Annotated in this window: 53 protein-coding genes, 2 tRNA genes, 1 rRNA gene and 1 riboswitch (1 of these 57 running past the window's edge); of the genes, 49 read left to right on the forward strand and 7 right to left on the reverse strand. The window is 51.5% G+C overall.

Annotation, left to right across the window (positions count from 1 at the left end):
- The 4 genes from rrf to ACO0LC_RS20605 form a co-directional block, all read left to right on the forward strand.
- Positions 1-107, forward strand: a 5S ribosomal RNA gene (gene rrf / locus ACO0LC_RS20590); the annotation flags it as partial.
- 773 nt (positions 108-880) lie between these two features.
- The gene (locus ACO0LC_RS20595) at positions 881-1,591 is read left to right on the forward strand and encodes a hypothetical protein (protein WP_423006567.1); all 711 of its coding nucleotides are present in this window, start codon (positions 881-883) and stop codon (positions 1,589-1,591) included.
- A 314-nt stretch (positions 1,592-1,905) separates the two neighbouring features.
- Positions 1,906-1,981, forward strand: a tRNA-Val gene (locus ACO0LC_RS20600).
- Between the two features lie 32 nt (positions 1,982-2,013).
- Positions 2,014-2,090 (forward strand) — tRNA-Asp (locus tag ACO0LC_RS20605).
- A gap of 433 nt (positions 2,091-2,523) precedes the next feature.
- On the opposite strand, the gene ACO0LC_RS20610 is transcribed toward ACO0LC_RS20605, so the two are convergent.
- Entirely contained in the window at positions 2,524-2,943 is a 420-nt protein-coding gene (locus ACO0LC_RS20610; RefSeq protein ID WP_423006569.1) for a hypothetical protein, read from the reverse strand.
- Positions 2,944-3,374: 431 nt separating this feature from the next.
- Positions 3,375-4,283 carry a recombination-associated protein RdgC gene (locus ACO0LC_RS20615; protein ID WP_423006571.1) on the reverse strand — a complete coding sequence of 303 codons (909 nt, stop codon included), beginning with the start codon at positions 4,281-4,283 and terminating at the stop codon, positions 3,375-3,377.
- Positions 4,284-4,480: 197 nt separating this feature from the next.
- On the opposite strand from ACO0LC_RS20615, the gene ACO0LC_RS20620 reads away from it, so the two are divergent.
- The 9 genes from ACO0LC_RS20620 to ACO0LC_RS20660 all read left to right on the forward strand — a co-directional run bounded on the left by ACO0LC_RS20620 (position 4,481) and on the right by ACO0LC_RS20660 (position 13,819).
- Positions 4,481-5,011 carry a DUF6622 family protein gene (locus ACO0LC_RS20620; RefSeq protein ID WP_423006573.1) on the forward strand — a complete coding sequence of 177 codons (531 nt, stop codon included), beginning with the start codon at positions 4,481-4,483 and terminating at the stop codon, positions 5,009-5,011.
- 158 nt (positions 5,012-5,169) lie between these two features.
- Entirely contained in the window at positions 5,170-6,882 is a 1,713-nt protein-coding gene (gene argS / locus ACO0LC_RS20625) for an arginine--tRNA ligase (RefSeq protein WP_423006575.1), read from the forward strand.
- A 64-nt stretch (positions 6,883-6,946) separates the two neighbouring features.
- The gene (locus tag ACO0LC_RS20630; protein ID WP_423006577.1) at positions 6,947-7,582 is read left to right on the forward strand and encodes an SPOR domain-containing protein; all 636 of its coding nucleotides are present in this window, start codon (positions 6,947-6,949) and stop codon (positions 7,580-7,582) included.
- Positions 7,583-7,635: 53 nt separating this feature from the next.
- Entirely contained in the window at positions 7,636-8,388 is a 753-nt protein-coding gene (locus ACO0LC_RS20635) for a thiol:disulfide interchange protein DsbA/DsbL (RefSeq protein WP_423006579.1), read from the forward strand.
- Between the two features lie 50 nt (positions 8,389-8,438).
- Entirely contained in the window at positions 8,439-9,218 is a 780-nt protein-coding gene (locus ACO0LC_RS20640) for an SDR family oxidoreductase (RefSeq protein ID WP_423006581.1), read from the forward strand.
- Positions 9,219-9,232: 14 nt separating this feature from the next.
- Positions 9,233-10,051, forward strand: coding sequence for a helical backbone metal receptor (locus ACO0LC_RS20645; RefSeq protein WP_423006583.1), 819 nt, complete (start codon positions 9,233-9,235; stop codon positions 10,049-10,051).
- A 167-nt stretch (positions 10,052-10,218) separates the two neighbouring features.
- The gene (locus ACO0LC_RS20650) at positions 10,219-12,621 is read left to right on the forward strand and encodes a TonB-dependent receptor plug domain-containing protein (RefSeq protein WP_423006585.1); all 2,403 of its coding nucleotides are present in this window, start codon (positions 10,219-10,221) and stop codon (positions 12,619-12,621) included.
- A 225-nt stretch (positions 12,622-12,846) separates the two neighbouring features.
- Complete coding sequence (locus ACO0LC_RS20655; RefSeq protein ID WP_423006587.1) at positions 12,847-13,386, forward strand: carboxymuconolactone decarboxylase family protein; 540 nt, start codon at positions 12,847-12,849, stop codon at positions 13,384-13,386.
- A 79-nt stretch (positions 13,387-13,465) separates the two neighbouring features.
- Entirely contained in the window at positions 13,466-13,819 is a 354-nt protein-coding gene (locus ACO0LC_RS20660) for a CZB domain-containing protein (RefSeq protein ID WP_423006589.1), read from the forward strand.
- Here ACO0LC_RS20660 and ACO0LC_RS20665 read toward each other — a convergent pair whose 3' ends face one another.
- Together ACO0LC_RS20665 and ACO0LC_RS20670 are read right to left on the reverse strand one after the other, a co-directional pair.
- Positions 13,820-14,713: a DMT family transporter gene (locus ACO0LC_RS20665; RefSeq protein ID WP_423006591.1), complete on the reverse strand. Its 894-nt coding sequence runs from the start codon at positions 14,711-14,713 to the stop codon at positions 13,820-13,822.
- Between the two features lie 64 nt (positions 14,714-14,777).
- Positions 14,778-16,634: a glycoside hydrolase family 13 protein gene (locus ACO0LC_RS20670; protein ID WP_423006593.1), complete on the reverse strand. Its 1,857-nt coding sequence runs from the start codon at positions 16,632-16,634 to the stop codon at positions 14,778-14,780.
- A gap of 306 nt (positions 16,635-16,940) precedes the next feature.
- On the opposite strand from ACO0LC_RS20670, the gene ACO0LC_RS20675 reads away from it, so the two are divergent.
- The 6 genes from ACO0LC_RS20675 (at position 16,941) to ACO0LC_RS20700 (ending at position 20,720) form a co-directional block, all read left to right on the forward strand.
- A complete protein-coding gene (locus ACO0LC_RS20675) occupies positions 16,941-17,825 on the forward strand; it encodes a hypothetical protein (RefSeq protein WP_423006595.1) in 885 nt (294 codons plus the stop codon).
- Between the two features lie 185 nt (positions 17,826-18,010).
- Entirely contained in the window at positions 18,011-18,817 is an 807-nt protein-coding gene (locus ACO0LC_RS20680) for a glutaminyl-peptide cyclotransferase (protein ID WP_423006597.1), read from the forward strand.
- A 7-nt stretch (positions 18,818-18,824) separates the two neighbouring features.
- Entirely contained in the window at positions 18,825-19,340 is a 516-nt protein-coding gene (locus tag ACO0LC_RS20685) for a hypothetical protein (RefSeq protein ID WP_423006599.1), read from the forward strand.
- Positions 19,341-19,418: 78 nt separating this feature from the next.
- Complete coding sequence (locus ACO0LC_RS20690) at positions 19,419-19,850, forward strand: VOC family protein (protein ID WP_423006601.1); 432 nt, start codon at positions 19,419-19,421, stop codon at positions 19,848-19,850.
- A gap of 31 nt (positions 19,851-19,881) precedes the next feature.
- A complete protein-coding gene (locus ACO0LC_RS20695) occupies positions 19,882-20,226 on the forward strand; it encodes a GFA family protein (RefSeq protein WP_423006603.1) in 345 nt (114 codons plus the stop codon).
- A gap of 20 nt (positions 20,227-20,246) precedes the next feature.
- The gene (locus ACO0LC_RS20700; RefSeq protein WP_423006605.1) at positions 20,247-20,720 is read left to right on the forward strand and encodes a nuclear transport factor 2 family protein; all 474 of its coding nucleotides are present in this window, start codon (positions 20,247-20,249) and stop codon (positions 20,718-20,720) included.
- A gap of 43 nt (positions 20,721-20,763) precedes the next feature.
- On the opposite strand, the gene ACO0LC_RS20705 is transcribed toward ACO0LC_RS20700, so the two are convergent.
- Entirely contained in the window at positions 20,764-21,837 is a 1,074-nt protein-coding gene (locus tag ACO0LC_RS20705; RefSeq protein WP_423006607.1) for an MBL fold metallo-hydrolase, read from the reverse strand.
- A gap of 171 nt (positions 21,838-22,008) precedes the next feature.
- Between ACO0LC_RS20705 and ACO0LC_RS20710 the strand changes: the two genes are divergently transcribed.
- From ACO0LC_RS20710 to ACO0LC_RS20840, 27 genes are all read left to right on the forward strand, one after another.
- Complete coding sequence (locus ACO0LC_RS20710) at positions 22,009-22,404, forward strand: MerR family transcriptional regulator (protein ID WP_423006609.1); 396 nt, start codon at positions 22,009-22,011, stop codon at positions 22,402-22,404.
- Positions 22,405-22,586: 182 nt separating this feature from the next.
- Positions 22,587-23,057, forward strand: a complete 471-nt coding sequence (locus ACO0LC_RS20715) for a PaaI family thioesterase (RefSeq protein ID WP_423006611.1) — start codon at positions 22,587-22,589, stop codon at positions 23,055-23,057.
- A 79-nt stretch (positions 23,058-23,136) separates the two neighbouring features.
- Complete coding sequence (locus ACO0LC_RS20720) at positions 23,137-24,321, forward strand: isovaleryl-CoA dehydrogenase (RefSeq protein ID WP_423006613.1); 1,185 nt, start codon at positions 23,137-23,139, stop codon at positions 24,319-24,321.
- Between the two features lie 26 nt (positions 24,322-24,347).
- Positions 24,348-25,289 carry a pyridoxal-phosphate dependent enzyme gene (locus ACO0LC_RS20725; RefSeq protein WP_423006615.1) on the forward strand — a complete coding sequence of 314 codons (942 nt, stop codon included), beginning with the start codon at positions 24,348-24,350 and terminating at the stop codon, positions 25,287-25,289.
- A 9-nt stretch (positions 25,290-25,298) separates the two neighbouring features.
- Positions 25,299-27,080, forward strand: a complete 1,782-nt coding sequence (gene aceK, locus ACO0LC_RS20730; protein WP_423006617.1) for a bifunctional isocitrate dehydrogenase kinase/phosphatase — start codon at positions 25,299-25,301, stop codon at positions 27,078-27,080.
- A 92-nt stretch (positions 27,081-27,172) separates the two neighbouring features.
- Positions 27,173-28,354, forward strand: a complete 1,182-nt coding sequence (locus tag ACO0LC_RS20735; RefSeq protein WP_423006619.1) for an acetyl-CoA C-acetyltransferase — start codon at positions 27,173-27,175, stop codon at positions 28,352-28,354.
- A 67-nt stretch (positions 28,355-28,421) separates the two neighbouring features.
- Complete coding sequence (locus ACO0LC_RS20740) at positions 28,422-29,090, forward strand: SDR family oxidoreductase (RefSeq protein WP_423006621.1); 669 nt, start codon at positions 28,422-28,424, stop codon at positions 29,088-29,090.
- 49 nt (positions 29,091-29,139) lie between these two features.
- Entirely contained in the window at positions 29,140-30,273 is a 1,134-nt protein-coding gene (locus ACO0LC_RS20745; RefSeq protein ID WP_423006623.1) for an acyl-CoA dehydrogenase family protein, read from the forward strand.
- A 35-nt stretch (positions 30,274-30,308) separates the two neighbouring features.
- Positions 30,309-30,704, forward strand: coding sequence for a rhodanese-like domain-containing protein (locus ACO0LC_RS20750; protein ID WP_423006625.1), 396 nt, complete (start codon positions 30,309-30,311; stop codon positions 30,702-30,704).
- Positions 30,705-30,706: 2 nt separating this feature from the next.
- On the forward strand, positions 30,707-31,090 hold the full coding sequence (locus ACO0LC_RS20755; RefSeq protein ID WP_423006627.1) for a YchJ family protein: 384 nt from the start codon (positions 30,707-30,709) through the stop codon (positions 31,088-31,090).
- Positions 31,091-31,098: 8 nt separating this feature from the next.
- Entirely contained in the window at positions 31,099-32,721 is a 1,623-nt protein-coding gene (locus tag ACO0LC_RS20760) for a carboxyl transferase domain-containing protein (protein WP_423006629.1), read from the forward strand.
- Positions 32,722-32,730: 9 nt separating this feature from the next.
- Positions 32,731-33,672, forward strand: coding sequence for an alpha/beta hydrolase family protein (locus ACO0LC_RS20765; protein ID WP_423006631.1), 942 nt, complete (start codon positions 32,731-32,733; stop codon positions 33,670-33,672).
- Between the two features lie 32 nt (positions 33,673-33,704).
- Entirely contained in the window at positions 33,705-34,484 is a 780-nt protein-coding gene (locus ACO0LC_RS20770) for an enoyl-CoA hydratase/isomerase family protein (RefSeq protein ID WP_423006633.1), read from the forward strand.
- A gap of 56 nt (positions 34,485-34,540) precedes the next feature.
- The gene (locus tag ACO0LC_RS20775) at positions 34,541-35,077 is read left to right on the forward strand and encodes a DUF1569 domain-containing protein (protein WP_423006635.1); all 537 of its coding nucleotides are present in this window, start codon (positions 34,541-34,543) and stop codon (positions 35,075-35,077) included.
- Positions 35,078-35,118: 41 nt separating this feature from the next.
- A complete protein-coding gene (gene bioA / locus ACO0LC_RS20780; RefSeq protein WP_423006637.1) occupies positions 35,119-36,456 on the forward strand; it encodes an adenosylmethionine--8-amino-7-oxononanoate transaminase in 1,338 nt (445 codons plus the stop codon).
- Positions 36,453-37,733, forward strand: a complete 1,281-nt coding sequence (gene bioF / locus ACO0LC_RS20785; RefSeq protein ID WP_423006639.1) for an 8-amino-7-oxononanoate synthase — start codon at positions 36,453-36,455, stop codon at positions 37,731-37,733. The genes bioA and bioF overlap by 4 nt, the downstream gene beginning before the upstream one ends.
- Positions 37,733-38,428: a dethiobiotin synthase gene (gene bioD, locus ACO0LC_RS20790; RefSeq protein WP_423006641.1), complete on the forward strand. Its 696-nt coding sequence runs from the start codon at positions 37,733-37,735 to the stop codon at positions 38,426-38,428. The genes bioF and bioD overlap by 1 nt, the downstream gene beginning before the upstream one ends.
- A 12-nt stretch (positions 38,429-38,440) precedes the next feature.
- Positions 38,441-39,469 (forward strand): biotin synthase BioB, encoded by a 1,029-nt coding sequence (gene bioB / locus ACO0LC_RS20795; protein WP_423006643.1) that lies wholly within the window; start codon positions 38,441-38,443, stop codon positions 39,467-39,469.
- 132 nt (positions 39,470-39,601) lie between these two features.
- Complete coding sequence (locus tag ACO0LC_RS20800) at positions 39,602-41,602, forward strand: acetyl/propionyl/methylcrotonyl-CoA carboxylase subunit alpha (protein ID WP_423006645.1); 2,001 nt, start codon at positions 39,602-39,604, stop codon at positions 41,600-41,602.
- A gap of 434 nt (positions 41,603-42,036) precedes the next feature.
- On the forward strand, positions 42,037-42,765 hold the full coding sequence (locus ACO0LC_RS20805; RefSeq protein WP_423006647.1) for a pyridoxine 5'-phosphate synthase: 729 nt from the start codon (positions 42,037-42,039) through the stop codon (positions 42,763-42,765).
- Between the two features lie 165 nt (positions 42,766-42,930).
- A riboswitch (cyclic di-GMP riboswitch) is annotated at positions 42,931-43,001 on the forward strand.
- Between the two features lie 129 nt (positions 43,002-43,130).
- Positions 43,131-44,048 carry a response regulator gene (locus ACO0LC_RS20810; RefSeq protein WP_423006649.1) on the forward strand — a complete coding sequence of 306 codons (918 nt, stop codon included), beginning with the start codon at positions 43,131-43,133 and terminating at the stop codon, positions 44,046-44,048.
- Positions 44,049-44,121: 73 nt separating this feature from the next.
- A complete protein-coding gene (locus ACO0LC_RS20815; protein WP_423006651.1) occupies positions 44,122-44,487 on the forward strand; it encodes a response regulator in 366 nt (121 codons plus the stop codon).
- Positions 44,488-44,522: 35 nt separating this feature from the next.
- Positions 44,523-45,068, forward strand: coding sequence for a chemotaxis protein CheW (locus tag ACO0LC_RS20820; RefSeq protein WP_423006653.1), 546 nt, complete (start codon positions 44,523-44,525; stop codon positions 45,066-45,068).
- Between the two features lie 102 nt (positions 45,069-45,170).
- Entirely contained in the window at positions 45,171-46,976 is a 1,806-nt protein-coding gene (locus ACO0LC_RS20825; RefSeq protein ID WP_423006655.1) for a methyl-accepting chemotaxis protein, read from the forward strand.
- 73 nt (positions 46,977-47,049) lie between these two features.
- Complete coding sequence (locus ACO0LC_RS20830; protein ID WP_423006657.1) at positions 47,050-50,940, forward strand: hybrid sensor histidine kinase/response regulator; 3,891 nt, start codon at positions 47,050-47,052, stop codon at positions 50,938-50,940.
- A gap of 2 nt (positions 50,941-50,942) precedes the next feature.
- Positions 50,943-51,422, forward strand: coding sequence for a hypothetical protein (locus ACO0LC_RS20835; protein WP_423006659.1), 480 nt, complete (start codon positions 50,943-50,945; stop codon positions 51,420-51,422).
- 11 nt (positions 51,423-51,433) lie between these two features.
- Complete coding sequence (locus ACO0LC_RS20840; protein ID WP_423006661.1) at positions 51,434-51,865, forward strand: chemotaxis protein CheW; 432 nt, start codon at positions 51,434-51,436, stop codon at positions 51,863-51,865.
- 128 nt (positions 51,866-51,993) lie between these two features.
- On the opposite strand, the gene ACO0LC_RS20845 is transcribed toward ACO0LC_RS20840, so the two are convergent.
- Both ACO0LC_RS20845 and ACO0LC_RS20850 read right to left on the reverse strand, forming a co-directional pair.
- Complete coding sequence (locus tag ACO0LC_RS20845) at positions 51,994-53,340, reverse strand: sigma-54-dependent transcriptional regulator (protein WP_423006663.1); 1,347 nt, start codon at positions 53,338-53,340, stop codon at positions 51,994-51,996.
- Positions 53,341-53,344: 4 nt separating this feature from the next.
- The gene (locus ACO0LC_RS20850) at positions 53,345-55,225 is read right to left on the reverse strand and encodes an ATP-binding protein (RefSeq protein ID WP_423006665.1); all 1,881 of its coding nucleotides are present in this window, start codon (positions 55,223-55,225) and stop codon (positions 53,345-53,347) included.
- A 206-nt stretch (positions 55,226-55,431) separates the two neighbouring features.
- Here ACO0LC_RS20850 and ACO0LC_RS20855 point away from each other — a divergent pair, with 206 nt between their 5' ends.
- From ACO0LC_RS20855 to ACO0LC_RS20865, 3 genes are all read left to right on the forward strand, one after another.
- The gene (locus tag ACO0LC_RS20855) at positions 55,432-55,962 is read left to right on the forward strand and encodes a hypothetical protein (RefSeq protein WP_423006667.1); all 531 of its coding nucleotides are present in this window, start codon (positions 55,432-55,434) and stop codon (positions 55,960-55,962) included.
- 14 nt (positions 55,963-55,976) lie between these two features.
- Positions 55,977-56,876, forward strand: coding sequence for a fatty acid desaturase family protein (locus ACO0LC_RS20860; RefSeq protein ID WP_423006669.1), 900 nt, complete (start codon positions 55,977-55,979; stop codon positions 56,874-56,876).
- A 105-nt stretch (positions 56,877-56,981) separates the two neighbouring features.
- Positions 56,982-57,671: the 5' portion of a hydroxymethylglutaryl-CoA lyase gene (locus ACO0LC_RS20865; protein WP_423006671.1), read on the forward strand. Its footprint extends 225 nt past the window's final position; the window shows 690 of its 915 coding nt (coding positions 1-690); the start codon lies at positions 56,982-56,984; its stop codon lies beyond the right edge, outside the window.

Here is a 57,671-nt window from a genome sequence, read left to right on the forward strand (position 1 = left end):
GACCATAGCTAATCGGTACCACCCCTTCCCATCCCGAACAGGACCGTGAAACGATTACGCGCCAATGATAGTGCTGCAACCAGTGTGAAAGTAGGTTATCGTCAGGCTTTTATTCCGCATACCCCCATTCAAGCAATTGAGTGGGGGTTTTGCTTTTGCGCAAACGGAAAATACTTCACGCCATTAGCCGTAACAGACATCAAAAGAATCAAAAACTAACCCCAAGACCTCTCAACACAGAGGCACAGAGACACAGAGTCGCACTGAGAAAAATAAGAAAAACAAAAGAACAGCAAAAAACATGAGAAATCTCTGCTTTGACTCTGGGGCTTGGGCTTTTGATTTCAATCCTGGACATGGCTCTTTAAGGCGCTAGCCTTCAATTCAGCAAAGTAAGGTGCGCTGCGCGCACCGCTGTTTCATCGATCAAGCGCGGTCTCGATCACACAACACGGACGATCAAGCAACGACGCTGGGCTCCAGCCTGCGCTGGAGCGACGCTTGTGAGGCTAACTCTCTTATCACCAGGGCGGCTGGCTGCCAGCATTGACAGTACGATCGGCGATGTTGCGTTCAAATCTTTGCGTCCAGATGCGCGTATTCCAACGCGAAACCTCTCAATCGCTGCCCCTGCGCAGGCAGGAGCCTAGCGGGCTGGTGCTCTAGCGGCGTTTGCTGATCAACAGAGATGCTGGATTTGACGAGGGGGCAAAAGCAAATTCTCAGGTTGTTATAGGCAATTAAAAAAATCTGATGCTTCTTCTTTACTTGTACGGAAGTAATTTTACTTGCAGATTTTTGTTGAGCATAAAACAGTAAACATTGTTTTGATGGCAGACAAATGTTAGATTGCCTCCCAAATTAATTAAGGTGATCGAATATGCAGGCAAGGAAAAAACTAGCAGGAGCTTTCATCGTTGTCTGTGCTATTGCGCTACTTTCTTATCGTTATTGGCCGCAACCCAGCACGGAAATTCCAGCCAAGACGGGCGCAACTAATAGCACAACGGGGCAGCCTCAAACGACAGACTCAAGCAGTGATCAAGAGCAAGTTTTAGTAGACCAGGCCTTACAAAAATTGGCACAACGTGGTTTGTATGACAGCGCTGCCAGAAAAAACTGCCTGTCATTTTTTCTTGAGGAAGACGACCCGAAAGCAATTGATATTGCTGTGCGTGAGCTGCACGATGCGGCCCAAAACTGTCCTGGGGACCCAGGCGTGGCACCAATTCGGGCTCGTTATCGGGTAGCCAAGCAGGGAACCGATATAGAAGTTTATGAGCCGGCAGAAGCGGGCTTTAAACTTTTGACGGATTGCGATGTGCTCGAATACCAGGCATATGCGATTGCTGAAGAGATTAAAGATCCTGCCCCAGGACTTAATCGCATCGTTAAGAGCGGGCGTAGTTATTTTCACTCAGCGCCGCATCCAAGTTGTAAATCTACCCAGGCATTTTTAGTTCAAGGGGATCAATTCAAGCCTCAGCATCAATATAAGGATTTCACCAAGATACTGTACACCCATCCTAAAACCCAGGAGCTAACGAGCGGCTGGATCTTGACTGCTGATATGGCTGCAACACCGGACTGAACCTCCTGGTCAGCTAAGAAACTGGAATAGCTCTGGTTCGCTGATCATGTCTTTATGGACAAATTCATTAAGGGATAAGGGTACAAACAGTTTAGTGAGCACTGTTTGGCAGACTTGATAAGGGAAGAGCAAGCAGCCTCCCCACCTTTGAAATGAGCGGTTCCGGGTTGTTAGAAAAAAACAATTAAAATTAGCTAAATCATTAAAATCAGAAAAAACAAGAAAGGGACTAGACAGAAGGCATGTCGCCCTCTATAATAATGCTTCTCTTGCGTTGGTGACACAACGTTGGTTTATCTGACTAGGCAATATATGGGTGCTTAGCTCAGTTGGTAGAGCGGCGCCCTTACAAGGCGTAGGTCGGGAGTTCGAGCCTCTCAGCACCCACCACAGATAAACAGCAAGAACGGTTAAGTAGTTTCGGAGTGGTAGTTCAGTTGGTTAGAATACCGGCCTGTCACGCCGGGGGTCGCGGGTTCGAGCCCCGTCCGCTCCGCCAGTATGAGAAAAGGCATATAATTCATTGAGTTATATGCCTTTTTCCTTTTCGAAGGCAGAAAAATCTACCTGTCAGATATAGCTACAGCTTGCGGTAATATTGGACTCCCCTTTACTTGTCTTCAAGCGTTTCTATATGTTCCCTACCACCTGCCGCAGTGCGTTCTTTTAACGAGGGATACTGTCCATTGACATGCGGGTTTCTGGCTCCTTCTCTCTTTCAGCCTTTGACCCCAAAAAGCTGTTATATGCCATTCGCGTCATTCGTTGTGATGCGCTTACAGCGGTATTTTCATCCGAGTATCTTCCCATAACTGACACACATAAACAAAGACCAACTTTCGTTGGTCTCGTCGTCAATTCCAGCTCCGATTTGATATTCACCAAGTCTTAACTGGACATTGATAGGTGCAATTATTTATAAATAGCGCAAATTAAGGCTGGTGATAAATAGTGCCGCATTTATTACAAAACCAAGAATCTTTCCAATACTGATAAAGACCAGGCCATTTTTGAGAATTAAATTGTATTGCTGTATATGTAAAATAAGCGCCTGCACCAATAAGTAAAACACCAAATAATTTCATTCCTATACCATCACCCATCAGCACAAAAAAACCAACAATAGCCATAATTATTGACCAGAGAAAACTTTGCTTTGCTGGTGGTGCTGCTTTACCTGCAAGAGTGGATTGCGATGTGCCACTTGTTGATGTTCTTACTCCCCCTACACCGAATGACCCACCTATGCCGGCGCCAGCAGAGTGACTGGTTGTAGATATATTTTGAGTGCCGCTGTCATACACTACTTCTAATCGTTGAGTATTTTCCGAGTTGCATTTAGTACACTGCATAGTTTGTTCCTTCAATGATTTGAACGTTTAATTGTCTTCTTAAATAATTTCCCAGTTTTAACCGGACTCGATTACTTTTTTAAAGTAATGATGTGCATTTGCTATACAGGTTACGTTTGTTAAAAGCGTAATTTATATTTAAATGGTAAAAACATCATACAATTAAAGCGCGAAAGAAAGTAGGTAAAAAACCATCAAAGTGGAATCTGCTCTGCAAGAAAGGGCGGATTCAAATTCTCAGTGAATTAGGTGTCGTTTTTTCTCAAATACATTTTCATAGGTGCTGTAGATAACGATACCAACTGTACATACATAAAAAAAGACAAGCGTCGCTTGTCTTTTTTCGTTCGTCTTTCTACAGGCTTCAAACTTTGACTGAAATATGTGTCTGAGCTCACCGGCAAATACATAGCCGTTACCGTATCAGTTCATCACGCAGCCTGTGCGCTGTCCATCTCACCATCCAGTGCAAACACCACATCGCTGAGTAAGCTGGCCAGCTCTGCAGTCATGAGTACGAAGTCAGCATCAAAGCGCTCTTCTTCATTGCTCCCCTTGTCCTTGCTTTCATCGAGCACATCCAGCGGCTTGATGCGCTTGATCGTCAAGGTATCGGTCAGGACAAAGCTGACCTTGTCATCCCAGGTCAGAGCCAGCTTGGTGCATTGTTTGCCAGCAGTGATATGTTTCTGGATGTCATCTGGTTCCAGGGTGTAGCGCACATAGCGCACTGTCGCCTTGTCTTCCGTTGAAGACTTGAGCTCGGTATCCTGGTCTATGGTGAAGCCTTTGGGCGCTTCATTACCAGCCAGCCAGCCTGTCATGGCCGCTTGTGGGGAAGTCTTGGTACGCAAGCCTTCCAGTGGCAGCTTGTCGCAGCATTTCAGTAAGAGTTTGATGACTTCGTCGGCCTTGGATGGGCTGGAAGCGTCAATGACCAGCCAGCGGTTCACCGGATCTATCCAGATATTGGTATTGCGCTTGACGGCAAAGGCGCGCGGCAACAATTCTTCGGTGATGCGCTCTTTCAAGTCTTTCATGGCTTTGCGGCCAGGGGCGAAACCTTGCTCTTCTTCTATTTCCAGCGCACGTGCCTTTGTTACCTGGTTGATGACACTGGAAGGCAGCAATTTCTTTTCTGTTGCCAGAGAAATCAGGAATTGCTGATTGACGCTATGTACCAGTTGGTCATTATTGCGTGGTGATGCCCAGCCCTGGCTTTGCATCTCATTCGAGGCACATTGTGAAAAGGCAATACGTGACAATTGGGCATGCAACTCCTCGGCAGTGATTTTCCAGGGAGTTGTCAGACGAAAAACTTGTAGATTCTTGAACCACATAGCGTATCCAGACGAAGAAAACCTAGCATTCTACACGTCTGAGCTGGACCACTCACGACCAAAAATACCTCTTTCGCGGCGAGAAGTGAGGCTTCGTCGCTTTCTGGCATACAGGCTGGATGGACTTTGTAATACTTCTTCCATCGCAGCAGAACAAACAAACCGAAACTACACCAACAACACTTAAGGAGATCATCATGTTGAACCAAATCATCAGCGGCACACCAATGTATGTATGGGTAATTCTGGGCTTTCTGGCATTTCGCGGCATCAAAGCCAGCGTAGACCGCGAATTGACAGTCAGGGCCGTGGTCATTATTCCCCTGGTCATGCTGGGCTTGTCGGCACACGGTATCTTGTCAGGTTTCGGTACTGAGCCTCTGGTGATCGCTACCTGGGTTGCTGCGATAGCTGCAGGTGCTACGGTGTCATGGAATATGGTCAGCGACAAGAACGTACGTATCCTGGCAGACAGGGGTACAGTGTTCTATCGTGGTAGCTGGGGTCCGCTGGTCATGATGATGTCTATCTTTGTCATGAAGTATGTTGTCAATGTGGCTTTGCATGTGAGTCCGGCTTTGCACACCAATATGCTGTTCGCTGTCATTAGCACTGCCTTGTTCGGTTTGTTCAACGGTTTGTTCCTGGGCAAAATGTTGCATGTCTTGCTGATGTACAAACAAGCAATGTCATCCAACGCAGTATTTGCCAGCTCGGCAGCAGTGTAAAACGCGGCAGACTGGCTAAAGAAAGAGGATGGGTAGTAATTGGTAACAAGAAGATGCAAGATTAGCTTGCAGCATCTCAGACAGGGGACAGGGTAGACAGTATAATGTCCCCTGTCCTTATTTTATTTATTGTCAAAATACAATAAAAATTGTGTGCCATGCTAGCTGAACAAAAACAAGAATTACTGAAATTATTCCAGAATGCGGTAGAACCTCTGTTGGTCGGTTCCGAGCTTAAGCCCGTGATAGCGCTGGAGCGTCCACGCGATCCTTCTCACGGTGATGCCGCTTGTAATATTGCCATGCAGATCGCCAAGCCGCTGCGCAAAAATCCGCGCGAACTGGCACAGGCAATCGTTGCAGCAGTAGAAGCACAAAATAGCCCGCTGGTTGCCAGCGTGGAAATCGCCGGTCCTGGTTTTATCAATATCCGTCTTGCTGCTGCTACCAAGCAGGCTGTGGTCGCGACAGTGTTGCAAAAGGGTGCTGAGTTCGGTAAAAGCCAGCGCGGTGCCGGTGAAAAAGTCATCGTGGAATTTGTCTCTGCCAACCCTACTGGTCCCTTGCATGTAGGCCATGGTCGCCAGGGTGCATTGGGCGATGCCCTGTCTGCCTTGCTGGATGCGCAGGGTTACGCCGTCAGCCGTGAGTTTTACTATAACGACGCTGGTGTACAGATCAATAACCTGGCTTTGTCAGTACAGGCCCGCGCCAAAGGCTTTGCGCCTGGTGATGCAGGCTGGCCGGAGTCTGCCTATAACGGCGACTATATCGCCGATATCGCCAAGGATTTCCTTGCGAAACAAACCGTCTCTGCCGGTGACTGTGCACCTGTCACAGCCAGTGGCGATGCCGATGATATTGAATCCATACGCCATTTCAGCGTGACTTACCTGCGTCGTGAGCAAGATGCTGATTTGCTGGCTTTTGGTGTGAAATTCGATAATTACTATCTTGAAACTTCGCTCTACAAAGAAAACAAGGTAGAGACGACAGTGGCTGCCCTGAAGGCGGTTGGCAAGACTTATGAACAAGATGGTGCCCTGTGGCTGCGTAGCACCGACTATGGTGACGACAAAGACCGCGTCATGAAAAAGTCGGATGGCACTTATACTTACTTCGTCCCCGACGTGGCTTACCATGTCACCAAATGGGAGCGTGGTTTCCGCAAAGCCATCAATATCATGGGTAGTGACCATCACGGCACCACTGCCCGGGTACGTGGCGGCTTGCAGGCCCTGAATGTAGGTATACCTCAGGGTTACCCAGACTATATCCTGCACAAAATGGTCACCGTCATGAAAGACGGTGCCGAGGTCAAGATTTCCAAACGTGCTGGCTCTTATGTCACAGTGCGCGACCTCATCGAATGGTCGGCGGGCGGTGATGAGCAGCGTGGCCGTGATGCGGTGCGCTTCTTCCTGATTTCCCGCAAGGCCGACACTGAATTTGTGTTTGATGTCGACGTAGCCCTGGCGCGTTCGGATGAAAATCCGGTGTATTACGTACAGTACGCGCATGCCCGTATCTGTTCTGTACTGGCGCAATATGCGACCGATGAAGCCGCCTTTGCACCGCTGGCCAATGTCGATCTGTCCCCATTGACTGCACCCCGTGAAGCCAGTTTGCTGGCCAAGCTGGCAGAATATCCAGAAGCTTTGGAAAAAGCCCTGGATGAACTGGGCCCGCATCAGATTGCCTTCTATCTGCGCGATCTGGCAGGTGAATTGCATAGCTATTACAATGCCGAACGGGTCTTGGTGGATGATGAAGCAACCAAGCTGGCAAGACTGGCCCTGATGCTGGCAACCCGCCAGGTCTTGCGCAATGGTCTGGCCCTGATAGGCGTTTCTGCGCCTAACAAGATGTAACCCAGCAGACTCTAGCTAAGAAAATACGCTCAGAATTTAAGCTAACGAAACACGTCGGAGACGCATGAAAGCTCAACAGAACGCCCCAAAATCAAAGAATAGCCAGCGCGGCAGTACCTTGACTGGCATCATTATTGGCCTGGTAGTTGGGCTGGCTATTGCGGTGGGTGTGGCGATGGTGATTACCAAATCATCGACACCCTTCACCAATAAAAATGGCAAGTCGGATAAAGCTGATATCCCCTTGACGCAGTTACAGGATCCAAACAAGCCTTTGTACGGCAACAAAGATGCCGTCAAGGAAGCCAACAAGGAGTTGACGGCCAGCAAGCCTGCTGAAACGGTTGTACCGCCTAAGCCTGAAGTCAAGCCAGAAAAACCACCAGAGAAAACAGCCGCAGAAAAGGCTGCTGAAAAAGCCGAGCGCGCTGCCGAAGCTGCCAAGAACGACAATACCGACGAAAAATATATTTACTTTTTGCAGGTTGGTGCGTTTAAGGAACAGGCAGCAGCAGAAAACAGCCGTGCCAAGCTGGCATTGATCGGTTTTGAAGCCCGTATCGTGGAAAAAACTTCCGATTCAGGCACCATGTACCATGTACGTTTGGGGCCTTATTCACAACTGGAAACCATGAACCGTACCCGTTCCAGATTGTCAGAAAATAGCGTTGATGTTGCGGTTGTCCGTACTGTCAAATAAATCTTGAGTCATTCTTAGTTATTCTTAGGTAATCAGGAAATAAAGGAATCGTGATGCAATTCTTTAGTCACATCAAACGTCGTATGTTCATGCTGGCTGGTTTGTCCCTGGTGGCGGTGGCGGTTGGTGCCACACCTGCTGCTCCCCAGGCCAGTGTCGAATACCAGGTGCTAAAGCGTCCACAACCGGTAGACGCAGGCAAGAAAATTGAAGTCATAGAATTCTTTGGCTATTTTTGCCCGCATTGCTATGCGCTCGAGCCTTTGCTGGCTGAGTGGGTGAAAAAGCAGGGCGATAATATTTCCTTCAAACGCATCCACGTCAATTTCCATGATCTGGTGCCGCAGCAAAAACTCTACTTCACTTTGGAAGCCATGGGCAAGGCCGATGAATATCATATCAAGGCATTTCAAGCTTTTCACGTCGACCATAATCGCTTGCAGACCGATGCCGAGGTCATGGAGTTCGTCAGCAAGTCTGGGCTGGATAAGCATAAATTTAGTGAGGTCTATAATTCCTTTACTATTACTACCAGCAAGCTTAGCCGTGCGGCACAACTGTCGAATGCCTATCAGATTGACGGCGTTCCCTCAATTGCCATCGATGGCCGTTATGTAACTTCACCAGTGATGGCGGTTGCAAGCATGTCTCGCGTCACAGAAGATATGCAAAATCGTGCAGCGATACAGGTCCTGGACTTCATGATCGCCAAGATACAAAAGGAAAGAAACGCACCAGCGGCACCTGCTGCAACGCCTGCCACCGCCAGTGCTGCATCGGCAAAAGCGCCAGCCAAAAAGAAATAAGTACAGCACGCCCTAGTCCGCCATCCTGGCGGATTTTTTCATTGGAAATCATGAAAACTGTTTTTATCACCGGTGCATCTTCAGGCATAGGCGCTGCACTTGCGCGGGCTTATGCCGAACAAGGAGCCACCCTGGGCTTGCTGGCCCGTCGCCAGGAAGTGCTGGAAGAATTGCGGCTGAGTTTGCCGAATGCCTCTCAACATCATATCTATGCAGTGGATGTGACTGACCATGCTGCTTTGACCAGGGCGGCGCAGGACTTCATGCAGGCAGTAGGCCAGGTGAATATCGTGATTGCCAATGCCGGTATCTCGGTCGGCACACTCAGTGAATATGCGGATGACATCAAGGTGTTTGACAGCATATTGCAAACCAACCTGATGGCCACGGTGGCGACTTTTTCTCCTTTCATCAACGGCATGAAAGCCTATGCACAAAGCAGCGACTGCCGTCTGGTTGGCATAGGCAGTGTGGCTGGCATACGTGGTTTGCCGGGGGCGGGAGCCTATTGTGCGTCCAAGGCTGCGGTCATCAATTATTGCGAATCCTTGCGGGTGGAATTACGCGACAGTGGCATACGGGTGGTGACCATTGCCCCTGGTTATATCGATACACCGATGACCAGGGACAATCCCTATCCCATGCCATTTTTAATGCCTGTGCAGGCATTTTGCCGGGCTGCCCTGAAATCCATAGACAGGGCTGACAGCTATCGTGTCATCCCCTGGCAAATGGGAGTGGTCGCCAAATTACTGCGCAGCTTGCCCAACTGTCTATATGACGCAGTGTTTGCCAGGGCACGCCGTAAACCAAGGGCATCGACAGACTGAACCGTGACCGCATCATGCAAGAGCCAGCCGCAAAAGTGATTTCTCCATCAATTGCATGGACGGATGCCATAGGTACTGTCCACGCGCCAATTACGGCACCAGCGCGCATTGTCAGCCTGGTGCCCTCCATTACAGAGTTGATCTGTGAACTTGGGCTGGGACACAGTTTGGTAGGGCGTACCGGCTTTTGCATACATCCCAGGCAAACGGTGCAGGCTATCCCCAAGATAGGCGGCACCAAGGATGTGAATATAGAAAAAATCCGCAAGCTGGCCCCTACTCATCTGATCGTCAATATCGATGAAAATGAAAAGCCCACAGTAGAGGCTTTGGCGCAATTCATCCCCCATGTGATCGTTACCCATCCCCTGGTACCGAGCGATAATCTGGCCCTGTATCAATTGTTGGGCGGGATTTTTGCAGCGCAAGAAAAAGCCCTGGAATTGTGTGCGCGGTTTGAAACAGCCTATGCTGCTTTGGCCCCGTCATCTGGCAGTCAGCAACAAGTCGTCTACTGCATCTGGCAAGACCCCTGGATGACCGTCAGCCGTGACACCTATATCGCTGCCATGCTGGCCCTGATAGGCTGGCAAACCTGGTCCCCTCCGAATAGTATCCTGCGTTATCCTGGTTTCCAGTGGAGTAGTGCCATGCAGCATCCCATAGACAGGGTTTTGTTATCGACTGAACCCTATCGTTTTACTGAGGCTCATGTCGATGCCCTTGAGAAACAATTGGGCCTGCCCGTGCAACTGGTCGATGGTGAAATGTTGTCCTGGTATGGCAGTCGGGCGATTGCTGGCCTGCAATATCTACAACAACTGGCCAAGTAATAAGGTTATGTAATTTTCAGTATTAAACCCAAATTCGAAATACGTCTATACAATTTACACAAAAATGCCACACTGCAGAGCACAATAATTGACACTCTAATATGCCGACAACCATACTTCTGGGCATACCAGTTGAGGTTTTCTATATATTCTTGGAGAAGTTAGTTATGAGTAAGATGCGCAAAGCGATTTTACTTGCCCTGTATGGTGCAAGTGCAGCAACAGTTTTCAGTCCCGTAATAGGCTATGCGCAAACTGCTCCGGCAGCAGAAAAAGCCCCCGAAGCCGGCATACAAACCATGACCATCGTTGGTTCACGCCGCGCCAATACCAGCGCAACCAATACACCTTTGCCAGTCGATTTTATTTCCGTCGCAAAACAGGCAGAGCAGGGCGGTCAGTTTGACCTGGCCCAGACCCTGGCGAATATTTCGCCCTCTTTCAACTCCACTCGCCAGACCGGTGCTGATGGCGCTGATCTGATTGATTCTGCCGCCCTGCGCGGTCTGGGCTCAGACCAGACCCTGGTGCTGGTGAATGGCAAACGCCGTCATACGGTAGCACTGGTGAATTTGTTCGGTGCCCGCAACCGCGGTAATACCGGTACTGATTTGAATGCCATCCCTGTCATGGCGATCAGCAATGTGCAAGTCTTGCGCGATGGTGCTGCTGCCCAGTACGGTTCAGACGCGATTGCCGGTGTCATGGACATCACACTCAAGAAAAACCTGGGCTGCGAAGCCAGCTTTGGCTATAGCCAGTATTCTGCCGGTGATGGTAAAAACTACCTGCCATCTGCCTATTGCGGCATCGCCCTGGGTGAAAAAGGCGTGCTGGGCATTACGGTAGAATATACTGACCGCGGCCGCTCGAATCGTGCTGATCCAGGCAATCCACGTACCATCGGCGACACCAAGATGACCGGGCCGACTGTCTACCTGAACGGTGAAGTGCCCAACGGCGGCAATGATAAACTGTATTTCACCCTGGGCACGCAACAGCGCAAGGCATCATCTGCTGCCTGGGCACGCGGTGGCATAGGTTCTGACGATATTCCATCACGTAACTCTGCTGCCATGTATCCCAATGGCTTTGTGCCTTACATCAATGGTGACATCAATGATATCTACGGCACGGTAGGCTATAAATGGGATATTGGTGAATGGCGTGCCGACCTGTCGCAAACTTATGGCTACAACGAACTCAAGTACAACATCAGCAATACCTTGAATGCCTCGATAGCCAATAAAGACTTGCTGGCTGGTGGCAAGGGTATCAGCCCCAGTCGCTTTGATGCAGGTGGTTTCTCTTTCTCACAAGCGACCACCAATCTGGATTTTAGCCGCTTCTTTGACGGTTTCATGAATGGGGTCAACGTTGCTTTCGGTGGAGAATACCGCCGTGAAAACTACAAGATTACTCCCGGTGAGCCTGGCTCTTACAATGACGTCGATGGCCTGGGCTTTGGCGGCAATGCAGGTAGCCAGGGCTTCCCCGGCTTCCAGCCTGGTGACCGCACTGATAAAAACAGGAACAGCGTCGCTGCCTACGTCGATATAGAAACAGATGTGAGCAATCGCTTCAAGGTACAAACGGCAGTCCGTGGCGAACGTTATAGTGACTTTGGCTCTACCCTGACGGGCAAGCTGGCGGGCAGTTACAAAGTGTCTGATGATGTCCTGGTGCGCGGCTCGCTCAGCACAGGCTTCCGTGCGCCATCGCTGCAGCAAGTGTATTTCTCTTCGACCTTTACTGACTTCATCAGTGGCAAGCCCATGGATGTGGTACTGGCTCCAAACGGTGGCGCCGTGGCGAATGCTGCAGGCATACCCAAGCTCAAGGATGAAACCTCGAAAAACTATACCCTGGGCCTGACCTATAAACCCAATAGTGCTTTCGCCATGACGGCTGATTTGTATCGCATTGATATCGCCGACCGTATCGTCTTGTCCGGTCGTTTTGATGCAAACAATTACCCAGCCCTCGGCGCAACCTTGTCTGCACTCGGTGTAGGCCAGGCACAGTTCTTTGTGAATTCCATCAATACCAAGACCCAGGGTCTGGATTTGACGGCATCCCATAAAACCAATCTGGGTGCGGGCAAATTGTCTACCTACCTGGGTTTGAACTACAGCAAAACAGAAGTCACCAAGGTACAGGCCCCTGCATCCCTGAAAGGTTATGAAGATGTATTGCTGTCCGAGCGTGAGCGCCTGTTCATAGAGCAAGGTGGCCCAAGAATGAAAGCCACCCTGGCCTTCAATTATGACCAGGGTCCATGGTCCAGTGAATTCAAGGTAATACACTATGGTTCACAAACCCTGGGCACTTTCTCAGGTACGGCAGCGGGGGTACCAAATGCCTATTACGAGCCTAAAACCTCGGCTGACCTGTCTTTGACCTATGCCTTCAATGACACTACCAAGCTGACTGTAGGCGGCAATAACATTTTCAACGTCAAGCCTACCCGTCAAGACCCAAATGAAACCGACAATGGTTTTTACTATGACAGCGTACAGTTTGGCCTGGGCGGTGCATCTTACTTCGTCAAACTCTGGAAAAAGTTTTAATTTGTCTTCCGCAGGGGCATGACCCCTGCGCAGGAAAAAAAAGCCCTGCATGCAAATGCCAGGCCGTTTTTTTTGCCGGCTTAGATCTCATATAATTCCAAATTGTGGAACAATGAATTTCAAATTACGAGTATTCTTTTCTTTATCGGAATAAGGCAAAGTTACACCATTCGCGGCGCAGATATAAAACGCGAATCCCTTAAACCGATTTGAATGGAGTCTCACATGTCCCGTATATCTATCCCTGGCGTAGAAACATCCCCTGCAGCTTCCCAGCCTTTGCTGGCCGCCGTGAATCAACAATTGGGTATGGTGCCTAATCTGATGAAACTGGTTGGTAATAGCCCGGCTGCCCTGGAAGGCTATCTCTCGCTCAGTGGCGCGCTCGCCAAAGGCACTCTGAGTGCACAATTGCGTGAACGCATTGCCCTGACTATTGCAGAATACAATGGCTGCGATTATTGCCTGGCAGCCCATGCCTACCTCGGTAAAAACCTGGCAAAACTCAGCGATGCTGATATTGATGCAGCACGTGCTGCCCAGGCTGCCGATACCAAAACCCATGCAGCCCTGCAATTTGCCCGCCAGGTCGCAGAGCAGCGCGGCCGTGTCAGCGATACTGAGCTGGCCAATTTGCGTGCAGCAGGCTTTGATGAAGCTGCCGTCATAGAAATCGTCTTGAATGTGGCATTGAATGTATTGACCAACTATGTCAATAACGTGGCTCACACGGATGTGGATTTTCCTAAGGTAAATCCACGTTAATTCATCGCAAGCCAAGTCAGTGCTGACGAGGAGCAAGCTCCTCGTTAGTCTTGCAGCATTCAATCAGATGGAGTAAATCATGGATCTGGAATCAGCGATCAGCAAGCATGCCGAATGGAAAGTTAAATTTCGTGCCGCCATAGGCAAGAAATCACAAATGGATATTGGCCTCATATCCAATATCCATCAATGTGAAATCGGTTGCTGGCTGGACCATGAAGGCAAACAGCAAAATGCTCACTTGCCAGAATTTGCTCATCTGATAGACGCACACAAGCAATTTCATGTTGCTGCCGCCAAAGTAGCCAGCCTGATCAATATTGGTCAATATGTTGCCGCAGAAAGTATGTTGAACGGGCCTGTCTACACAGGCGTATCAAGGCAAATTGCCACTGGCATCATGAAATTGAAAAAATCTGTCGTGAATGTATGATCAGGTCTTGTTGGTCAATGTCACCCCGGCAATGACCAGCAAGCCGCCAACTATCATCGATGGCAAAATAGGTTCACCCAGGATCAGTGCTCCCAGGCTGATACCAAAGACCGGCACCAGGTTATTGAAGACAGCAGTTCGCGCCGGGCCTATGCTCTTTACCCCCTCGTAATACCAGACAAAGCCTATTACTGTACCAAAAGCACCCAGATAGACCAATGATGCCAGCACTTGCCAGCTCATGCGGGCAGGTTCAAAACGTGGCAGTTCCAGTACTGCGCCCAGGCCCAGCAAGAGCAAGCCCCATAAGGAGGCATAAGTGGTGGCAGCGATAGGTGACAAGCCTTTCAGGGCATGCCTGCCTATGATGGTATAGGCAGCCCAGCCGCAAATGGCAGTCAGCATGAAGAGTTCACCCTTGCCCAGCGATTGCGATAAATCATGCATGGCACCTATTAAATCGCCGCGGGTAATCACCACGGCTGCACCACCAAAAGCCACCATAATGCCCAGCCAGCGTATCTTGCTGAGCCTTTCTCCAAACAACATCGCCAGTGCCAGTGCAGTCACGATAGGGTTGAGGGCCACGAACAGGGCAGTGCGCCCGGCTGGCATATTTTCCAGAGCGGCAAAGAAGCACAGGTTATACAAAAAGATGCCGGTTGCTCCCAGCGCAAAGGTCGCATGCATTTGCTGCTTGCTGAGTTTGGGCAAGCCACCTTCCAGCCGCCATGCCATTAAGAACAATAAGACGCTGGCAACAGCAAAACGGATAAAGGCCGCAATCATATGCGGTATTTCCTTGGCGACCAGGCGCCCGGCGATGAAAGTGCCACCCCAGAACAGGGCGACACAGACGAGTTTCAGATAAGTGGAGACGGGCGCTTTGTTCACGATGATCCAGGCTATGCAAAAGCTTGTTAGCCTACACCAAAATCATGCTCCTGTTTTTCGTGAGTTAATGTACTTCCAATAGCAAGACACTGCGGGCAGCTACACTTATTTTTTGCGTCAACTCAAATGCCTGTCCGCTAAGCACATCCATGGCCTTGGCCCTGGCCGGTAGTATTTCGACAAAGCGTGCCATTGCCAACTCTGTGACAGCCGTATTTTTATTCATCACGACCATGAACTTGCGTTTCTGGTCGTAGCGAAAATACACATAGATGCCATCCTGAGGCGCAAAGTGCATCAGTTTGCCACTATGTATGGCGCTCTGGGTCTTGCGCCAGTTCAGCAGCTTTCTGACAAAGGCCTGTGCTTCCAGTTGTTTTGCATTGAGGCCAGCGCCAGTGAAGGCATTCACTGCATCACTCGCCCAGCCACCCGGGAAGTCTTGTCTGAACGCGCCATCATCCCTATGCTTGGTGCTGGCCATCAAAATCTCGGTACCATAGTAAAACTGTGGCGTGCGCGGCATGGTGGCGACATAGGTGATCGCCATCTTGAACAAGTCCAGGTCTTCATCGAGAGCGCTGTACAGTCGGCTGACATCATGATTGCCCTCAAACAGCACCATAGCCGATGGTTGCGGATAAAGCTGGTCATTAATCAGGGCTTCATACAAGGTGGCAAAACCGGAATGCAGGTTCTCTGGCGCAACCAGGGCCTTGCGCAGCGTGTCGTGCAAGGGATAATCCATCATGCTGGGCATATGCGAGACATAGCCATTGGCATTCTTGTGCCCGCGCAGCCAATGCGCTACCAGGTTGGGATTATCTGACCATTCTTCGCCTACCAGTGTCAGGTGGGGATATTCCTGCATGACGCGGCGCGACCACTCTGTTAAAAAGGCCGGGTCGGAATAGCCATAAGTATCCGCCCGTATACCTGCCAGCCCGGCATACTCTATCCACCAGATGGTATTTTGTATCTGGTAATTCGCCACCAGCGGGTTGCGCTGGTTCATGTCTGGCATATGGACTTCAAACCAGCCTTGGGTGTAATTCTTTTTATCGATGGCCGAAGCGTAAGGATCACTGACCGTGGTACGCGCATGGTAAGTCGGAACAAATTCGCTGTTATAACTGAGCCAGTCTTTACTGGGTAAGTCTTTCATCCACCAGTGACCATCACCGATATGATTCAGCACGATGTCCTGGATCACGCCTATGCCCCTCTTTTTGGCTTCGGCTATCAGTTGAAGATATTCTTCGTTGCTGCCCAGGCGGGCATCGACCTTGTAATAGTCGGTCGTCGCATAGCCATGGTAGGAATAGGTCTGCTGATTATTCTCCACTACCGGCGTCGGCCACAGCATGGTGTAACCCATGCTGGCGATATAGTCCAGGTGATCGCGTATGCCTTTCAGGTCGCCACCATGGCGGCCAGCGCTGGCATCGGCCCGGTCCAGCTTGTCGGTAAAGCCGGGCAAACTGTCGTTGCTGGCATCACCGTTGGCAAAACGGTCAGGCATGAGATTGAGGATGACGTCTGCCGGGCCAAAACCACGTCGCTGGGCAGCAGTTTTTTCACGTGTCTTGAATTCATAGGGGATGGCAAATTGCTGCATCCCCTGTTGCATGCTGATATTGAATTTGCCCGGGCGCGTAGCTGTCGATATTTGCAGATCCAGAAACAGATAATTCGGATTGCTCAATCTATGCGTGCCACTGATGTGCACACCGGGATAATTGATATGCGGGGTATAGCTGGCAATTTGCTTCCCATGCAACATGATCTGCAGTTTGTCACTCTTCATTCCTACCCACCAAAAACCGGGTTCCACATGCTCTATGGCTGGCTGTGCCTGGACCAGTACAGGAAGCAAGGCAGCCAAGCTGATGGCCAGACGTAAGACGCTCGTGATTTTCATTGTCTCTCCTGTTGATTGTCTATTTTTATTTTGTATTTAAACTACATTAAATCAGTAATTTCAAATTATTCGGTAAAATTTTTATGGTATTTTGAGAAGGTGTATGTATTTTTATTACATGCAATGCGAGGATGTGAAATCGGGGGAGGTGTTCAAAGCAGGAACTGGGGCAGGATTTTGCCTCTTTTTTGAGCTTCAATCATGCGCATAATTTGATATTTTGTAGTCTGGTAATTCAGGCTGTCAGAGTTCAGCCAGTATTGTTGAAGTCGCGCTGAAGGAGCGGCTCGCATCCCGGGAGGATATATGCAAGATATTTCAAATTTAAAATCCGTATTTAGCGGCGATATGCAGGCTCTTCAAGGCAAGCTCAAGTCCAGTCTGGCTGAGGTGGAAGAGAATGCAGCCAAATTCAAACTGGCCCTGCAAAATGCGGTACAGCCAGACACCAAGGCAGAGTTGGTCAGTGCCATCAAAGAGAAAGCCACGACGGCTCTGCATGACAATGGCTTTGCAGCAGATCTGGTATCGCAAATTCAAGCCAGCCTGGCGGCCCTCGGCCAGCAGTTACAAGCGCCACAGCTAGCACCTGCGCCGGTTCCTGCCGCCACAGTCGCTGCAGTAGCACCTGTAGATAGTACGGCAGTGGCAGCGGCGAGCAGCATCATCAACACACCTGTCAGTGTCGCTGACGCGGCCAGTAGCAAGGCGACCCTTGCTCCAGTCGCGAGTGTGCTGGCGGCGCCTGCTGCGGCCAGCCAGCCAGCTGCTGCCCCTACCAGCACGATAGCTGCGATCAATACGACTCACCCAGCTTACAGAGTGTATGACCCAAGTAATCCCGCCGCATTTGCGGAAGCAAATAATCCCGGTGGTGGCCCCAATCTGCTGGCCGCGGACCTGGTATTCAATCCTGACCCGCGGCCAGATTCTGTCCGCTCTTTAAAACGACCCACCGCAGAAATTGGCTCGGCGGAGTGGGGTACGCAATTGAAAAACTATGAAGTCGCTTATGAAAAACTCAGCAAAGATAATAACGACTGGAACCAAAAAAACATAACAATCCGTAACCAGACGCTGCTGGCTTCACCGTATGCGGCATTTGTGGGTACACAAGGGGTCAATCAGGCTGCGCTCACTGACCCTTATTATCTGGCTTATAAGGCTGATCCAAACAAGGCACCGGGCTGATAAAAGTATCCTGAGCTGCTTTTACTTCTGTAACGGAGATTTGTCACGCTAAGTAAATTCAGGTGACAGTTAGTCAGAAAATATCTATTCTTTCCCCCTTTGATGCTGCTGCTGTCTTTGTTGACAGCATGCGGCAAAATCGAAAGGCAGCCGGGTTGGTTGCCTGTTCAGGATGGGATATATGCATGCGTAATTGGAAGTCTACAGTTTGCCAGGCTAGTTTTTTAACGGCTTTTGTCTGCGGTTGTCTGGCATTTGTTCCTGCCAGCAGCGCGGTGGCCGCTACGGCGGCGATCCCCACTTATGGCTATGAAGTGGTGCACAGCTATCCGCATGATCCGAATGCCTTTACCCAGGGCCTGTTCTTCAAGGATGGTATCTTGTATGAAAGCACGGGTTTGCAGGGCCGCTCATCGGTGCGCAAAGTCCGGCTGGAAACTGGCGAGGTATTGCAAAAAATCGATTTGCCCGGGCAAATTTTTGGTGAAGGCATCACTTGGTGGGGCAAGCGCCTGATAGGCATTACCTGGACCTCGCAAGCGGGTTATGTGCTGGACCTCGATAGCTTTGCCTTTCAAAAAGAATTTGCCTACAAAGGCGAGGGCTGGGGCCTGACACGCAATGATAAAGAAATCATCATGAGCGATGGCACCGCCGAGTTGCGCTTTCTCGATCCTGAAACCCTGCATGAAACCCGTCGCATCAAGGTGACGGCAGATGGGAAACCTGTCGATCAGTTAAATGAACTCGAATGGGTCAAAGGCGAGATATTGTCGAATATCTGGCAAACCGACACCATAGCCCGCATTGACCCCAAGACAGGCAAGGTCACAGGCTGGATCAATTTGAATGGTCTCTTGCCCATGGGCGATCGTATCCTGGCTCACCCCGATGTACTCAATGGCATTGCCTATGATGCTGCCAAAGACAGGTTGTTTGTGACCGGAAAATTATGGCCCAAGCTATTTGAAATTCGTTTGATCAAACGCTGAACGGGTGATGAGGAAGTTTCTATATCTGCTGCTGGCAGCCTGCTTCATGAGCGTGCTGTCATCTACCAGCATGGCGGCTGATGGCGAACTGGAAAACCGCCTCATCAAAGCCCTGAAAATTAAAAAAAATGGTCTTGACCGGCAAGCCAGGTCCAGACCTGTGATCCTGGCTTATCAGCAGGCGGGCATATTGAAGCGCAGTCGTAACAGGCGCATCGATTACATGGACTTTTACATAGTCGACAAGCCAGCCAGTTTCATGGGGCAAAAACTGGTCTTGCTGGAAGAAGAATATATGGATACCTGGGTAGGCTGCTGTGTCAGTCCTGGCATGGGGCTGGCTGTGCAAGTCAGCTCAAATACGGATGCCATGGAAAAGTTCGCGCTTGAGAACGCTTGCACCCTTACTCCCCATTTTGATCTCAAGGCCAGGTTCAAGGATTATCTCATCAAGCATCAATTGCCTGTGGCCGATTATGCCTATCTGAGTTGTCGCGAAAGGGATTTGCCGGAAGACGAGTGAACGCTTGTATATGCTTGCTTTTTTGTATATAAAGTAGGTCTTGCCTGCACTGTCTTCCCCTCCTGAAAGGAAAGCGTCATGTCTGAGCCTTACCGTACCCCGTCTGATATCCATCCCAGCCTGATTTATGATGATGCACCTGCCGCCATAGACTGGCTGGTCAAGGCCTTTGGTTTTACTTCCCGCTTTGTGGTGCCTGGTGAAGGTAATCGCGTAGAACATTCAGAGCTGAGCCTGGGCACAGGCGTCATCATGATCGCTTCGCCCAAGGCCGAAACCCATCATGTCAGCCCCAAATCATTGACCGGTATTTCGCAGGCACTCAGCGTCTATGTGGATGATCCAGATATCCATTATGAACGTGCCATGGCCGCCGGTGCCAAGCTGGTGCGTCCATTGCAAACTGAGGATTATGGTGCCAGGGGTTATATGGTGCTTGATCCCGAAGGCCATCTCTGGTATTTCGGTAACTACCGGCCAGGTGAATACTGGCAGGACGCGAAAGACTGAACTGTCCATCACCCATTAAAGGAGTTTACTCATGCATAAAGGCAGCTGCCATTGCGGCAAAATCGCATTTGAAGTAGAGGGGGAGATAGATAGCGGGCTGGCCTGTAATTGTTCCATCTGCCAGCGCAAGGGTTCGCTGCTCTGGTTTGTGCCATTCGCGAATCTGCGCTTGCTGACGCCGGAAGACGCTGCCAGTAGCTACCTCTTCAATAAGCATGTGATACAGCATAAATTTTGCCCGGCTTGCGGCATGCATCCCTATGCTGAAGGTGTAGACCCCAAAGGCAACAAAGTGGCTGCCATCAATTTGCGCTGTCTGGAAGATATAGATCTCGATAGCATACCCGTGCATCACTATGATGGCCGCGCTTTATAAAAGTTGATAGAAGGATGAGGATGCTGAAAAAACACCTGGGCAAGGCAGCTTTATTCATGGCGATCTTCTGCCTGGGTTTGCTGTCTGCCCAGGCAGCAGACTCAAGAGACGAAAAAAGCGCAGCGCTGGTCAGCCAACTGACCAAGCTGTCTGACGATTGGGACATCGCCATCGTCCGCAAGGACAAGGCAGCCATAGAAGCTAATATGGCGGAAGATTTTCGTCAGATAGATGGCGATGGTGATCTCGAAACCAAGACCAGTTTCGTCAATGGGTTGATGTCGGATAAACTGGAAATTGATCCCTACAAGGTCGAGGATTTTGAAGTGCGTCTGTACGGCAATGTCGCCTTGCTCAGTGGCCGCACCAATATGACTGGGCGTTATGAGGGTAAGCCCTTTGTATCGCATTACCGTTATATTGATATCTATGTGCAACGTGATGGCAAATGGCAGATAGCCAGCGTACAGATCAGTAAAATACCTCAGCAATAAAATATATAGCCCCGTCATCGCACGGGGCTATATCCTTTTGCACTTATTTCACGACAAAGCGTATTACTCCATCCGCGTCGAATCGACGGTGCAAGACACCGTCATACCAAAGCTTGTGCAAATGCGCCAGCGCCTCGCCTATGGCGAAAGTCAGCTGGTGAGAATCGAGTGGGCGACGGAACATGAGAGGGACGATGTCCATCGCTGATTGTGGAATGGCACAGGCGGTCTTCACTTCTTCCAGCCGTTCGGCATGATGGTCTTGCAATTGCTGTACGCGGGTATGCAAGCCCTTGAAGGGTTTGCCATGTGAAGGCAGGATCAGCACATCTTCTGGTAAGGGCAGGTATTTTTGCAATGAATCCATATACTGTTGCACAGGATTGGCTTCCGGTTCTATCGCAAACACCGAGACATTGGTAGAAATGCGCGGCAACAGCATATCGCCAGAGATCAGGATATTCAGCTCGGCGCAATACAGGGATGCATGTTCAGGTGAATGGCCAAAACCGGTGATGACTTGCCAGTGACGTTGGTTGATGACGACATCCAGGCCTTCTTGCATGCGGTGGTAGGCTGTTGGCACAGTAGGCACCAGCCTGGTGTAATGGGTTTTTCTCTCCTGTATCTGTTCCTGCATGCTGCTATCGACCAGGCCATGCTTGCGAAAGTGCGGAAACATGGCTGTGCCATCCGCACCTGGCAGGCTGGCCGACATCATGCGGGCAAAGGCATATTCGCCTGCCGTCATCCACAGTTGCACGTTCCAGCGGCTGCACAGCCAGTCAGCCAGGCCTATATGGTCGGGGTGGCAGTGGGTGGCGAGGACGCGAATGATGGGTAGGCCGCGTAAATGGTTGTTCAGGTCGCCGAACAAGATTTCCCAGGCATCACGGGTGGCGTCGCTGGCGATGCCGCAATCCACCACTGTCCAGCCACAGACCTTGCCCTGGCTGGTTTCCAGCTCATCTTCCAGCAGCCACAGATTGATATGGTTCAGCGCAAAGGGCAGGCCCATGCGTATCCACAGCACGCCCGGCGCGATTTCCATGGTCTTGGCTGTGTCGGGCAAGGTCTCGCCAAAAGGGTAATGGAGTTGTTGTTCTAGCAAATTCATGGCTGTCTCTGGTTATTGTGGCGGCTTTATATCTGCTGCCTGTTTTCTCATTATGGATGACTCCAGAAGCGCTGGAATAGCCTACAATGCGATTTAAAACTATTTGACGTTAACGTTAACTGTACATTGTAATCAGAAAAGCTTTTCTGTGTTTTTCACCAGATGTTGACTATGGCCACCTATACCATTACCGAACTTGCCCGCGAATTTGATATTACCCCGAGGGCGATACGATTCTATGAAGACCAGGGTTTGCTGAGCCCCATGCGTGAAGGGCCGGGCGGCCGCAATCGTGTCTACACGACGCGGGAGCGCACCCATCTGAAGCTGACCCTGCGCGGCAAACGTCTAGGCTTGAGTCTGTCCGATATCAAGAGCCTGGTCGATATGTATCGCTCTCCCAAGGATACAGAAGTACAGTTGCAGAGTTTCCTGGTGGTGCTGGCCAGGCACAGGGCAGCGCTGGAGCAACAGCGTGAAGATATAGAAATCATGCTGGCAGAAATCAGCGCACATGAAGAAAAAAGCCGCAGCTTGCTGGGTCAACTGGATCATGCAGAAAAATAAGTCCTGCTTAGTAAAATTAATAAGATGAATAAGAATGTCATGGATTGGATGAACAGTTTGATAATGCTCATGCCGGGCTTGCAGTCGAAAAGCATCAAATCATTGAATTGACGTTTACGTAAACGTCAATTAGACGTATTATTTTTGCCTGAGATGGTTTTTCCTTGGCTATTGGGGGTTTTATGAGTAATCAGGCAATGCAACAAACCACAGCGGCACTGGATCATAAACTGGCCCTGAGTTTGCTGGAAAGCTTCAACGCTCAGGGCGCCCTGATGGCCTGGGATGCCCGACTGACCAGCATCACACCCGGTGCATGTGAAATCAGCCTGCCTTTCAGTGAGGTAGTCAGCCAGCAGCATGGCTATTTCCACGGTGGCGTGATAGGCACGATAGCCGATGCAGCAGGTGGCTATGCAGCGAATACACAATTGATGCCGGTGAGTGAGTGCTTAACTGCAGAATACAAGATCAATATCGTCGCACCCGGCAAAGGCGATACTTTAATCGCCCGTGGCAAAGTATTAAAGGCAGGAAAAACTTTGGTGGTATCCAGTGCAGAAGTGTTTGTAGTGCATGAAGGTCAGGAAAAACTTTGTGCCATCATGCAACAGACTTTGTTTGTGATACCCAAGGCAGAATCTCAGGTGTAGGTAGTACTATGGCTGGCGAGCTTGATCATAAATCAACATAAGCCAGCGAATTTTAATTTTATAAAAGTGTGAGGACGACATGCTCCATTTACCAGGTTTGACTTTTGATCACGGCGAAGACATCGCCGCTTTGCGCGAAGCCGTGCAGCAATTTGCCCAGGCAGAAATCGCCCCGCGCGCCGCTGAGATAGACCGTAGCGACCAGTTCCCCATGGACTTGTGGCGCAAGATGGGTGATCTCGGTATCCTGGGTGTGACAGTTAGTGAAGAATACGGTGGTGCAAACATGGGTTACCTGGCCCATATCATTGCCATGGAAGAAATTTCCCGCGCTTCTGCCTCCGTCGGCTTGTCCTACGGCGCTCACTCTAATCTGTGCGTCAACCAGATCAAGCGCAATGGTACGGAAGAACAAAAAGCCAAATACCTGCCCAAGCTGATCAGCGGTGAACACATAGGCGCACTCGCCATGTCCGAGCCAAATGCCGGTTCCGACGTGGTCAGCATGAAGCTGCGCGCCGACTGGAAGGGTGACCGCTGGGTCTTGAACGGCACCAAGATGTGGATAACCAATGGCCCTGATGCTGACACTCTGGTGGTGTATGCCAAAAATGACCTGGAAGCTGGCCCACGCGGCATGACAGCTTTCCTTATAGAAAAAGGTTTCAAAGGCTTCAGCATTGCGCAAAAGCTCGACAAACTCGGCATGCGCGGCTCCCACACTGGCGAGCTGGTATTCCAGGATTGCGAAGTCCCGGCAGAAAACGTGCTCGGTGGCTTGGGCAAGGGCGTGAATGTGCTGATGTCTGGCCTGGATTTTGAGCGTACTGTCTTGTCCGGCGGCCCTCTGGGCATCATGCAAGCTTGTATGGATGCCGTGGTTCCTTATGTGCATGACCGCAAGCAATTTGGCCAGCCTATCGGTGAATTCCAGCTCATGCAGGGCAAGCTGGCAGACATGTATTCCACCATGATGGCTTGCAAGGCCTATGTCTATGCAGTTGGCCAGGCTTGTGACCGCGCCAAGACACCAGAGGCAGTGCGTGCCCTGCGCAAGGATGCGGCCGGTGCGATTTTGTATTCAGCAGAAAAAGCCACATGGATGGCGGGCGAAGCCATCCAGACTTTGGGCGGCAACGGCTATATCAATGAATACCCGGTAGGCCGCCTGTGGCGCGATGCCAAGCTGTATGAGATAGGCGCGGGCACCAGCGAGATACGCCGCATGCTGATAGGCCGTGAATTGTTTGCAGAAACCAAATAAGCCATTTGCGCTACACTGGTCGACTTATGACTCAACTGCATACTTCTACGCCCCTGCTTGAACACAGGCGTCTGTCAGCCAGCCTGTCCAGATCAGTCTGGCTGAAGATGGAAAACACCCAGCCTTCAGGCTCGTTCAAGCTGCGCGGCATAGGCTTGATGTGCCAGCGTGCGGCTGCCAACGGGGCCAGGCACTTTGTCTGCCCCTCTGGCGGCAATGCCGGGTTTGCAGCAGCAGTGGCAGGTGTGGCGCTGGATGTGCAAACCACTATATTGGTGCCGCAAACCACGCATGAAAGCGTGCGGGCAGCTATACGTGCTATTGGTGCCACTGTCATCGTAGAAGGTAGTGTCTGGGATGAAACTAATCAGGCTGCCTTGCGTTTGTGCGAGCAGCCGGGTGCAGTGTATATCCCGCCATTTGACCATGCCGATATCTGGGATGGCAATGCGACGATGATTGATGAAGTGGCGGGCAAGCTCGATTTTGATGTCGTGATTTGCTCCGTCGGCGGTGGTGGCTTGCTCAGTGGCATCGCCCTCGGGCTGGAACGCAATGGCCTGGGCCATATCCCCATCATCGCCTCAGAGACTGAAGGTGCAGCATCCCTGCATGCAGCCGTGCAGGCCGGTGAACTGGTGACCCTGCCAGCGATCACCTCCATCGCCAGCACCCTGGGTGCGCGCAAGGTGGCGCAACAGGCATTTGACTGGACACGCAAGCGTACTGTCCACACCGTCACCGTCAGCGATGCCCAGGCTGTGCAGGCTTGCCTGGCTTTTGCTGACGATATACGCACTCTGGTGGAACCAGCTTGTGGCGCAGCTTTGGCAGTTGCTTACCAGAACTTGCCAGTGCTGGCTGAGTATAAAAAACCACTGATCGTGGTTTGTGGCGGCATCGCCGTGGATTTGGCTAAACTACAGGCTTGGAAAAACCAGTTCCAGACCGCAGTTAAAACTGAGTGAGCGCCAACCATGCCCCACACCCATTTCCCCAAATTGCTGTCTTCACAAATCGCCTTTGATATCGCCAGGACGATACTCGATGGCTTCGACAAGCATTACCACTTGTTCAGGGCCAGCAGCCAAAGGGCAAAGCAGCAGTTTGAAACTGGTGACTGGAAGGCCGCACAAATTGCCGCACGCGAACGCATAGGGTATTACGATACCCGCGTGCGCGAATGCGTGCAGGCACTGGAAGATGAATACGCAGAAGAAGATCTCAGTGATGAAGTCTGGCGCGAAGTCAAACTGCATTATATGGGCATGCTGATAGACCATCTGCGTCCTGAGCTGGCCGAGACATTTTTCAACACTGTCTGTACCAAGCTCTTGCACAGGAATTATTATCACAATGATTTCATCTTCGTGCGCCCGGCAACCTCGACTGAGTATCTGGAAAGCGAAGACACGCCACCGAGTTACCGCGTGTATTACCCAGCAACCGATGGCTTGAATTTCACCATCAAGCGCATCGTCACGAATTTTCAGCTGAACGCCAAGTTTGAAGACCTGGACCGTGATGTGGCCCTGGTGGAAGCACGCCTGCGCGAAAATTTCGGCCCGGCCAAGCTGGAGCCGAATCACCAGATACAGGTATTGGCCAGCCTGTTCTATCGCAACAAATCAGCCTACATCATAGGCAAGGGCATCAATGGCAATAAGGAATATCCCTTTGTCATTCCCGTCATGCATAAGCGCAAGGGTGAGCTGGTACTCGACACGGTGATTTTTGACACCATGCTCATTACGGTTTTGTTCTCTTTTACGCGCGCCTATTTCATGGTTGATATGGAAGTGCCATCGGCCTATGTGCAATTCATACGCAGCATCCTGCCCAAAAAGCCGCGTAGTGAAATCTACACCATGATAGGCCTGCAAAAACATGGCAAGAATTTGTTTTACCGCGACTTTTTGCATCACCTTAAATATTCATCTGACCGCATAGAAGCCGCACCCGGCATACGCGGCCTGGTGATGCTGGTGTTTGCGCTACCGTCTTTCCCGTATGTATTCAAACTCATCAAGGACAGTTTCCCGCCTCCCAAGGAAACCACCAAGGCCCTGATCAAGGAAAAATACCTGCTAGTGAAAAACCATGACCGCGTAGGCCGCATGGCTGATACGCTGGAATACTCTGATGTGGCATTCCCGCGCTCACGTTTTTCTGAAGAATTGCTGGCCGAGATCAAACAATATGCGCCTTCATTATTGGAAGTGAATGATGATGAGGTCGTCATCAAGCATCTGTATATAGAACGCCGCATGACACCGCTGAATATCTGGCTGACCGAAGCCGAGCGCGGTGGTGATATGGCTGCGATGGAACATGGCCTGAAAGAATATGGCAGCGCCATCAAGGACCTGGTGGCAGCCAACATCTTCCCCGGTGATATGCTGTATAAAAACTTCGGTGTCACCCGCCATGGTCGTGTCGTCTTTTATGACTATGATGAAATCGAATATATCACTGACTGCAATTTCCGCAAGATACCTTTGCCGCGCAATGAAGAAGATGAAATGTCTGCCGAGCCCTGGTATCCGATTGCAAAAAATGATGTTTTCCCAGAACAGTTTGGCACTTTCCTGCTGGGGAATAAAAACGTCAAAGAATATTTTATGAAGCACCACGCTGACTTGCTGACCGCCGAATACTGGCAGGCACGCAAGAAGCGCATAGTCGATGGCAAGGTGGATGACGTGTTTCCCTATCCGCAGGAAATCCGCTTTTGCAATCAGGCTAGTAGCACAAGGTAGAACCAATTTAGAAAACAAGTGCTTGCCCGTTTCATGGCGAGACTACCCTCATTAGTCAGGCAGTCAATCTGCTTTTATTTTTGGAGAACAAGATGAATGATCCTATCGTAATCGTTGGTGCCGCCCGTACCCCTATGGGTGCTTTTCAGGGCGATTTTTCTTCCCTGACAGCCAGTCAGCTCGGTGCAGTTGCCATCAAGGCCGCAGTCGAGCGCGCCGGTGTCAAGCCAGAGCTGGTAGAAGAAGTCTTGTTCGGTAACTGCCTGATGGCAGGCCAGGGCCAGGCCCCGGCACGCCAGGCTTTGCTGGCTGCTGGTTTGCCAGTTTCCACTGGTGCTGTGACTTTGTCCAAGATGTGTGGTTCTGCCATGAAGGCCACCATGATGGCATTTGATTCCATCAATGCCGGCAGCAATGAAGTCATCGTTTCTGGCGGCATGGAATCCATGACCAATGCCCCTTACCTGATCCCCAAGGCACGTGGCGGCTACCGTATCGGTCACGGCATGATGTATGACCACATGATGCTTGACGGTCTCGAAGATGCCTACGACAAGGGCCGTTCCATGGGTACCTTTGCTGAAGACTGTTCAGCCAAATACAATTTCAGCCGCGAAGAGCAGGATGCATTTGCGATTGCCTCCGTCAAGCGTGCACAGGCTGCAACTGCCGACGGTTCTTTCGCATGGGAAATCGCCCCCGTGACAGTATCAGGCCGCGGTGGTGATGTCGTCATCGACAAGGATGAAGGCCCGCTGAAAGCCAAGCTCGACAAAATCCCTGCACTGAAACCAGCCTTTAAAAAAGATGGCACGATCACTGCTGCCTCTTCTTCTTCCATCAATGACGGCGCTGCGGCACTGGTCTTGATGCGTGAATCCAAAGCCAAAGAACTGGGCTTGACACCAATCGCAAAAATCCTTGGCCACGCCAGCAATGCGCAGGAACCAGGCTGGTTCACCACAGCACCAGTTGGCGCTATCCAGAAACTGTACAAAAAACTGGGCTGGACGACGGATGATGTTGACCTGTTTGAAATCAACGAAGCTTTCGCTACTGTGCCTATGGCAGCGATGAAAGAACTGGACATCCCGCATGACAAGGTCAATGTGCATGGTGGTGCTTGTGCGCTGGGTCATCCTATCGGCGCATCTGGTGCGCGTATCATCATTACGCTGATGGGTGCCTTGAAGAAGCAGGGTAAAAAGCGTGGTGTGGCTTCGCTTTGTATTGGTGGTGGTGAGGGTACGGCTTTGGCAATTGAAATGGTATAAGCCTTGTTTTAAGCTCCTTCCCCTTCAAGGGAAGGGGATTTGAAAATCTTCACCCATTGGAAAAACCATGCCAGTCGCTTTAATTATCGGCGCATCACGCGGTATAGGTCACGAGCTGGCCACGCAATACAAGCTTGCAGGCTGGCGTGTTATTGCCACTGCGCGCAAGGAAGAACATCTGGCAGCTTTGCAATCAACGGGCTGTGAAGCGCTGCAACTGGATGTAACCAGGCTCAATGATTGCACCGGTCTTGGTGAGCGGCTTCATGATGAAAAGATTGACGTAGCCATCCTGAACGCCGGTGTTTTTGGCACCCGCACAGAAGCCTTGACTGCACCGCCACAATCCGAGTTTGATGCGGTCATGCAGACCAATGTCCTTGCTGCAATGCGCATACTGCCCTTGGTTTTGCCATTGGTAGAAAATGCTGCAGGTAAACTGGCAGTGATTTCTTCGGCCATGGGATCAATCAATATGCGGCAAAATTCTTCTGGCTGGTTATACCGTGCCAGCAAGGCTGCATTGAATTCGATATTGAAAGATGTATCCCTGGAAGCGGAAAAATCGGCGTGCGTGAGCTTTCATCCTGGCTGGGTACAGACCGACATGGGTGGTGCTGGTGCTGATATCACCGTCAGTGAAAGCGTCAAAGGCATACGCAATACGCTGGCGTCTTTGACGCATGCCGACAACGGCAGGTTTTTGAATTACGACGGTAGCAGCCTGAGTTGGTAATCCTCAGACGGCTCCGCGAACAAATATAAGAACTTAGGTAGAAATCACTATGTTACTCACTCCAGAACACGAAATGATACGCGACGCCGTGCGCGTCTTTGCCCAGGACCGCCTGGTGCCTAATGCGGCACGCTGGGACAAGGAACATCACTTCCCCGCAGAAGAATTAAAGGAACTGGCGCAAATGGGTGCCTATGGCGTGGCCGTGCCAGAAGAGTTTGGTGGCGCTGGTATGGATTATTTATCGCTGGCCCTGGTGCTGGAAGAAATCGCTGCCGGTGATGGTGGTACCTCCACCGTGGTATCTGTCAATAATTGCCCGGTCTGCAGCATCGCCATGATGTATGCCAATGATGCACAGAAAAAACAATGGCTGACGCCTTTGGCACAAGGCGAGATGCTCGGCGCTTTTTGCCTGACTGAACCGCATGCAGGCAGCGATGCATCGGAACTACGCACAACCGCAAAACGTGATGGCGATCATTACGTCATCAACGGCGTCAAGCAATTCATCACCAGCGGCAAATACGCCGATGTGGCAATCGTCATGGCAGTTACCGATAAAGAAGCAGGCAAGAAGGGCATCAGCGCCTTCTGGGTGCCCACCAGTGCGCCTGGCTATATCGTCGCCAGCCTTGAACAAAAGATGGGCCAGCATTCGTCCGACACTGCACAAATCCTGTTCGAGAATTGCCGCATCCCGGCAGAGAACCTGATAGGTGAAGAAGGCATGGGCTACAAGATCGCCCTGTCTGGCCTGGAAGGCGGTCGCATAGGCATAGCCTCACAATCAGTCGGTATGGCAAGAGCCGCCTTTGAAGCAGCACTCGCCTATGCCAAGGACAGGACCAGTTTTGGCAAAGCTATCTTCGAGCACCAGTCTGTACAATTCAAACTGGCAGATATGGCGACGCAGATAGAAGCCGCTCGCCAACTGATCTGGCACGCCGCCAGTATGAAAGATGCAGGCAAGCCCTGTTTGAAAGAAGCAGCAATGGCAAAATTGTTTGCTTCAGAAATGGCAGAAAAAGTCTGCTCAGATGCAATACAGATACACGGCGGCTATGGCTATGTCAGCGACTTCCCGGTAGAACGCATTTACCGTGATGTGCGGGTTTGCCAGATTTACGAAGGTACTTCCGATATACAAAAAATTTTGATTGGGCGTGCGCTGGCTGGCTGAGTGATTTCGGTTCTTGAAATAATAACGGAGACAGCATGAAAAAAGGTTACAAGCAACTGGTCGATGAAGCCAATGCCGAAATCAAAACCTATAGCGTGACAGAGGCCCAGGCCAAACTCGCAGACGCCAATGTGCAGTTTATTGATGTCCGTGATATCCGCGAGCTGGAACGTGAAGGTATCGTCCCTGGTGCCTATCATGCTCCACGCGGCATGATAGAGTTTTGGGTTGATCCTGATTCGCCTTATTTCAAACCTGTGTTCGGCGAGAAAAAAGAATTCATATTGTTTTGTGCAGTTGGCTGGCGCAGTGCATTGACTACCAAGACCGTGCAAGACATGGGCCTGGAAAATGTTGCGCATATCGATGGCGGTTTTACTGCCTGGAAAGCCTCCGGTGCGCCAGTCGCCATCAAGGAAAGCAAGAAGTAATAATGAGTAGCAAAGCATGCCCCTGTGGCTTGAATAAAAATGTTGAACAGTGTTGCGGCCAGTACATCAGTGGCGCAGCGGTAGCACCTACGGCAGAAGCCTTGATGCGTTCGCGTTATACCGCTTATACGCTGAATGACGAAGCGTATTTACGTGCGACATGGGATGAGCGGACTTGTCCCAAAGAACGTATCACGCATGATGACCCAACCAAGTGGCTGGGGCTGGAAGTCAAGCAATTCAAGGCCGATGGTGACAATGCCACCGTCGAATTTGTGGCCCGTTACAAAATAGGTGGCAAGGCACACAGGCTGCATGAGCTCAGTCGTTTTGTGCGCTATGAAGGCAAGTGGTTTTACGTGGATGGCAGTTTTCCAGAAAAGTGAAAAAGATAATGACAACTTTAGATTCCAAACTCAATCCCCGCTCTGAAGAATTCAAAGCCAATGCAGCGGCCATGCAAGCCGTGGTGGATGACCTTAAAGAAAAGATCGCAAGGATTGCACTTGGTGGTGGCGATGAAGCGCGCAAGAAACATCTGGCGCGTGGCAAACTCTTGCCGCGTGACCGTGTACAAATGCTGCTCGATGCAGGCACGCCTTTCCTTGAGTTCTCGCAACTCGCTGCCTACGACATGTATAAAGAAAAAAGCGGCGCCGATGCTGCCCCATCTGCCGGTGTCATCACTGGCATAGGCCGCGTGGCCGGGCAGGAATGTATCATTGTCTGTAATGACGCTACGGTCAAAGGCGGCACTTACTACCCACTAACCGTCAAGAAGCATTTGCGCGCACAAGAAATTGCCGAGCAAAACAATCTGCCCTGCATTTACCTCGTCGATAGCGGTGGTGCGAACTTGCCTAACCAGGATGATGTCTTCCCTGACCGCGATCATTTTGGCCGCATCTTCTACAATCAGGCCAATATGTCGGCCAAGGGCATACCGCAAATTGCGGTTGTCATGGGTTCCTGTACTGCCGGTGGTGCCTATGTGCCAGCGATGAGTGATGAATCCATCATCGTCAAGAACCAGGGCACGATTTTCCTCGGTGGCCCACCGCTGGTGAAGGCCGCTACTGGTGAAGTCGTCAGTGCCGAAGACCTCGGTGGTGGTGATGTGCATACTCGTTTGTCTGGCGTGGTTGATCACCTCGCACAAAATGATACGCATGCGCTGTCTTTGGCACGCACGATTGTTTCGCATCTGAACCGCCAGAAGCCACAAACCGTGGTCATGAAAGAAGTTGAAGAACCCAAGTTCCCGGCTTCTGAATTGTATGGCGTGATACCGGTCGATACCCGCAAGCCTTTTGATGTGCGAGAAGTGATTGCCCGCATCGTCGATGGCAGCCATTTCGATGAATTCAAGGCACGCTATGGAACGACCCTGGTCTGCGGTTTTGCCCATATCCACGGCATGCCAGTCGGCATTATTGCCAACAACGGCATCCTGTTTTCTGAATCGGCACTGAAGGGCGCGCATTTCATAGAACTGTGCTGCCAGCGCAAGATACCTCTGGTGTTCCTGCAAAACATCACCGGCTTCATGGTAGGCCGCAAATATGAAAACGAAGGCATAGCCCGTAATGGTGCCAAGATGGTGACCGCAGTAGCGACGGCGAATGTACCGAAGTTCACCGTCATCATAGGCGGTAGTTTTGGTGCGGGCAACTATGGTATGTGCGGCCGCGCTTACTCGCCGCGCTTCATGTGGATGTGGCCAAATGCCCGCATCAGTGTCATGGGTGGCGAGCAGGCCGCCAGCGTATTGGCGACAGTAAAACGTGATGGCATAGAAGGCAAGGGCGGTAGCTGGTCAGCCGAAGAAGAAGCGGCTTTCAAACAACCTATCAAGGATCAGTACGAACACCAGGGCCATCCTTATTATGCATCAGCACGTCTGTGGGATGACGGTGTCATCGACCCGGCAGATACCCGTATGGTACTCGGCCTGGGTTTGTCGGCAGCCTTGAATGCACCGATACCGGATGTGAAGTTTGGCGTGTTCAGGATGTAGGACCCTATCATGGTAAATCCCGCTTCAGCTATCCGCATGCCTGTGCTTGTTCTATTGGCCTTGTTCAGTCTGACTGTTCATGCCCGTGTACCGCAGGAAGAAAAAACTGCAGAAGAACAGGCAATAGCTGGCCCGGTCAAACTGGCTACCGACTTGCATGAATCGGTGACGGCGATCAATGTGGTCGTCAAGGATATGTTCGGGCGGGAGAGCAAGGGTGAAGTGGTCATTACGCAGTTCAAACCTGATGGTGATGGCCCTTTCCCCATCCTGATCCTGAATCATGGCCGTAGCGCTACGAATCGTGCGGCGACTCCCAGATTCAGATACACCCCGCAGGCCAGGTATTTTGTGAAGCGCGGTTTTGCCGTATTTGTACCTACCCGCATAGGCTATGGTGAAAAGGGAACGACACCTGACCCTGAAGAAAGTGGCAGCTGCAATAACAAAAATTACGCGCCTATGGCAGAGGCCGCCAGCAAAGAAATTCTGGCGGTACTCGAACATGCCAAAACACAAAAATATATTGATGCCAGCCGTGTACTGGTCGTGGGGCAATCTGTAGGCGGTTATAGCACGGTAGCGGTGGCGGCAAAAAATCCTTCAGGTCTTGTTGCTGCCATCAATTTCGCTGGTGGCTCTGGCGGTAACCCGGCTGACCGTCCCGGCGAGCCTTGCCAGCCCTATAAGCTGGAAAAGATGTATGCTGAATTTGGCGCGGGCAGCAAAGTACCCATGTTGTGGATATATACAGAAAACGATCAATACTTTGCGCCCAAATATTCTCAGGAGTGGCATGCGGCTTTTGTAAAAGCAGGCGGTAAGGCAGAATTCAAATTGCTGCCGCCATTTGCCAAGGATGGCCATACCCTGTTTACCGGGGGCAGCAAGATCTGGGAGCCGGTGGTTAGCGAGTTTCTTGATGCGAATGGCTTCCCCAAAGCAAAGTAAGATCAAAATACGAATTATGTGGAATTATTAAAATGGAAAATATCGAGCTGAGTTTTCAGGATTTCGTGGCAACTGTGACATTAAATCGCCCCGATGTACGCAATGCCTTTAATGAAACAAGCATAGCTGAAATCACCAGTGCTTTCTGTGATTTGGATACGAATGACAGCATTCGTGCTATTGTGCTGGCCGCGAATGGTCCTGCTTTTTGTGCTGGCGCAGACCTGAACTGGATGAAAAAGATGGCAGACTACACTCATGAGGAAAACCTCGCGGATGCAGGTCAACTGGCAGAAATGCTGCATGCCATCTATAGCTGTAGCAAGCCGGTAGTTGCCAAAGTGCAAGGTGATTGCTATGCCGGTGGCATGGGCCTGGTGGCTGCCTGTGATATTGCCGTCAGTGTGGATACAGCCAATTTCTGCCTCAGTGAAGTCAAGCTGGGCCTGATACCGGCGACGATTTCGCCCTATGTCATCAAGGCCATGGGTGAAAGCGCAGCGCGTCGTTATTTCATCACTGCCGAGCGTTTCACGGCGGCAGAGGCGCAGCGCACGGGCTTTGTCCATGAAGTAGTGACGGCAGAGGCACTGGATGCCAAAGTGGCAGAGATCGTCAAGGCGCTGAGCAGCAATAGCCCAAATGCAGTGAAGCAGGCCAAGCGCCTGGTACAGGCTGTTGCCAGCCGTGAATTGACGCCAGCGCTGATAGCAGCAACGGTAGAAGGTATAGCGCAGATACGGGCATCGGATGAAGGCCGTGAAGGGGTACGTTCTTTCCTGGAAAAACGTAAACCAAACTGGTTAAGTTGAATCCAGCTTAAATATTAAGCGGATAGCAAGAATAGAATGAGAAGGGGTTGGAAAAGATGACAAAGCGTAGACTGGTATTGACTGGCCTGGGCGTCTCTTTGCTGGCCGCAGCGGGCGCTGTGACTTATCGCAAGTCCACAGTAGTCATCACTACAATTGCAGATATGCAGGCAAAACTTGTCAGTCTGAAATTGAATAAACTGGCCAGCCTAACCGGCTGGCAGCCCTATAAAGTCTTTGTGCACCTGGCGCAGAGCATAGAGTATTCGATGACGGGTTATCCGGAAATGAAATCCGCAGCCTTCCAGCACACGGCTGGTAGTGCAGCCTTTTATGCTTTTTCAGTCGCCGGTGCGATGACGCATAATCTGACTGAACCCATACCAGGTGCACCTGTGATTGCCGAAAGTGGCGATGTCAATGCCGGCATCGATATGCTGATTGCCGCATTACAGAAGTTTGAAAACCATGCGGGTGACATCAAGCCGCATTTTGCTTATGGCAGTTTGAGCAAGGCGGAATTTGCCAAAGCCCATGTCATGCATATACAGAATCATTTGAAGCTCATTCAATCTACACAATCCATGGCATGAATCTGGAACTGGAATGAACTTTGATCGTTAATTTGTCTGGAATGAATTTGAATCAAGAAAATGACTGGGTAACACGCAGCCTGCAACATGTATGGCATCCGTGTACCCAGATGCAGCATCATGAAACCGTGCCGCTGATACCCGTCAGCCATGGCCGCGGTGCATGGCTGTTTGATATGGAAGGCAAGCGTTATCTTGACGCCATCAGCTCCTGGTGGGTCAATCTGTTTGGTCATGCCAATCCACGCATCAATGCAGAGTTGAAAGACCAGCTCGACAAGCTTGAGCATGCGATGCTGGCCGGTTTCACCCATGCGCCTGTGGTCGAATTATCAGAAAAACTGGCGGCCCTGACTAATCACGCACTCGGCCATTGCTTCTATGCGTCTGACGGTGCATCCGCAGTCGAGATTGCCCTGAAGATGAGCTTTCATGCCTGGCGCAATGGTGGCCAGACTGAAAAACAAGAGTTTATTTGCATACAGGGCAGCTATCATGGTGAAACCGTGGGGGCACTGGCAGTGACCGATGTCAGCCTGTTCCGTGAAGCCTATGGCCCCATGTTGCAGCGTGCGCATGTTGTTGCTTCACCGGATGCGCGTCTGGCAGAGGCTGGCGAAACTGCTGCCGATGTGGCCTTGCGCGCAGCCGCGGCACTGGAAGCAAAATTGCAGGAACGTACAGGCAAGATTGCTGCAGTCATCATAGAACCACTGGTGCAATGTGCTACTGGCATGGCCATGCATGACCCTGTGTATCTGAAGCGTTTGCGCGAATTGTGTGACCAGTATCAGGTGCATCTGATTGCTGATGAAATCGCCGTAGGCTGTGGCCGCACTGGCACTTTCTTTGCCTGTGAATCTGCGAGCATCTGGCCAGACTTTTTATGTCTGTCTAAAGGCATCAGTGGCGGCTATTTACCATTGTCACTGGTGATGACCACAGATGCTGTCTACCAGGCATTTTATGATGCCGATGTAAGACGCGGCTTTTTGCATTCGCATTCCTACACCGGTAACCCGCTGGCATGCCGCGCGGCCTTGGCGACACTGGCGATATTTGAAGATGACAAGGTCTTGCAAAACAACCGTGTCAAGGCAGAATTCTTGAACACTGCTTTTGCCGATTTGAAAAATGATGCGCGCGTGCGCCACTTCCGCCAGCAAGGCATGATCCTCGCCTTTGATGCGGTAGTCGATGACGCAGAACGCGCAGCGACATTTTCACGCCGCTTTTTTGCTGCGGCACTGAAGCAGGAATTATTAATGCGGCCCATAGGCCGCACAGTCTATATGATGCCGCCCTACATCTTGGAGCAGGATGAAATGAGCTTGCTGGCACATAAAACCAGACTGGTATTTGAAGAGGTAATGGCATGACAGATGCTGGTAAAAACAATCCCGGAATAAATAATCCTGGCATAAGAATCGCCACGCAGCGCAAATCCCTGATACAGGGTTTGCAGCAAGAGCTGGCCGTGTTGGATCAAAAACATTTATTGCGCCAAAGGCGCACGGTGGAAACACCGTCAGCACCAAACATGAAAGTCGATGGTCGTGACTTGCTGGCATTTTGCAGCAATGATTATCTCGGTCTGGCAGCCCATCCCAAACTGGCAGAGGCCATGCAGGAAGGTGCCGCGCTATACGGTGTAGGCAGCGGTGCATCACACCTCATCAGCGGCCATAGTCGCGCGCATGCGGTGCTGGAAGAGCGCTTGGCCGAGTTTGTCTCACCGCATATCGATAACGCCCGCGCTCTGTATTTCTGCACAGGCTATATGGCCAACCTGGCTGTCATCACGGCACTGGCTATCAATAAAGACACGACGGTATTTTCTGAAGCCCTGAACCATGCATCCCTCATCGATGGTGCGCGCCTCTCGCGAGCTACCGTACAGGTATTCCCGCACCGCGATTACACAGCGCTGGAACGCATGCTGCAACAATGCAAGACCAAGCACAGGGTGGTCGTCACCGACAGCGTCTTCAGCATGGATGGCAATATTGCAGAACTGGGTGCCCTGCTGGCAATTTGCGAGCGTTATGATGCCTGGCTCATCGTCGATGATGCCCATGGCTTTGGCGTGCTGGGCCAGCATGGCCGTGGTGTGCTGGAGCATCTGAATATCAAGTCGCCGAATCTGGTTTACATGGGTACCCTGGGCAAGGCCGCCGGTGTCGGTGGTGCTTTTGTCGCGGCAGATGCAACCGTGATTGAGTGGCTGGTACAACGTGCCCGTGCTTATATTTACACGACTGCCGCCGCACCAGCACTGGCGCATGCACTGCTGACCAGCATCGATATCATTGCTGGTGAAGAAGGCCAGCAAAGGCGTGCGCATCTGCAAAAACTGATAGGCCTGTTCAGCGATGGTCTGCATCTGCAGGTCTGGCAGGGCATGCCATCGGACACGGCCATACAACCCGTACTCATCGGTGACAATGCTGCCATGCTGAGGGTAGCTGGCAATCTCATGGACCAGGGTTTGTGGGTAGGCGCGATACGCCCACCTACCGTGCCTGTCGGTACGGCACGCTTGCGTGTGACTCTGTCCGCTGCACATACAGAAATCCAGGTACTGCAACTGGTGCAGGCGATTAACCGTCTGGATCAGATGAGTTATGTGGCCCAGTGTTTTGCCGAGGTGGCCTGATGCAAAAACGGCAGCATGATTTTTTTGTGACTGGCACTGATACCGAGATCGGCAAGACCCTGGTCAGCGCTGCGATACTGCATGCAATGCAGGCACAAGGTTTGCAGGCAGTGGGCATGAAGCCGATAGCGGCTGGGGCGGAAATGCGTGATGGCGTCTTGCATAATGAAGATGTGGATATGCTGGTGGCAGCATCCAGCGTCAAGGCAGAGCTGGCCCTGGTATGTCCTTACCTGATGCAGACACCGGCAGCACCGCATATCGTGGCTGAGCTGGAACAGGTGAAGATAGAACTTCCGCATATCGTCAACAGCTATCAGCAATTGCTTGAACAGGCAGATGCAGTGATAGTGGAGGGCGTAGGCGGGTTTTGCGTACCCCTGAATGTGCAAGTGACTACCGCGGACATGGCGCAAGCTTTGGATTTGCCCGTGATATTGGTAGTTGGCATGCGCCTGGGCTGCATCAATCATGCATTGCTGACGGTCGAAGCCATCGCCGCGCGAGGCCTGAAGCTGGCAGGCTGGGTTGCCAATACCGTTGATGCCAGCATGCTATACCCGCAAGAAAATATTGCCGCCCTGCGTGAGCGCATAGCAGCACCCATGCTGGGGCATATTCCCCGTTTGAATGTTCCTGATCACGAGAAGGCAAAAACTGCTGCTTCGTATCTGGATTTGAGTCAATTGAAGTAAAAGGAAACAAAGATGCAAGCTACTGATACGACTTTGCAAGCCATGCAATTCCAGCCACCGGTCAAGAAGATAGAAGCCGAAACCTGGCCCGTGGATGAAGTACTGGCCCTGTTTGATTTGCCCTTCAATGACTTGATGTTCAGGGCGCAAACTGCACACCGCGCCAACTTCCCTGATGGTGATGTAGAGCTGGCGACACTCTTGTCCATCAAGACCGGTGGCTGCGAAGAAGACTGTGGCTATTGCCCGCAAGCGGCACGTTATGACACTGGCGTAGAAGCCAAGAAATTGCTGGATGTGCGCGAAGTGCTGGACGCTGCCAAAGCTGCCCGCGAAAACGGTGCAACCCGTTTTTGCATGGGTGCTGCCTGGCGTTCACCCAAAGACCGCGACATGGAAAAAGTAGAGACCATGGTGCGCGAAGTCAAGGCCATGGGCCTGGAAACTTGCGCGACCCTGGGCATGCTCAAGGAAGAACAGGCGCAGCGTTTGAAAGATGCAGGTCTGGATTACTACAACCATAATCTCGATACTGCACCTGAGTTTTACAGCAATGTGATTTCCACCCGCGATTACCAGGACAGGCTCGATACTCTTGGTCATGTACGTAGCGCTGGTCTCAAAGTCTGTTGCGGCGGCATCGTCGGCATGGGTGAATCACGCCGCCAGCGTGCTGGCCTGATTGCGCAACTGGCGAACCTGAATCCCTATCCAGAATCCGTACCTGTCAATCACCTGGTGCAGGTAGAAGGCACGCCTTTGCATGGCCTGGACCCACTTGATCCGCTGGAATTTGTACGCACTATCGCCGTCGCCCGCATCACCATGCCCAAGGCGCGTGTGCGCCTGTCTGCTGGCCGTCGCCAGATGGGTGAGGCAGTGCAAGCCATGTGTTTCCTGGCTGGCGCGAATTCGATTTTCTACGGCGATAAATTGCTGACTACGGCTAATCCTGAAGCGCAGGATGATCGCGTCTTGCTCGATAAACTGGGCTTGAAAACTAGGGGCAAGGTCGAGGCTAAAGCGGGTAGTTGCTCCTGATTAAAACCGTAAACCTTCAGCACAGAGTGCACAGAGGAAAAATGGAGGCACAGAGAAAGGCAATGCCTTTTTCTGATGACTGAGTAAAGAAAAATTATCGCAACTGATACATCCACCCAAAAGGTTAGAGACATGTTTACCAAAATCCTTATCGCCAACCGTGGCGAAATTGCTTGCCGTGTTGCTGCTACCGCACGCCGCATGGGCATCAAGACTGTCGCTGTGTATTCCGAAGCCGATGCCTATGCCAAGCATGTCGCGGTTTGTGATGAGGCAGTATTGATAGGCCCGGCGGCCGCCAAGGAAAGTTATCTGCGTGCCGACAAGATCATAGAAGTCGCATTGGCGACTGGCGCGCAGGCGATACATCCGGGTTATGGCTTTCTGTCAGAGAACAGCGAGTTTGCTGAAGCCTGCGCCAAAAATGGCATCGCCTTCATAGGCCCGCCAGCATCGGCGATAGAAGCCATGGGCAGCAAATCTGCCGCCAAATCTCTGATGGAAAAAGCCCATGTACCGCTGGTGCCGGGCTACCATGGCGATAACCAGGATGCTGATTTTTTGCATACCGAGGCTGACCGCATCGGTTACCCGGTCTTGCTCAAAGCCAGTGCCGGTGGTGGTGGTAAAGGCATGCGTGTCATTGAGAAATCGGCTGACTTCAAGGATGCGCTGGCATCCTGCAAACGTGAAGCCATCAACTCTTTTGGTGACGACAAAGTGCTGGCAGAAAAATACCTGCAAAGACCACGTCACATAGAAATCCAGGTGTTTGCTGATACCCACGGCAATTGCGTCTATCTGTTCGAGCGCGATTGCTCGGTGCAGCGCCGCCATCAAAAAGTACTGGAAGAAGCACCTGCACCCGGCATGACGGCAGAGCGCCGCACTGCCATGGGCGATGCTGCTGTGGCAGCGGCAAAAGCAGTTGGCTATGTCGGCGCCGGTACGGTGGAATTCATCGCCAACCAGGATGGCTCTTTCTACTTCATGGAAATGAATACCCGTCTGCAGGTTGAACATCCGGTGACAGAAATGATCACTGGTACTGACCTGGTTGAATGGCAATTGCGTGTTGCTGCTGGTGAAAAACTGCCGCTGCAACAAAGCGAATTACAGATCCATGGTCATGCGATTGAAGCACGCGTGTATGCAGAAAATCCTGAAAAGGGTTTCCTGCCATCGATAGGTACTTTGCGTCATGCACGTACCCCTGTTGCTGTGAATTTTGAACTTGGTGGCGCGGCTGATCCGGCGGCTTTCCGTATTGATAGCGGTGTGCGTGAAGGCGATACGATTTCACCTTTCTATGACCCCATGATCGCCAAGATGATAGTCTGGGGCAAGGACAGGAAAGAAGCACTGGCCCGCATGGCGCAAGCGCTGGCGCAATACCAGATTGTCGGCTTGAACAGCAATATCGCCTTCTTGTCACGTCTGGTGACCAGTACAGCTTTTTCTGGCGCTGACCTGGATACTGGCCTCATAGAACGCAATCAGGCAGAACTGTTCCCGACACCGGTAGCCGCGAACCTGACTACGCTGGCACTTGCGGTTGTGTCCCTGTTGAATTCAGAAAAATCAGCAAAGGGTAGCAGCGAACCATGGCAATCCAGCCACGGCTGGCGCATGAACAGCCTCATGCAACGCAGCCTGCAATTCACGGAAGAAGAACAGACGCATAATGTGCAAGTGACTTACCTGGCAGATGGCTGGCAAGTGCAGGCAGGTGCATCGACAGCACAAGTCAAACTGGCATTGGCGCATGAAAATGATATCGTCATCAAGATAGCAGACCAGACCGTGGCTGCCACGGTAGTGCGCGACGGTGAACATTTCCATGTCTTCAGTCAGGGTAAACATACTGACCTGCATTACATAGATGCGCTGGCGCATGCCGGTGAAGCCGAGGCGGAAACTGGCCGTCTGACTGCACCCATGCCAGGCAAGATCGTCGCCGTGTTGGTTAACAAAGCGCAGGAAGTGAAGAAGGGCGATGCCCTGTTGATCATGGAGGCTATGAAGATGGAACATACGATTTCGGCACCGCATGACGGCGTCATTGACGAAGTCTTGTATGCGATTGGTGACCAGGTGACTGAGGGGGCGCAGTTACTGGCTTTCCAGCAGTGACCACTTCTAGCTGTTAAGTTTTGGACTGCAAAGCCAGCACTGATGTGCTGGTTTTTTTTACGGAGGAAAAAATATGAATACACGCCTTCCCCTTCAAGGAGAAGGCGGGGATGGGTTTTTTTTGTAAATTAATTAAGTGTTTCATTAGTTGAAACCCATCCCCACCCCAACCTGTCCGACGCACCGCTTGCAAGCGGCTTGGATTTTGTCGGCACAAAGCAAGCTTTGTGAAACCCTGATGACTTCTCCTTGAAGGGGAGGGAGTTTTAAACACATTTCATCAGGTGAATGTTAGTTATAAAAAACAGATACACCAGCAAATCACACCGCTGTGTTACTTGTACAAACTTGCAAGCAAGTCCATGATGAATACTTGATCAAGAAAAATCTGCAACCATGATTTTTCATTACCTTGCCCAGACTTTGGAATCACCATGACCGTACTCTCCATCAATATCAATAAAATCGCCTTATTACGTAATTCACGTGGCCGTAATTATCCTGATGTTCTGGCCTTTGCCGCCCGCTGCCTGGATCTGGGTGCGCGTGGTATTACCTTGCATCCAAGGCAAGACCAAAGGCATGCGCGTTATAGCGATGTGGAAAGCCTGGGGGCTTTGTGTCAGTCACGCGGCGTGGAGTTGAATGTGGAAGGTTACCCGGCGCCAGACTTCCTGGAAGTCGTTAAACGCAATCGTCCAGCGCAATGCACCCTGGTGCCGGATGCTCCGGACCAGCTGACCTCGGACCATGGCTGGGACTTGCGCAAGGATGCTGATTTCTTGCGCCCGGTACTGGCTGAGCTGAAGGCGCTGGGCATACGCAGCAGCCTGTTTATCGATTACGACAACCAGGACATGCATATTGCCAAAGAACTGGGTGCTGACCGGGTAGAGTTATATACCGAACCCTATGCCGAGCACTTTGGTACCGCACATGGGGAAGACATTTTCCAGGGCTTTGTGGCTGCAGCCAAACGCGCCCAGGATGCTGGCCTGGGTGTCAATGCCGGTCATGACCTGAATCTGGATAATCTGGAAAAATTCCTGACCATACCTGGCATCCTGGAAGTTTCCATAGGCCATGCCGTGGTGGTGGAATGCATAGAGTCAGGCATGTCTGAAGTACTAGGTAAATACGCAAAAATCTGTCAGTCGTACTAATTTTTGTGTCTTTGATAAAGAAAAACTAAAAGCAAAAAAATGTTAACTTTTTCCTTGTGGCCTGCAATTTCTTGAACTACATTGGGGTAACGGTGCTTCGCATGAGGCGCTGTTGCTGATGTTCTCTCCCTGTCATGCTGTCAGTATTGCCAGGGTAATGTCAGTAGTGTTTAAAGGCAAACCATATGAAAGTATGGGACGCAAAACTATAGGGCCCTCGCTCAAAGGTTGATACAAAAATCAAGATGACCATGTGTCGCTGGAAATGTGACGTTTAGGGCTATGGATTTTGTAACAGACACTTAGCAGGGCAGCCAGGTACCGTAATCCGCATTAGCGGTTTTTCGTCAAGAGGTAGGTCGCTCATGAACAGCAATTCCACCGCGCTTCCCGGCGCTACAAAAAAAATCCTTATTGGTGTTTTTGGTTTATCTGATTATGAATTGCGTCTGGTACGCAGCGTACTCAGTTTGACCATGGTGAGTGGGCGCAAGCATTCTTATGCCCTGTTTGATGCCAGCCAGGTGGCTGATCCTGATATCGTCATACTTGATCCGGACAATGTCCAGGCCAGGGCCGCTTTGCAGGAATTGATAGAGGCGCGCAATATTCCCGAGCCAGCGACGGTGTTCATCTCCAATGCAGTGCAGGCCAAGCCAGGTAAATACCATTTGCTGCACCCCCTGGTTCCTACCAAGATGCTGGCTTTGCTGGATCAGGTTGCTGATGAATTGGTCAGGTTGTTGCCTGCTGCATTTTCTGCGGCTTCAGATGCTGCACCAGTGGCTGGCAGGACTGGCACAGACAAGAATACGGTAGTGCAGCCTCTGTTGCCAAAAGCGCCGCCTGCATCAGTATTACAGACTGGATATCGCGCGCTGATAGTCGATGACAGTCCTACAGCGAGAATCAAGATAGACCTGGAATTACGTTCCATGAAAATTGCTTCGGATTGTGCTGAAACCGGTGAACAGGCTTTGCAGATGCTGGAGAAAAAAAACTACGACATCATCTTTCTCGACATCGTCATGCCCGGTGCCGATGGCTATGAAATCTGCAAGATCATACGCCGCCAACCGCAAACCAAGCGTACACCTGTGGTCATGTTGACCAGCAAGTCTTCGCCCTTTGATCGCATACGTGGTTCTTTATCCGGTTGCAGCAGTTATCTAACCAAACCCGTAGAACATCTGAAATTTCGCGCAGTGGTGGAAAAGACCCTGACCGCAGGTGAGGCTATCTTCACCATGGACAAGAACCACGATATGGTCATGGGTACCTGATTTATCGGGAGCATGCATTCTTACCTTTGCCCTGGGGATCAGGGTGCTTAGCCTACACATCCGGGAGTACATCATGAGCATGAAAAAAGCACTTGTCGTTGACGATTCCACTACTGAACTGGCCAATATCAAAGCCATACTGAGCGATGCCGGCTATATGGTGGTGACAGCGTCCAGCGGCAAGGACTCACTGGAAAAAGCCAAGGCAGAAAAACCCTCCATCATTTTTCTCGACATCGTCATGCCTGAGATGGATGGCTATGAAGCCTGTCGCAATCTTAGCCAGGACCCAGCCACCAAGGGTATCCCTATTGTTTTTGTCAGTAGCAAATCGCAAAAAGCTGACAAGATCTGGGGCCAGCTACAAGGTGCCAAAGGTTATGTCGCCAAACCTTATACCGCTGACCAGATTATTGATCAGCTCAAAATGTCAGTCTGATTTTTCATTCATTCACCCCAAGCCAGGGAGCTGTCATGAGTCAGTTCACGTCCAGCAATGCCGGGCAGGCCAGGGAATGGCTGCCGCCCAGCGCTGCTTTGGAGCGCTTTAATCCACCCGCTGATTTGCTGTGGAGCGATGTGGCACCACTAGTTGAAAGAAAGCGTTATGGCTATCGGGTGGGGTCGATGAACTTGCTCATCAAGGCCGAGGTTGGCAGTGAAGTGATACGGCCACAAGCCGTAGCGCCACTGCCTGGTGCTGCAGCCTACTTGCTGGGCCTGATTAATTTGCGCGGCAATCTGGTCCCCATCTTTGATCTGGGCCTGGTACTCAGTGGTCGCAGGTCAGAAGTCACCTCATCCAAATTATTCCTGATACTGGACAAGGCAGAAAATGCTGTCGGCATGCTGATAGACAGTTATCCGCAACCGCTGACGGAATTGCGCAACATCACACAAATGCCGCAGCTGCCGGCAACACTGGAAGCACATGTACCAGGCGCCTTCGTCAAGGACGACAAAGTCTGGCTAGACTTCAATCATGAAAGTTTTTTTGAAAAACTCAGCCGCAGCGCATAAAGCATAAAACTTAAAGTGTAGAACTTAAGCGAAATCCGGCTGATCCCCTTCTGTTGATTTGACCAAGCAGTCTTTGTTGATGTTTTTCTTGTGGAGAGCAAAATGAAATTACGTACTCCGAATATTGGTATCCGGCTCAGTCTGGGATTTACAGCGGTGTTGCTGCTGTTGGCGGTAACGGCCTGGCTGGCGATGTCCAACTTGAAGAGCATCAATGATGGTACCCACCGTATTGTGGATGGCAGCTATCCTAAGGTGGTGCTGGCTTACAAGATGTTGGGGAATGTTAATGCCAATGCACGTTCCATGCGCAATATGCTGCTCCTGAACGAACAGTCAGCAATTGAAAAAGAACAGCAATTGATTTTGTCACGCAGACAGAACCAGGATGACAATATCGCCGGTTTTGAAAAACTGATAGTCAGCGATGAAGAAAAAAGTATTTTCCAGATAGCTACCGAGGCACGTAATAAATACGGTGCTTCACAAAGGGAATTCCTGCGCCTGGCGACTGAAGGTAAAAAAACGGAAGCGACGGCCTGGTTGCTGGGTAATCTGCAAGCCGACCAGGAAAAATGGTTCACCTCCATGGATAGTCTGATTGACTACCAAACCAAGCTGGTGAACAAGGATGGTGCCGCCGCCGATAGTACTTACCTGAATGCCAAAAACATTTTGGCGCTGGTGGCAGTTTTGTCCATCTTGCTGGCAGCCGGTGTTGCTTACTGGATGACGCGCAGTATCACCAAACCGGTATCGCATCTGATCGGTGTTATGCAGAAATTGACACAGGGCGATGCCACAGTCAGGGCGCGCAGCAATCAACCGGATGAAATTGGCAAACTCTCACGCCAGTTTGACAAGATGGTGGATGAACGTGAAGCCAGCCGTAAATCCATAGAAGATGAAAATGAAAAACTCAATGAATCCGTACTGGTCCTGTTGCAGGCGGTGGCGCAACTGGCGAGCAGGGATTTGACAGTCAAAGTACCGGTATCTGCCGATGTGACTGGTGCGGTATCCGATGCCTTGAACATGCTGACCAGCGAAACCGCCAAGGTGCTGCGTGATGTAAGTAATATTTCTGCCGACGTGACCGAGGCTACGCTGAAGGTAAAAGCCCAGTCTGATAATGTGATGGCAGCGGCGGCAGAAGAAAGGCTGGAAGTGGAACATACCACTTTGTCACTGTCTACTGCTTCTGAAGAAATGCGCAATATTGCTGACCTGGCACAAACCTGCAACCGCGCTGCTGACAATGCGATACGCTCGACACAACTGGCGATGGATACGGTCAACAGCACCGTGGGTGGTATTAACAGTACCCGCGACATCATACGCGAAACAGAAAAACGGATTAAACGCCTGGGTGAACGTTCACAAGAAATTTCCGGCGTGGTCGGCCTGATTAATGCGATTGCTGAACGTACCCACATCCTGGCCTTGAATGCGAGTATGCATGCGGCATCCGCCGGTGAAGCAGGTCGTGGTTTTGCGGTGGTTGCAGATGAGGTGCAAAGGCTGGCAGAAAATGCGCGGCAAGCGACGTTGCAAATTTCTGGCCTGGTCAATAACATACAGCTGGAAACCTCAGATACGGTCAACACCATGAACTCGGCAATTGCCCAGGTGGTAGAAGGTAGCCGTCTGGCAGAGCAGGCCGGTCTGCAAATGCAGGCAACGCAAAATGCCACGTCTGAGCTGGTTGAATCGGTACAGCAAATTGCCATCAAATCCCATGGTCAGGCCAAGGCCAGCCAGGAATTGCTGGACAGAGCGATACAGATCAAGAAAACCAATCAGGAAACCAGCTTGCAACTCGATGAACAATCAGCGCAAACCACCAACCTGGTGGAATACGCCAGGATGCTCTTGTCCACTGTGCGTGTGTTCAAACTGGCTGCTTGATTGTCAACCGGCTTCGGCCTGCGCAAAAAAATGCGCAGGCTTTTCACCTTACAACTTACCCATCTGAGGCAGTATGGAACAGCTAGAAAACCATGCTACAGATTTCAGCCATGTCGTCCTCGGTGCCCTGGATGAGGTATTCAACGCCCTGGAAACCGATGCCACACATTCAACGGATGTTGCGGTAGTCACCCGTGCCCTGGCCTGCTATATAGAGCAACTGCGTCGCATACGCGCAGCAGCCAGTGCCGCCGACATGCCTGGCCTGCACTGGGTATGTGCACTGATAGAGCGCAACCTCATCAGCCTGCATAACCAGAACCGACGTCTCAGTGAAGCAGAATATTATCTGCTCAGCGAATGGCCAGATCTCTTGGCCAGTCATGCCCTGAATCATGGCAATAAAAATATAGAAACCCTGATAGATCATTTATCCACCGCCAGCTGGCCCCTGCCCCTGAGCCATGTTGACTCCGGTGAATTACGACAATTGCTGAACAGCGATCCACTGACACCGGTAGAGGAAGTGGAAGACGCTCCCGCATTATTTTTGGTGCCCGCAGCCACCCCGGCATTTGTTGAAGCTGCCTCGCCTGTTGAGCAACCACAGGCTACCGAACAGAATTTATCTTCCGACCTGCATGATGCCCTGGATGCCCTGGTCATGACCCTGGCAGCCGATGAACATTTTGGTCAGGGCGGCGAAACTGATGCCGCTACCCTGCAATGCTATGCCGCGCAATTACAGGCGTTTTCCACCTGTGCCCAGCAATTGTCCATGCATGCAGTGGCAGATGCCTGCCATGCCTTTGCCGATGTCGTTACTCTCAGGTCAGAAACTGACCATGCATTGAGCGAAACAGAGCTGGGCATCTTGCAGCGTTTCCCCCTGATGCTGATGGATAGTATTGCTGATGCCGATAATCCTGAGCTGGCAGCAAGCTTGCTGGATGTTATCTACCATCCTGTATGGAGTGACGCAGAGACGGTAACAGAAAATGAAGCGAGGACTGAAACCGCTGCAGGGCTTGTTACAGAAGCTGACAACGTCAGCGATACTGTAGCCGAAGCAACTTATACTGAACTTCAGCATATCGACGAAGCTGAATTTAACCCACCCAGGCAAGAAATCAGCAGCGATATGCTGGCCTTGTTCGCCAGGGAATTCAGCCTGATGGCGGAGATGCTGGCAGAAGACCTGGCGGCTGTTATTGCCGCAGGTGATGACCATGAACAGCACAGCCTGGCCCTGCAAAACTATGTTGAAGCCTTGTTGCGCATAGCGACGACTTCTGAATCCATAGGGCTGATAGCCCTGCATAAGTTCTTATCGATATTGGCTGATCTGGTGAGAGCGCAAGCAGCCACTCTGAGTAGTTCGCAAGCAAATGTATTGGGCGAATTGCCAGCCAGGCTGATAGCCTATCTGAACACTCCAACAGAAGAGGTGCCAGCGCTGGAATTGCTGGCCTTGCTGATGGATGAGGCATGGGTGGCTACTGCGCTGGCAGAAGAGCATGCATCCCTGTTTTCTGAATTGATCAATATTGAGCTTATCGATGAAAATCATGGTGAGGAAGAAGCCGTAGTCGCGATTACAGAAAATGATGTTTCCATACTATGGCCCGATGATTTGAATACTGAGTTATTCGACGGCCTCTTGCAGGAACTGCCTATACAGGTAGGCAACTTTACCAGTGCCATAGAAAAATTTTCCAGCGGCACTGGCAGCATGCAAGATGTAGAACAAGCCAAGCGTGCAGCGCATACCCTGAAAGGTGCGGCCAATACCGTGGGTATCGCCGGTATTGCCAATCTGACCCATCATCTGGAAGATTTGCTGATTGCCCTCAGTGATAAAGCAAGCTTGCCAGATCTGACCCTGGCAGAATTATTGACCGAAGCTGGTGATTGTCTGGAAGCCATGGCCGAAGCCGTGGTCGATGGTGGTGCTGCACCAGCCCAGGCACGGCAAGTCTTGCAGCAAGTCTGTGACTATGTCAGGTATATGCACAGCGGTGAGTTTGTTGCACGTCCTGAGATTACTTCTGCCAGTCAAGCAAGTACAACTGCATCAGCGACCTTGTCTACTGGAGCAGTACTCGATCTGGTGGAGCCAGGCTCACATGCGGCTGAACCCATGCTGCGCGTACCAGCAAAAGTGGTTGACGAATTGCTGCGCCTGGCAGGTGAAAATGTCATCTCGAATGCGCAAATCCAGGAGCAATTAAAGCAGACCCAGAAACAATCCAAGGCCATACAAAAGCAAGACATCCTGTTCCAGAAACTCATCGCCGACCTGGAAACCCTGGTCGATGTGCGTGGCATGAGCAGCCCACAGAAAAAAGCCAGCATCAGCACTACTGATGGTGACTTTGATCCGCTAGAATTTGAACGTTACAGCGAGCTGCACACCATCACCGCGCAATTGGTAGAGGCACGCACCGATGCTTTCGAGATGTCTAGCCACATCGATGAACAATTGCATGGCCTGGCAGAATTGCTGGAAGTGCAGCGTCGCCTACAAATGGAAAACCAGCATGCCGTGATACGTACGCGGCTGGTGCCTGTGACTACCATAGTTTCGCGCCTGCAGCGCAGTGTGCGCCAGACCTGCCGCTTGCTCGATAAACAGGTGAACCTGAACATATTGGGTGCCAATACCAATATCGATAGCAATATGCTCAATGATCTGACCGATCCGCTCATGCATATTTTGCGGAATGCGATTGACCATGGCATAGAAAGCGTAGCGCATAGACAGAGCTTGCAAAAAACTACCATGGGACAAATAGAACTGAGCTTTGCCCGTGAAGGCAATTCCATAGTCGTGCGTTGCAAGGACGATGGTGCAGGTCTCGATTATGCCGCCATCCGTCGCACTGCCTTAAAACGCAAGATGATCAGCGCTGAACGAATCTTGTCAGAAGAAGAATTGGCCAGGCTGATCCTGGTGCCGGGTTTTTCCACCCGCGAAAGCAGTACCCAGACTTCTGGCCGTGGCATAGGCATGGACATGGTGCATGCGCGCATACTGGAAATGAAGGGCTCACTGAACCTGCGCTCAGTCGCAGGCCAGGGTCTGATGGTGGAACTGCGCCTGCCAGCCAGCCTCTTGTCTGAACACACTCTGATGGCGCGTGTCAGTGGTCATATGATGGCCATCTCCAGCCGTCGCATCATCGATATCCATTACATCACCGATGCACAAATCGATATGCTGGCAGACCAGCCGGTGTATCGTTTTGGTGATGCAGTCCATAAATTGCTGAAGCTCGACAGCTTGCTGGGTATGCCAGACCAGCGCAAAGAAATACGCAGCTATGGTTACCCGGTCTTGCTGGTCAGCACCGACACCGGGGCGACTTGTGCCATACAAGTGCAGGAACTGGTTGATGGCCGTGAAGTCGTGGTCAAGAAATTTGGTCGCTATGTTCCAAGAATCCAGGGCACCATAGGTGCAGTCATCCTGGGTGATGGTAGTGTCGCGCCGGTGATAGATTTGCCGGAATTATTGCGCTCATCAACACCGCAGTATATCAATGTGAGTGATGCCTATACTGGCCTGCCTGCACAGGCTGATCACCAGGTTGTGCAGGTGCGCACCGCACTGGTGGTTGATGACTCTCTGTCAGCCCGCCGTGCTACGGCACAAATCATGCGTGATGCCGGTTATGAAGTACGCACCGCGATTGACGGACTGGATGCCGTTGCCATCCTCGACGATGTGACACCTGATGTGATTTTGGTCGACATGGAAATGCCACGCATGAACGGTCTTGAACTGACCAGCCATGTACGTGCCCGCAAGCTGGATAAACACATACCTATCATCATGATCACTTCACGCTCTACGCAAAAACACAGGCAGCAGGGTGATGCAGCCGGAGTGGATGCCTACCTCGTCAAACCCTTCAGCGAAGATGCCTTGCTGCAGCATATCAACCGCCTGACTGGAGTGTGATCATGGGAGCGAAGATGCCTGGTATGAGTACAGAAATACGCAATCGCCTGTTGCTGCGCATCGATGCCTTGCAGCTCATGTTGCCACAGGGCGATGTCTGCGCAGTCGAATCGGTGGTGGATTTGCAAAGTCAGGACGATATCGCACCCGCCATAGGGCGCATCACTTACCTGGGGCAAAGCTGGCCAGTGTTGAGTCTGGATGGTGAGTTGCAGGCGCTGGCTGCCATGCCGGCGAGCCGCCGTGCCTGCGTCATGCTGGCCACTGGCAAGGGCTTTTTGGGTTTGCTCTGTGATGATGTACGGGTGCTGAACCAGCACTCAGGTGCTGACTATGCCTTGCCTGTTGCCATGCGCGCTGGCCATACACCAGTACAGGCCATCATGCCATTTGAAGATGGCCTGGCCTGTCTCAGCGATGCCCGGCATTTATTGCAATACGGTGCCTTTGCACAAGTTACTTCCACTCATACTGCCCATTAGGAGAGCCCGACATGTCCAGTGCAAATGCGTGGTTGCTCGATGTAGGTGACGGCAGGCAAGTCGCCATAGGCCAGCGTGAACTGATACAAATCATGGATGCCCAGGACAGCTTTGAGGTGCCGCTGGCGCCTGCCCATATGCGCGAAGTGATTTTCTGGCAAAAACGTGCCGTGCCTGTCATGCAATTGCCTCTGCGTCTGGGTGGCCAGGCTTGCACTGGCAATATCCTGGCGCTGGTAGCGTTTCATGATGTGGTCAGTAATAGTGCAGGCCTGGGTGCCATCCACCTGGCAGCACCACCAGTGCGTGTGCTGGTCGATGATAATCAGGCCAGCAGCCTTGATGAAACAGGCTGGGAAGACATGGCGATTTCCTGCTTTGAACAACAGGGGCAAAGCATACCCGTGCTGGATTTAAGTCGCTTGTTTGCAGCCGCGCATTAATACCAGGGAAACCAGGCATTTGAATTTCGTAGGAGCGACTTCAGCCGCGAAGGATGTGCCGTGATTGCCATTTTTTCTGGATCAAAGATTCGCGGCTGAAGCCGCTCCTACAGGTGGACATGCGTTGCTTACTCACGCAAACCATACCTGCGCATCTTGTTGAGCAAGCCTACGCGTGAAATACCCAGTTGTTTTGCTGCATGCGTATGGTTGTGCTGGTTGTCATTGAGTGCACTGACGATGAGGCGCTTTTCCAGCGCAGCCACCTGTTCTTCCAGTAAACCAGAATCCACTACAGGCGTCTCGCTCGCGACTTCGCCACAGGCCAGTGCCAGGTCATCCACTACTATCTCATTCATCTCTCCCGCCAGTGCCATCGCAGTTTGCAGGCAATGCTGCAATTCCCTGACATTACCGGGCCAGGCATGGGACACCAGCCATTCCTGTGCCGCAGCCGTCAGGCGTTTTGGCGGCCTTGATCTGGCTGCAATCGCCTGAGCTATCAAGGCAATATCTTCTGCCCTGTCTGCCAGCGCCAGGGTGCGCATTTGTATGCCTTTGAGGCGGTAATATAAATCATCCCTGAAACTTTTTTCTTCGACCATGACAGCCAGATCACGATTCGTCGCCGCGACTATGCGTACATCGACACGCAACTCTGCGCGTGCACCTATAGGAAAGAAACTGCCAGACTGCAAAAAGCGCAATAACTTGACTTGCATGGGCAGGGGCATTTCACCTACTTCATCAAAGAATAGCGTGCCGCCATCAGCCGCCGCAATCAGGCCCTTGCGGTCGCGGTCGGCACCGGTGAAACTGCCTTTGCAGTGACCAAATAATTCACTCTCGAATAATTCTGCAGGTATGGCACCGCAATGCACTGCAATAAATGCTTTGCCTGCTCGTTTGCCCTGGGCATGCAGGGCGCGTGCCACCAACTCCTTGCCAGTGCCGCTGGGGCCGGTAATCATGACTGGTACATCGGTAGGTGCAATGCGGCGTATCAGCGAGCGCAGTTCTGCCAGCTCGGCGCTGATGCCTATCAGGCCCATGCTGTTATCGTCTGGCAGGGCGCGGGCGCGCCATTGTGCGAGTTCTCGTTCCAGGCGGCTTTTGTTAAGCGCACGATCTACCACGACGCGCAAGATGTCGGGATCAAGTGGCTTGGGTAAAAAATCCCAGGCTCCAAGGCTGATAGCACGCAGCGCCAGTTCGCGGTCAGCATGACCAGTCATGACGACCACAGGGACAGGTGCAAACGCAGGCAGCAGGGCCAGGCCTTCATCGGGTGTGAAACTAGGTGGCAAGGCCAGGTCCAGCAAGACCAGATCAAAGCTGTTCTCCGCCAGCAAGGCATGCACCTGTTCTGCCGTGGCCGCGACCTTGACGATATAACCGAGGCTGGCCAGCCAGTTTCCACACAGACGTTGAAAGGCTGGCTCATCATCAACCAGTAAAATAGTTTGCATGCTCATGGTGTCATGGTGATTTGGGGAGATAAAGTTCGAAACAGCAATTCCAGCCGGGATAAATGATCAGCGCAACACTGCCGCCATGGGCCTCCACCAGCCTGCGCACTATCGCCAGGCCCAGGCCTGTACCACCGGCGCGGCGGCTCTTGAAAGCCTGGAACAAATCGGCTTTCTGTTCTGCTGGTATGCCGGGACCGTTATCACAGATGCGCAACCTCAGCATCTGCTGGTCTGTAGCCGTTGCGATATGAATGCGGGCATCTGGTCTGCCGCGTAACATCGCCAGTGCGTTGTTGAGGAGGTTGTTGAGGATTTGCTCAGCGCGCATGCGGTCTATATGGCCGCGTAAATTTTCCTCAATGTCGCTGCTGATTTGTACGCCATTCGCCATGGCAGTAGGGCGTAATTGCGCCACGATGTTATCAATCAGTTCTGCCATATCCACAGGCTGGCAATTCAGACGCACTTCACCGGAATAACTGAGCAAATCCTGTATCAGATGATCGGCTCTTTCTATCTGCTCGCGTATGTCATTGCGCACCTCTGGCGGGCAAGAGATGGCGGCCATGCTGATGATATTCAGGGGGTTGCGCAATTCATGGGCGACGGTGGCGGCCAGCCCGCCCAACTCAGTCAGGTGTGCCTGTTGCAGGCGCTGCTTTTCCTGTTCGGCATAACGCAGCAATTGATCGAGGCGTCCGGCAGCTGCTGCCAGCAGGGCACCGAATACTGCACCCACTCTTTGCACGCTGGGGGTCGCGCCTTCCCAGTGACGCAATTCGTAATGCCATTCTGCATGGGTAGCCTGTGCTTGCTGCCGGTAACAGATGACGCAGGTTTGCTCATCTGCGTTGCTGTCGGGGGCCCCAGCGTGGAATAGCAAGACAGGCATGGGCTGGCGCAAATGGGTTTCCAGTAATGCAGAGGCGCTTGCCGCCAGTTCTTGCCAGCTAGCTGCTGCCTCCAGTTGAAGGCGCCAGTTGCTCAGGACGTTGGCTTCCAGATGTGCACCGGGGAAGATCAGTTTCTCCATGAAGCTGCGCATGGGTCTTTCCAGTATCAGCATGGTGAGCAGCATGCCTGTACCCAAAAGCCATAACTGCCACAGCGGCAGGGCCGCCAGTGGGCTAAAGCCGGTTTGCGCCACCAGGCTCAGCACCAGGCCTGCAATGGCTACTGTTAGCAGACTCAGGGCCAGCCAGGCCAGGAAACGGTTGGCCCAAAGGTTCACAGCCATCATGTCATAACGCAAGATACCGAGCACCAGCAAGACCGCATAAAACGGCAGCAAGATCACGCTGTAGGGGAAGATGGCTATGCCAAACGAGGCATTCAAAAACATCAGCGTAGAAGCTGAACCCCAGACCCCGGCCAGGCAAACTGCCAGGATTTGCCCGCGCTTCTTGGGTGCTGCGGCAGGCCATGCCATTAGCAAGAGCAGGTAAGCCCAGGTACTCAGGCTGCTGACAAAAATGCCGGGTATCCAACCCCAGGCTGGAAACACGTAATAACGCTGGAATTCCAGCCAGGGCAAGAGGCTGCCCATATCTAAGATGGCAATGCCCAGCATGAGTATGAGCGCTGCTACATACCAGGCAATGATATGTGCAGGCCGCAAGCGGCCCAAAAAGCGCAATACAAAATGCAGGAAGAACACGGCATTCACAGGGCCGGTATTGACCAGTATCTTGCCCAGTTCACTGATCCTGGCATCGCCCAGATTGATGGCCAGTTGCCCGGTTGCCCACAGACCTATGCTCACGCAAAACAGCGCCAGCGCCTTCATGCCTGGCTGTTGCCCCGCCTTGACCCACAGCCAGATAGCCAGCAAGGGGCTGATGATGCCCTGCAAGGTGAGCGAGAAAAAATAAAGTCCGTAGGCATTCATGGCCGGTAACTGTTAACCATCTTGATAGCAAATTTCAGTCAACTATATAGCAAGCTTACAGTTCTGCTGAGGCATAAATTGAATTTCCTTAAAAAACAAGGGCTTATGAAAACTACTGACTGGCACGCGGCTTGCGAATAAGGAGATAGGCAGTTTTCATACCTGCCACTCAAAAAAACAGAAACAAGCAAGCACAGCGAAAAATCATGAGCTCATCTACCTCCAGCTTCACCCATTCCACTTTGCTGACCAGGGCCAACTGGCTCAGGTTCAATCGTGTCCTGGCCTGTGCCATGGTCATCACACCGGTAGTGCAATTTTTTATACGGGCAGACTTGAGCCTGGCCTTGCTGGTGGACTTTGGCCTTTTACTTGCTCATGGAATATTGTCCTTGATTTTGTTTGGCATCCCTAAAGTCAAAAATCAAAAATTCACGTTTTCCATGCATGTGCTGGGTTTCCGTTTGCATCCCTTAAGCCCGCGCAATGAGTTCCTGTTGACTGGCTACCGCCTGGCCCAGGCTATCTCTGTGTTGCTATTGCTGCTCATTCCTGGTGCCGGATGGCTGACATTACTCATGTTTTACCCATCGCTAAGGATGCCAGTTTCTTTTGTGCAGCATTTGAAGAGGGCTATTGCTTATGCCTTGCAGCGCAGGGGTATCAAGCATCTGGATGCAGGTTTGATCGTGTGCTTCTACTTCTTCTTTTTCTTTAGTAACTTGCTGCGCGCCTGATCTGGAGTAGTAACATGAACCATAGTGTTATTTTGACTGACGCAGTATTCACTGCTGCCCGCCGCAGTTCAATTACATCCCATCAGCAAACGGCCACCGGCCAGCTTAATCGCCGTCAAGCTGGTTTGCCTAATCTGAGTAGCCTGGGCCTGGATTTGCTGGATGCGAGTAAACTGCAGCGCCTGATCTGGCCAGCGCTGCCCTTGCTGACCCTGGCTGTCTATGCCACAGTTTTCTCAATGCAGATTTACCTTTTGCTGCCGCTGGTTTTCGTCGTGCACTTTCTGGTCTCGGTGACTTTCACACATGATGTATTGCATGGCGCTGCCGGTTTCAAGCCACGCAGCATAGAGTGGGTTTTGTTTGCCATGAGTATCTTGCTGCTGGAAAGTGGTCATGCCTTTCGCCAGGCTCACCTGCATCACCATAGCCATTGTCTGGAACATGATGATTTTGAAGGCAGCCCTGCGCATCTGAGCTTGCTGGGGGCGCTGAAAGCCGGGCCTAGCTACATAGTACGCCACTGGTTGCATGCCTACCGGCTGGCTAAAAATCCAGTACAAAAGCGTTGGATGCTGGCCGAACTGTATGCTGCCATCCTGGGTATTGTGCTGGCGCTACTTGTGCTGCCCTGGACTGCCGCGCCTCTGATTTACTGCGTATTCATGTATATAGGCACTTGCCTGTATCCAGTCACCACCGCCTGGTTGCCGCACTTTAAGCCTGACAGCAGCATACTGGGTCAAGCCAGGACCTTGCGGGGCAAGATCATCCCTGCCTTGCTGTTCAATCTTTCTTATCATCTTGAACACCATTTGTATCCACAGGTACCCAGCTATAACTTGCCACAACTGGCTGACAGGCTGGATCCTCATTTTGACAAGTTGGGAGTTGCGGTATTGCATGTTGTTTAAAGATTTAACGAATCGGCTAGCGACTCAGGTAGAAATACGAGGGAGGTTCAGGCTTTAGCCCGCTTGGGGGTAAAATGATGCAATTGCCTCCCACGGAAAAACAAGATGAACGCATCATTACCCAAGCAAGTTAAAATCGTTGAAGTCGGTCCGCGTGATGGCTTGCAAAACGAGAAAGAAAGCATACCCGCAGACGTCAAGATAGCGCTGGTGAACCAACTGACTGCCGCTGGTTTTGCCAACATAGAAGCGGCTTCTTTTGTTTCACCCAAATGGGTGCCGCAAATGGCGACTTCGGCCGAGGTCATGGCAGGCATCACGCGCAAGCCTGGTGTCATCTATTCGGTATTGACGCCAAATATGAAAGGCTTTGAGGCCGCACTGGCAGCCGGTGCCGATGAAGTGGTGATTTTCAGCTCAGCTTCGGAAGCCTTTGCGCAAAAGAATATCAATTGCTCGATTGCAGAGTCGATAGAACGTTTCCGCGAAGTGGCCGAAGCGGCGAAAGAAAACAAGATACGCTTGCGTGGCAGTATCTCCTGCGCTTTCGGCTGCCCTTATCAGGGTGAGGTGGCCGTTGATAGCGTCTCTGATGTGGTGCAGCGTTTGCGTGACCTGGGTTGCGATGAGATCGATATCGCTGACACCATAGGCGTGGGCACTGCCCGGCAAGTGCAAAACGTCATGCAGCGGGTAGCGCAAGATTTTCCTGTGGCTGCTCTGTCTGGCCATTTCCACGACACCTATGGTCAGGCGCTGGCGAATATCTATGCAAGTCTGGAAGTCGGCATTTCC

It is taken from the genome of Undibacterium sp. JH2W (assembly GCF_049340425.1).
Lineage (GTDB): Bacteria > Pseudomonadota > Gammaproteobacteria > Burkholderiales > Burkholderiaceae_D > Undibacterium.

What these genes read in the sequence shown, in the direction of transcription:
- ACO0LC_RS20670 (WP_423006593.1), bottom strand. Translation starts at nt 16,634, where the DNA reads ATGAAAATCACGAGCGTCTTACGTCTGGCCATCAGCTTGGCTGCCTTG.
- ACO0LC_RS20805 (WP_423006647.1), top strand. Translation starts at nt 42,037, where the DNA reads ATGACCGTACTCTCCATCAATATCAATAAAATCGCCTTATTACGTAAT.
- ACO0LC_RS20720 (WP_423006613.1), top strand. Translation starts at nt 23,137, where the DNA reads ATGCTCCATTTACCAGGTTTGACTTTTGATCACGGCGAAGACATCGCC.
- ACO0LC_RS20630 (WP_423006577.1), top strand. Translation starts at nt 6,947, where the DNA reads ATGAAAGCTCAACAGAACGCCCCAAAATCAAAGAATAGCCAGCGCGGC.
- ACO0LC_RS20860 (WP_423006669.1), top strand. Translation starts at nt 55,977, where the DNA reads ATGAACCATAGTGTTATTTTGACTGACGCAGTATTCACTGCTGCCCGC.
- bioD (WP_423006641.1), top strand. Translation starts at nt 37,733, where the DNA reads ATGCAAAAACGGCAGCATGATTTTTTTGTGACTGGCACTGATACCGAG.
- ACO0LC_RS20690 (WP_423006601.1), top strand. Translation starts at nt 19,419, where the DNA reads ATGTCTGAGCCTTACCGTACCCCGTCTGATATCCATCCCAGCCTGATT.
- ACO0LC_RS20655 (WP_423006587.1), top strand. Translation starts at nt 12,847, where the DNA reads ATGTCCCGTATATCTATCCCTGGCGTAGAAACATCCCCTGCAGCTTCC.
- ACO0LC_RS20710 (WP_423006609.1), top strand. Translation starts at nt 22,009, where the DNA reads ATGGCCACCTATACCATTACCGAACTTGCCCGCGAATTTGATATTACC.
- ACO0LC_RS20825 (WP_423006655.1), top strand. Translation starts at nt 45,171, where the DNA reads ATGAAATTACGTACTCCGAATATTGGTATCCGGCTCAGTCTGGGATTT.
- ACO0LC_RS20640 (WP_423006581.1), top strand. Translation starts at nt 8,439, where the DNA reads ATGAAAACTGTTTTTATCACCGGTGCATCTTCAGGCATAGGCGCTGCA.
- ACO0LC_RS20735 (WP_423006619.1), top strand. Translation starts at nt 27,173, where the DNA reads ATGAATGATCCTATCGTAATCGTTGGTGCCGCCCGTACCCCTATGGGT.
- ACO0LC_RS20840 (WP_423006661.1), top strand. Translation starts at nt 51,434, where the DNA reads ATGTCCAGTGCAAATGCGTGGTTGCTCGATGTAGGTGACGGCAGGCAA.
- ACO0LC_RS20635 (WP_423006579.1), top strand. Translation starts at nt 7,636, where the DNA reads ATGCAATTCTTTAGTCACATCAAACGTCGTATGTTCATGCTGGCTGGT.
- ACO0LC_RS20700 (WP_423006605.1), top strand. Translation starts at nt 20,247, where the DNA reads ATGCTGAAAAAACACCTGGGCAAGGCAGCTTTATTCATGGCGATCTTC.
- ACO0LC_RS20675 (WP_423006595.1), top strand. Translation starts at nt 16,941, where the DNA reads ATGCAAGATATTTCAAATTTAAAATCCGTATTTAGCGGCGATATGCAG.
- ACO0LC_RS20615 (WP_423006571.1), bottom strand. Translation starts at nt 4,283, where the DNA reads ATGTGGTTCAAGAATCTACAAGTTTTTCGTCTGACAACTCCCTGGAAA.
- ACO0LC_RS20830 (WP_423006657.1), top strand. Translation starts at nt 47,050, where the DNA reads ATGGAACAGCTAGAAAACCATGCTACAGATTTCAGCCATGTCGTCCTC.
- ACO0LC_RS20595 (WP_423006567.1), top strand. Translation starts at nt 881, where the DNA reads ATGCAGGCAAGGAAAAAACTAGCAGGAGCTTTCATCGTTGTCTGTGCT.
- ACO0LC_RS20685 (WP_423006599.1), top strand. Translation starts at nt 18,825, where the DNA reads ATGAGGAAGTTTCTATATCTGCTGCTGGCAGCCTGCTTCATGAGCGTG.
- ACO0LC_RS20610 (WP_423006569.1), bottom strand. Translation starts at nt 2,943, where the DNA reads ATGCAGTGTACTAAATGCAACTCGGAAAATACTCAACGATTAGAAGTA.
- ACO0LC_RS20765 (WP_423006631.1), top strand. Translation starts at nt 32,731, where the DNA reads ATGGTAAATCCCGCTTCAGCTATCCGCATGCCTGTGCTTGTTCTATTG.
- ACO0LC_RS20650 (WP_423006585.1), top strand. Translation starts at nt 10,219, where the DNA reads ATGAGTAAGATGCGCAAAGCGATTTTACTTGCCCTGTATGGTGCAAGT.
- argS (WP_423006575.1), top strand. Translation starts at nt 5,170, where the DNA reads ATGCTAGCTGAACAAAAACAAGAATTACTGAAATTATTCCAGAATGCG.
- ACO0LC_RS20680 (WP_423006597.1), top strand. Translation starts at nt 18,011, where the DNA reads ATGCGTAATTGGAAGTCTACAGTTTGCCAGGCTAGTTTTTTAACGGCT.
- aceK (WP_423006617.1), top strand. Translation starts at nt 25,299, where the DNA reads ATGCCCCACACCCATTTCCCCAAATTGCTGTCTTCACAAATCGCCTTT.
- ACO0LC_RS20855 (WP_423006667.1), top strand. Translation starts at nt 55,432, where the DNA reads ATGAGCTCATCTACCTCCAGCTTCACCCATTCCACTTTGCTGACCAGG.
- bioA (WP_423006637.1), top strand. Translation starts at nt 35,119, where the DNA reads ATGAATTTGAATCAAGAAAATGACTGGGTAACACGCAGCCTGCAACAT.
- ACO0LC_RS20835 (WP_423006659.1), top strand. Translation starts at nt 50,943, where the DNA reads ATGGGAGCGAAGATGCCTGGTATGAGTACAGAAATACGCAATCGCCTG.
- ACO0LC_RS20660 (WP_423006589.1), top strand. Translation starts at nt 13,466, where the DNA reads ATGGATCTGGAATCAGCGATCAGCAAGCATGCCGAATGGAAAGTTAAA.
- ACO0LC_RS20850 (WP_423006665.1), bottom strand. Translation starts at nt 55,225, where the DNA reads ATGAATGCCTACGGACTTTATTTTTTCTCGCTCACCTTGCAGGGCATC.
- ACO0LC_RS20770 (WP_423006633.1), top strand. Translation starts at nt 33,705, where the DNA reads ATGGAAAATATCGAGCTGAGTTTTCAGGATTTCGTGGCAACTGTGACA.
- ACO0LC_RS20715 (WP_423006611.1), top strand. Translation starts at nt 22,587, where the DNA reads ATGAGTAATCAGGCAATGCAACAAACCACAGCGGCACTGGATCATAAA.
- ACO0LC_RS20800 (WP_423006645.1), top strand. Translation starts at nt 39,602, where the DNA reads ATGTTTACCAAAATCCTTATCGCCAACCGTGGCGAAATTGCTTGCCGT.
- ACO0LC_RS20745 (WP_423006623.1), top strand. Translation starts at nt 29,140, where the DNA reads ATGTTACTCACTCCAGAACACGAAATGATACGCGACGCCGTGCGCGTC.
- ACO0LC_RS20740 (WP_423006621.1), top strand. Translation starts at nt 28,422, where the DNA reads ATGCCAGTCGCTTTAATTATCGGCGCATCACGCGGTATAGGTCACGAG.
- ACO0LC_RS20750 (WP_423006625.1), top strand. Translation starts at nt 30,309, where the DNA reads ATGAAAAAAGGTTACAAGCAACTGGTCGATGAAGCCAATGCCGAAATC.
- ACO0LC_RS20810 (WP_423006649.1), top strand. Translation starts at nt 43,131, where the DNA reads ATGAACAGCAATTCCACCGCGCTTCCCGGCGCTACAAAAAAAATCCTT.
- ACO0LC_RS20760 (WP_423006629.1), top strand. Translation starts at nt 31,099, where the DNA reads ATGACAACTTTAGATTCCAAACTCAATCCCCGCTCTGAAGAATTCAAA.
- bioB (WP_423006643.1), top strand. Translation starts at nt 38,441, where the DNA reads ATGCAAGCTACTGATACGACTTTGCAAGCCATGCAATTCCAGCCACCG.
- ACO0LC_RS20695 (WP_423006603.1), top strand. Translation starts at nt 19,882, where the DNA reads ATGCATAAAGGCAGCTGCCATTGCGGCAAAATCGCATTTGAAGTAGAG.
- ACO0LC_RS20645 (WP_423006583.1), top strand. Translation starts at nt 9,233, where the DNA reads ATGCAAGAGCCAGCCGCAAAAGTGATTTCTCCATCAATTGCATGGACG.
- ACO0LC_RS20755 (WP_423006627.1), top strand. Translation starts at nt 30,707, where the DNA reads ATGAGTAGCAAAGCATGCCCCTGTGGCTTGAATAAAAATGTTGAACAG.
- ACO0LC_RS20845 (WP_423006663.1), bottom strand. Translation starts at nt 53,340, where the DNA reads ATGAGCATGCAAACTATTTTACTGGTTGATGATGAGCCAGCCTTTCAA.
- ACO0LC_RS20815 (WP_423006651.1), top strand. Translation starts at nt 44,122, where the DNA reads ATGAGCATGAAAAAAGCACTTGTCGTTGACGATTCCACTACTGAACTG.
- ACO0LC_RS20775 (WP_423006635.1), top strand. Translation starts at nt 34,541, where the DNA reads ATGACAAAGCGTAGACTGGTATTGACTGGCCTGGGCGTCTCTTTGCTG.
- ACO0LC_RS20725 (WP_423006615.1), top strand. Translation starts at nt 24,348, where the DNA reads ATGACTCAACTGCATACTTCTACGCCCCTGCTTGAACACAGGCGTCTG.
- ACO0LC_RS20705 (WP_423006607.1), bottom strand. Translation starts at nt 21,837, where the DNA reads ATGAATTTGCTAGAACAACAACTCCATTACCCTTTTGGCGAGACCTTG.
- bioF (WP_423006639.1), top strand. Translation starts at nt 36,453, where the DNA reads ATGACAGATGCTGGTAAAAACAATCCCGGAATAAATAATCCTGGCATA.
- ACO0LC_RS20620 (WP_423006573.1), top strand. Translation starts at nt 4,481, where the DNA reads ATGTTGAACCAAATCATCAGCGGCACACCAATGTATGTATGGGTAATT.
- ACO0LC_RS20820 (WP_423006653.1), top strand. Translation starts at nt 44,523, where the DNA reads ATGAGTCAGTTCACGTCCAGCAATGCCGGGCAGGCCAGGGAATGGCTG.